A 44,433-nucleotide genomic window follows, 5' to 3' on the forward strand; every position below is an offset into this window, starting at 1 on the left:
GTTTGCGTCATCTAGCGAACTAGAATCTGCTGTTAGAACTCAATCTGTACGAGTGCCCACACAGATGATTGCTTCATATTTTTAAAGAACGTTGCGACTTGTTGTCGCTGCGGCTTTCACCGCTTCAGGGCTGCGCATTCTACGCTTTCCTAATTTGTTGTCAACACTTAGTTTTGAGAAAATTTTAATTTTTTCAAAACTGAGTTTTACTCGACTCAACCTTCACTTCGTATCGCTTGTTTGTAAGCTGTCCGCCGTGTCGGTGGATGCGCATTATAGGGAGATCGAAATTCAGATCAACACTTTTTTTTAAAGATCCTTTCCGTTCGCTCAAAATATCAACAGAGCACCTTTTTTTGCTACTTAAATAACCAAATATTGGCCCGTTTTAGGGAATATAAATGAAGATCCTCCCTTTAAATGTTGCTATGTGAACTAATCTGGTTAAGATAAGGCTTTTCGTTTTGTTAAATTAATGTTTATTCCATGTATATTGGTAGATCACAATGACATCAGCTAATCTAAAAACAATTATAATCACCGTTTGTAGCGCGGTTTTAGGCTACATTCTTCTCGCTTTCGTTTTATCTACATCCTCTTTATCTGCACCATTGGCATTTGCATTGGGTGCAGCGATCACAGGGATCTTGTTGCTAGTACTTAATGGCAAAGGCGGCGTTGCAACGACAGAAGATGCCGCAGCAGACACGAAAACACTTTATGTAGGTAACCTTCCCTACCGTGCCAACGAACATATGGTTAAAGAACTATTCGAACAACACGGTATGGTGTTTAGCGTGCGCCTATTAAAAGATAAGCACACGGGTAAACGCCGTGGCTTTGGTTTTGTCGAGGTCGCGCTAAAAGATGCCGATACCATGATCAACCAGCTTAATGATAATGAATATCAGGAAAGAACGCTGAAGGTCAGAGAAGCAAAACAAAAACAAGATAACGACGAATAAAAAAAGAGGGCTAAGCCCTCTTTTTTTATTGTGTACTGAATTAAGTTCGGTTAAATCCCATCACCATCTATATGCAGACCACACTCTCGGCTTAAACCGAAGAAACGTGTTTCTTCCTCGGTCATCCCCGGCTCAAGTTTACGCGTGGTGTGTACATCACCCATAGACACGTAACCTTGCTCCCACAAAGGGTGGTAAGGCAAGTCATACTTACTTAGGTACTGATAGACGTCACGGTTACTCCACTCAATAATGGGATACACCTTAACGGTTCCTCGACTGATTTCGACAATGTTCTTGTCCTGTCGCGTGCTTGATTGCTGACGTCGCAAGCCACTGAACCAGGTTCCCGCCTCAAGCTCCTGCAAAGCCTGGGTCATGGGTTCTACTTTATTAAGCTGATTATAGAGTTTAATGCCGCCTTCACCCTGCTCCCATAACTTACCGTATTTTGCCTCTTGCCAGGCCGGACTCAACTGCGACTGATACACCTTTAAGTTAAGCTGCAAACGTTCGGTAAGCTGGTCGATAAATTGGTAGGTTTCTGGAAACAGATAACCGGTGTCGGTCAGGACCACAGGAATGTCCTTCTTAACACTGGTTACCAGGTGCAGCATTACCGCGGCCTGGATCCCAAAGCTGGAGGACAAAATATGCGTACCCGGCAAATTTTCCATCGCCCACAGCACCCTTTGCTCAGGTGTTTTCTCGGCTAAGATGGTATTGATATCCACCAACAGACTCTGCTGCTCGGCTTTATCAAGAGTTAATATCTGGCTAAATGCGCTCACTATCTTGTCCTCGCAGTGCGATTAAGCGTGAAAGTCTGTTTTTGATACCTTGACCTCGGCGACGATCCCTTGGCGGATCACAAAATCACCGAAGCCTTCCGCATCATTGCGCTCACTGGCCCAACGGCCAATTAGTTCATCAAGGGCATTGAGGTATGTCTCTTCACCCACGTTCTCCAAGTAAAGCTTGGGTATACGTGTTCCTTCGCGGTTACCGCCTAAATACAGGTTGTATTTACCCGGGCCTTTACCAACCAAGCCGGCCTCGGCCAACATAGCGCGACCACAGCCATTCGGGCAGCCGACCACACGCAAAATAATGTGATCCTCAGCAACACCATGCTTAGCCAATAAGGCTTCTGTCTTTTCAATTAGCTCAGGTAAATAACGCTCCGCTTCCGCCATAGCCAACGGGCAGGTCGGCAAGGCCACACACGCCATTGACGCCTTACGCTGCTCGGTATGTGAATCGTCGATAAGACCATGGTCACGCGCAAGGTGTTCAATCACGTCCTTTTGATCCGCAGGCACACCGGCAATGATCAGGTTCTGATTAGCCGTCATACGGAAATCCCCTTGGTGGATCTCGGCGATTTTACGGCAGCCTGTTTTCAGCGCTTTATCTGGGAAATCGAGAATACGACCATTTTGAATAAACACGGTGAGGTGGTGTTTACCATCGATACCTTCAACCCAGCCGAAACGATCGCCACGGTGAGTGAATTCATAAGGGCGACTTTGTTCAAACTTCACGCCGGCACGTTTTTCAACTTCCGCCTTAAAGGCATCGCTGCCAAAGGTATCCAGGGTATATTTGGTTTTCGCATTCTTACGGTTAACTCGGTTACCCCAGTCACGCTGTACCGACACCACGTGCTCGGCAATCGCCAAGGTGTGCTCAAGCGGCACATAGCCAAAGTCATCCGCCTTACGCGGATAGGTATTTACATCACCATGGGTCATGGCCAGGCCACCGCCAACCAAGACGTTAAAACCAACCAGCTTGCCGTTTTCAGCAATGGCCACAAAGTTTAGGTCGTTGGCATGCACATCCACTTCGTTATTCGGTGGAATGGTCACTGTGGTTTTAAATTTACGAGGCAAATAAGTCGAACCTAAGATCGGCTCTTCTGTGCTCTCGGACTTTTCACCATTTAACCAGATTTCGGCATACGCGCGGGTTTTTGGCAGCAGGTGCTCGGAGATCTTCGCCGCCCACTCGTAAGCTTCCTGGTGTAGTTCAGACTCCACCGGGTTGGTGGTGCACAGCACGTTACGGTTTACATCACCGGCGGTAGCGATTGAGTCGATGCCGACGCTATTGAGCATCTGGTGCATGTCTTTAATATTCGGCTTTAAAACACCGTGAAACTGGAATGTTTGACGGGTTGTTAGTCGAATCGAACCGTACATGGTCTTTTCTTCGGCAAACTTGTCGATGGCTAACCATTGCTCCGGCTTGATAATGCCGCCGGGCATACGGGCACGCAGCATCACGTTGTGCAAAGGTTCCAACTTTTGCTTAGCACGCTCAGGACGAATATCGCGGTCGTCTTGCTGATACATACCGTGGAAACGGATCAGCTGGAAGTTGTCGGCAGTAAAGCCACCGGTGATCTGATCCTTGAGATCCGCTTCTATGGTGCCGCGTAAAAAATTACTTTCGGTTTTTAAACGCTCATTGTCAGCAAACTTCGCCTGGGGATCGTGCTTGCTATTTGGCTTGTAATCGCTCATATCAATTCCTACATTCGGGGCGCTGACGGGCGCTTAATAAACATCTTTTTGGTAACGGTTAGCGCTGCGTAGCTCTTTCAGATACTGCTCGGCGCTGTCATCATCTTTGCCACCGTGGGCCTTGATCACATCAACTAAGGCCTGGTGCACATCTTTGGCCATGCGCGTGGCGTCACCACAGATATACACATGAGCACCCTGCTCTAACCAGGCAAAAACCTGCTCGCCCTGCTCACGGATACGGTCTTGTACATAAACCTTTTGCGCCTGGTCGCGGCTCCAGGCCACATCAACCTGAGTCAACAAACCTGACTTCAAATAGCCTTGAATTTCGGTTTGGTAGAGGAAATCCTGGGTAAAGTGTGGGTTGCCGAAAAACAGCCAGTTATTACCTTCTGCATCACGGGCTTCACGCTCTTGTAAGAAGGCGCGGAAAGGCGCAATACCTGTACCCGGACCTATCATGATCACCGGCGTATTATCGTCAGCAGGCAAACGGAAATTATCATTGTGCTCGGTAAACACCTTAATAGTCGCGCCTTCTTCGGCAAATCGACCCAGATAACCCGAACAACCACCCAGGTGCTGCTCGCCAAAACCGTCGAACTCAACCACTGCAAGCGTCAGGTGCACTTCGTCTTCCACCTCGGCCTGACTTGAGGCAATAGAGTAAAGACGCGGCTGCACTTTGCGCAGGCTATCGACTAGCTCTTGGGCACTGACCTTGGCCGGGTTTTGGAAAATAACATCATAGGTTTGACGCGCTTCTATGTACTCGCGCATCGCCGCCTTATCTTCAACCAGAGCCAGTAACTCGGCGTTTTCAGTCAGGGCCGCGAACTTTTCTACAAAACCGGGATAAGACTGCGTGAGCTCCAGACGCTCGATTAACGCATCACGTACACTTAAGGTGTCATCGCCCAAGGCTACTTGGGTGTCGCCATCAAGTTCCAGCGTAGCCAAGACCTTATCAACCTTGGTTTCATCGTTAAGGAAATACACACCCAAGGAATCGCCCGGTTGATACTGGATATCAGACCCTTCCAAAGAGATCTCAATATGACGCACGTCTTTCGTTGAGTCGCGACCGGTGATCTTCTGCACCGTCACTAACTCGGCAGCAAAAGGATTCTGCTTACTGTACTGACTCGCCGCACCGGCGGTCATCGGCATGCTCACCACATTGGCATTGGTTTGCTGGGCTTTAAGATCGGGTTCGAAGGCATCCAGGGCACCATTGATCCAAACCTCACTGTGGTCTTCATAATCCACATCCAGGTCGGCACGTTGATGGATCACCTCGGCACCCAGCTTAACTAAACGCTCTTCAAAATCTTTTGCGGTTTGGCAGAAAAACTCATAGCTGGAGTCACCTAAACCCAACACGGCAATTTTTACACCCGCTAATTTCGGTGCCTTTTTCGTGCTTAGGAATTCATACAGGGCTTCTGCATCTTCGGGCGGCTCACCCTCACCGTAGGTGGATACCACTATGCTAATAAACTGTTCTTTTTTCAGCGCCGTCGGCTTGTAATCGGCCATACTCACAAGGTTTACCGCCATACCGCGTGCTTGTGCCTGCGCTTGCAATTGTGTAGCCACGCCCTTGGCATTACCTGTTTGTGAGCCATATAAAATGGTCAGAGTTGCTGCTTCTGCGACATTGCTCGCCGTGGTAGCCATACCACCGGCTAGGGCGGCACTATTAGCACTGGCGGCAAGATAACCACTGACCCAGGCTTGCTGAATTGGATTTAACTCGGCCACCAAACCTTGGAGCTTTTTCACCTGCTCCGGTGTAAGCGGGCTGGCCGCCGCGTTCAGCTGGTTTAACAACATCTTTTTTCCTCTAACCCAAAGCTGCATTGCCCTTGCGCCATGCAGTGTAAAATGTGTGTTTGCCCGGCAACAAAAAAGGTCAATACCAGGCTATGGTGAGCATGAAGCATACCTAGGAGCGCTGGCAGGAAAAAAGAATAGAATCTGCTTTGTTATTCCAATTGGTTATTAATTTCGTTTTTTTCCAACAAAAACAGTTTAAAAGAGATTGCTCGATGGGTCGTAGGCCGATAAAAGCCTGAGGGTGACGGATGATTACCGACAAAGGAGTAGTAAAACAAAAAAGGCGCCACCAGGCGCCCTTCTAGATCTGTAGACCTTTACTGTTGCTCTGCGGCATAGATGGTCACTTCGATGCCGGCGCCAATAGCGGAAATACGCAATAAGGTATCGGCGCTGATCGCCTCGTTAAAACATTTAGGTGAATGCCCCGAGCTAAAACCTAAATCAAAGGTACGGCGTGAACAGCCTAACCACTGCTTAAGGGCAGCCTTAGAGCAAGACTCGATCAACTCACACAATTCATTAATGGCTTTATCCGGGCTGACTGCATCGCTATTGGCCTCAAAGCGCGCTAACTGACGGGTGTCGTCCTTGTCGTAGTGGAGCACCACGGCGCGCTTATCCAGGTCCGCAACCAGGGCACTGATATCCTGCTGCGATTCCAGCTCTAAATCAACGTTAAGAAATTGAATGTCTGCCATCTAGTGTTTTGCTCCCGTTCACGCCACAAGCCGGTTAGTTTAAATCTGCGCCATTGTGTCATATTGACCATTAATAACAAGAGCGTACACCAGGTTATCATTCCCTGGCCAAAAACATGATGAATAAACGCCTGTTTAAACATAGTTGAACAATTGATAAATAGGCGCCCATTTATGCCGGCTCTGCCCCGACATTAAGAGCGGAAGTGCTGTTTTAACAGTTGCGCAAAGGCTTGAACCTTGGCACTGCGATGCATTTGGTGATGGGTCACCAACCAGATATCGTGCTGCCAGTTCAACTCCTTGGGCAACACCGGACGCAACTGCGGATACAACCGGGCCACCTCTTTTTGCATACCGCCAATCCCCAAACCGTTGACCACGGCGCGGTTAGCATCGGAAGTCTCTGATACCCGCAGGGTAATTTGCGGCGCCGCAATATGCTCATCGACCCAGGCAAAATAGGGAACACGACTATTAAAACCGGCCACCCCGGAAATAAAATGATGTTGCTGCAATTGGCTTAGCGACTGGGGCTCTCCCATGCGTGCCAGGTAACGTTCATGGGCAAAGAGCCCTGAATCTCTGGAGCACAGGTGCTGGGCAATATAGTCTCCCTCATCCGGGCGCGGACCGGCACGCACGGCGATGTGGGCCTGACCATGATCCAGGCGCAAGCGCTTTTGATCTAAGAGTATCTCTAACTGCACCTGAGGATGGCGCTGCTGAAAAACCTCACATACGGGGGCCAGCATATCGATAAAACCACTGACCGTGGTCAAGAGTAAGGAGCCACTCAAGGTGGTATCCGCCGCCATAATGCTGCTGTGCAAAGATTCGAGTTGCTCGTTGATCTGCTCGGCACTGGCAAACAGCTTAGCGCCGGTTTCGGTGACCGTGTAGCCGCGGGCATGACGATGGAATAAACGGGTATTCAGGCTTTGTTCGAGGTGGTTAATACGCCGTAACACTGTGCTGTGATGCACCCCCAAGGCTTGCGCCGCCGAGGTTAAGGTGCCGCGGCGGGCAACCTCAAAGGCCACTTTAATATCCTGCCAATCGCTAAATTCGCTCGCCATGGGCTTTTCCTAATGTGTATATATGCACATAAGCTTTGCGTTTTTTATGCTTTTTTGCAAGTCGATTTTCTTTTAAAGTGACCACCAAGCATACAGCACACCTTGCCAAGCATAAGGATCACCACCATGTCTAACGCAAAAATTATCGCCCTAGCAGGCAGCCTACGTAACAACAGCTTTAACCACGCCGTTATCGCCCATGCCGCCGAGCTGGCAAAGCAACAAGGCGCCGAGGTAGAGGTGCTCTCTTTGGCCGAGCTCGACCTGCCTATGTTTAACGAAGACATTGAAGCTCAGGGCACGCCCGCAAACGTTAATCTTCTTAAAGACAAGTTACGTTCCGCGGATGCCATTTTGTTGGCCAATCCAGAGTATAACGGCTCGATCACCGCGGTATTAAAAAATGCCATCGACTGGGCCTCACGCACAGAGCCGGGTGCTGCACCGGCATTTCGCAATAAGGTCGTGGCCTTATTTGCCGCTTCACCCGGCGGTCTAGGTGGTCTGCGTGGCCTTAACCATGTTCGCGATATTCTTAGCGGTATCGGCGCCCTGGTACTAGGCGATCAGCTTGCCATTGGCGGTATCCACACACTGGTTGACGAGCAAGGCCGCATCAGCGACGCCGCCACCAGCGAGAAAATCAATGCGCTAACGGCACAATTGGTCTATGTCACCGAGAAACTAAACGGTTAAGCTGGAACGAAACCGATACAAGCCGATAAGATTGCTGGTTAAGAACAAGGCCTCCATCACCATGGCGACCGGCGAGCCGGCAATCACCGCAAAGGCCAACCAAAAGCAGGTGCCGAACAACATGCTGACACGCATACGCACCTGCTGCCCCTGAAAAGCCGCATAGGTTTGCAAACAACTGCCGGCCACCGCCAATAAGGACCACCAGGAATCCATTACCAAGACGCCAAGCACTAAGGCACAAAGGATAAAAAAGCGCATCAATTGCCGACGCTGATAGCGCATGCTGATGGCATACCGTACCGAGGCCAGCGCCATCAAGGCCGCCCCTGCCGGCTGTTGCAACAACACATAATGAATGGACGTCAATGCCGTCGAGGCGACCAAACAGGCCAACACATAGTGACGGCGGTAGAATTGAAACGACATTAAATCGAGCGCCACGGCAATGGCCGCGAGCACTTGGGAAATAAGATAATAGGTCATGCTTCCTCCGGGCACCGATAATGACCGGACGATGGCAAAAACGCCTTAACCTTTGTTAATTGATCCCTAATCGAGCCCGAATACGTGACAGGCTAACCGCACTGATCCCCAGGTACTTGGCCACCTGCTGCAGGCTCAGCTGTGTCAGCCAGTGGCGGCGATGTTGATAGAGGTATTGGTAGCGCTGCTGCGGTGTTTGCAATAGCAAAAAGGCCTCTTTCGCTTCTTTGTACAACACCTGCTGTTTTAACAAGGCCAGTACCAGGGCTTGCCAGTTTGGTTGAGATAAGACTTGGATAGGCACGCGCAACAATTGGCTCGGTTTGAGCACTTCAATATTATATTGGGCGGCACCTTGATTAATCCAGGCGCTGTAGAGAAACACCAACTCCCCGGCAAAATAGAACTCTTTATAATGTTCAGTGCCCGCTTCATCCAGATGAGTCGCCACCAGCACGCCGGACACAATAAAGTAGGCGTATTCCTGCATCTGCCCTTGGCTCAGCAAACGTTGTCCCGGCACCATGTCTAGGGAGGACTTATCTTGTGTCGATTCTATCTGCGCTTGCAGCTGCCGGTTGAGCTCCAGGTTGACCTCGCCCAGTCCCTCATAGGCCATGTCGGTTCCTTTAACTTGCCGACTGGCTGGCCGACTGAGCCGCCAACTTGGCTTTAATAAAGTCGTTGTGGGTGACATAGAGCAAGTCGGCCACACGACGCACCACATGCTCCTCATGTTTATCCAGCTCACCGTCCGCATAAGCCAGCTGCCACAATAGTTGCACTATTTCCACCCTTTGCTCGGCACTGGTGTGGTCATTGATCTGCTTGGAAAAGCGAAAATAGTCAATGGCCTCGTCCAAGTCTAGGGTGGCGGCTTGGATCAGGGTGCTGACTTGCGCTTGGTCCAGGGCAAAGTACTTTTGCAGTAAGGCCTGTAACACCTCTTGCTCTTGCGCCTGTAGCTCGCTGTCGGCGCGCATCACCTCGATTAACAAGGCGGCTACGGAGATATTAAAATCCGGTAACTGCGGCTGCTCAGAGATTGCCGCTAGGGAGGTAAAGAACTGCTTAATATGCTCTAACATGGCAGGGCCCTCGGTAAGTGTTACACTCACTGTAAAGGATACATGGCGTACAGACAACAGGGGCCGTTAATGACATTGAATACACGCCTGCTGGCAAGCTTGTCGATCTTGCTGGCAGCCAGTAGCTACGCGCAAGCACCTGAGGGCAAGCGCGAGAAGCTTTATGACTTCGACGAAAAGGTCCATTACTACCAAACCAAGCTGGCAGATAAACGTTATCGTCTGGAAGTGGTTGCCGATGACTACCAACACTTTCAACGCCAAAGCGTGTTTTTGCTGCGTCACGCCCGCAAACTCTGTCGCACAGGCTCCTTTAAGATCCTGGTGTTTGAAGGCGTGCAGGAATACGACCGCTTCCCTACAAATCCCCGCGCCTATGAGCCCAACCTACTGACAGAAATACAGTGCGACTAGAAACTAGTCGCTATACCCCCACGGCGCGGCTGGCGCCGCAATGGGCTTGGTCAGGTCAAAGTCGACACGAAACTCACGCCCCTCGCGCACTAAGCGGTAAGTGAACTTTTCAGGGTAAATATACATTTGCCAGGTGTTGCCGATGGACTGGGGAATGCCCTGGGCCACAAACAGTTCTTTGGAATATTGATCCGCCGGGAAAGTCTGCACATTGGCATAGCCGGCATCCAAAGTATGACCACCATACATGGTTGACGCGTCATTCGTGCCATCTTCATGGCGGTGATCATGCTTCAAGCTCAAACCGCTGCCTGTTTTAGTGATAATCCAGGTACGTGAAGCATCCTCACCCACGTGAAAGGGAACTTGTAATTCGCGCTCTGTGCATCGACGAACATGCATGACCAATTTCGCCTCGCTAAAACTGCTTGGACCGGCGTTATCAACGCTCACCTTCCCTTCATAGGCTTTGCCACAATGCGCCTTAATCTTGTCAAAAAACGCATCCTGAGTAGGGATAGACACTAAAGGGGCCGGGCGTGCAGCGGCCGTGGTACTCAAAGTTATTACGGCCGCACTAATGGCAAGGGCTAATTTCATGCTGTTCATCCATTACAAAAATAAAGCGCCATAGTAGCGCTTTAATTATGTGTATTGCGAGTTTTTGAGATTATTGCCAAGGACGCTCGGCCTGTAACTGCTGCTCAAAAGCTTCAATTTGCGGATTAAATTGCTCGGTGACGCCGATAAAGTCCAGGCCGCTAAGCAAACGCTCCTTAATATCGCCGCGTACCTCAAAGGCAATGGGCGCAAAGGCCGGGCTCAGCAATTGCTGGTTTTGCAGATCAACCTCGATATGCAAGGGCGTGTCGCCCTGCGCCAGGGCAAATAAGGCGTCGAGTTGCTCGCCGGGCAAGGTAATGGCCAGCATCTGGTTATTGGCACAGTTATTAAAGAAGATGTCGGCAAAGCTTTCGGCAATGATCACGCTGAAACCGTATTGCTTTAACGCCCAGGGCGCGTGCTCACGGGATGAACCACAACCAAAGTTATCGCGACTCAGCAGCACGCTGGCGCCCTGGTATTGTGGATAGTTAAGCACAAAGCTCGGATCCGGGTCACCGCTTTCCAGGTAACGCCAATCGTAAAACAAGGCCTTATCAAAACCATCACGACTGGTGGAGGTCAAAAACTGTTTTGGAATTATCTGATCCGTATCGACATTATTTTTATCCAAAGGGGCGACTAACCCAGTGTGAAAATAGCTCATGAGTTGGCTCCTTGAATATCGACGAAGTGACCGGCAATGGCGGCCGCGGCGGCCATGGCTGGGCTGACCAAATGGGTGCGACCACCGCGTCCCTGACGGCCTTCAAAATTACGGTTTGAGGTTGAGGCACAGCGCTTACCCGGCGCTAAGCGATCATCATTCATCGCCAGGCACATGGAGCAACCGGGCTCGCGCCATTCAAAACCAGCGGCCTTAAAGATTTCCGCCAGGCCTTCTTCTTCCGCTTGTTTTTTCACTAGTCCTGAGCCGGGCACAATCAAGGCTTCAATGCCAGAGGCTACCTGCTTACCGGCAACAATCTCGGCGGCAGCGCGTAAGTCCTCGATACGGCTATTGGTACAGGAGCCGATAAACACGGTATCGACTCGGACCTCACTCAACTTTTGCCCCGGCTTAAGATCCATGTATTTCAAAGCGCTGCGAATGGCATCGGCCTTGATTAAATCTGCCTCTTGCTGCGGATCGGGAATAGGCTCATTCACGCCTATGACCTGCTCCGGACTGGTACCCCAGGTGATTTGCGGCTGGACTGAGGCGGCGTCTATTTCGATGACCTTATCAAACACCGCATCGGCGTCACTGCGCAAGGTCTGCCAGTAAGCCACGGCGGCGGCAAAGTCTTCTCCACGCGGCGCAAACGGACGGCCCTCGAGGTAAGCATAAGTTTTTTCATCCGGGGCGATTAAGCCAGCCTTGGCTCCCATTTCTATGCTCATATTGCACAGCGTCATGCGCGCTTCCATAGACAAGGCTTCAATGCCGGTGCCGCAGAACTCGGCCACATAACCGGTGCCACCGGCAGTGCCCAATTGACCTATCACCGCCAAGATTAAATCTTTTGCCGTCACAGTAGGGCGTAGAACGCCATTGACTTGAATTTTTAACGACTTGGCTTTTTTCTGCTGCAAGGTCTGGGTAGCCAGCACGTGTTCAACCTCGGAAGTACCAATGCCGTGCGCCAGGGCACCAAAGGCACCATGGGTGGAGGTATGGCTATCACCACAGACTATGGTAGTGCCGGGCAAGGTGATACCCTGCTCGGGCCCCATAACATGGACGATACCCTGGTTAATGGAATCAAGATCGTACAAGACGATGCCGAATTCTTTGCAGTTTTGCGCCAAGGCCTGCAACTGGTTACGCGACACCTCGCTGGCGGCCTCCAGTGAGCGGCTCTTGGTGGAAACGTTATGATCCATGGTGGCAAAGGTTTTTTGCGGGCAACGCACCGGGCGGTTTTTCTCGCGCAGACCGGCAAAGGCCTGAGGCGAGGTCACCTCATGCACCAGGTGACGGTCGATATAAAGCAAATCGGTTTGTTCGTTTAAGTGGGCAACACAATGCGCCTGCCAAATTTTGTCGTATAGGGTCTGGGCCACTTGCTGGTTCCTCATTCTCGGTTAAATACGCTCAACAATGGCCTTGGCCACATCTTTGGTGCTATAGCCCGCGTGCGGGAAAATATCCGGGGTGCCGACACCGGCGGCCACCGCTTCGGCCACCGCTTTTTCAATGCGCCGCGCCGCCTCGTCCTGGCCCAGGGAATAACGCAACATCAAAGCTGCACTCAAAATCTGCGCTATGGGGTTAGCAATGCCCTGACCGGCAATGTCCGGGGCCGAACCACCAGCCGGTTCATACAGGCCAAAACCGGATTGATTCAGGCTCGCCGACGGCAGCAAGCCCATGGAGCCGGTGATCATCGCACACTCGTCGGAAAGGATATCGCCGAACAGGTTATCGCAGAGCAGCACATCAAACTGGCTGGGTTGTTTAACCAACTGCATGGCGGCGTTATCGATATAAATATGATCCAGAGTGACATCCGGGTAGTCACGACTCACCTCATTAACCACCTCACGCCATAGCACGCTGGTTGCCAACACATTGGCCTTATCCACCGAAGTCACATGATTTCGACGCAGGCGCGCGGCATCAAAGGCAAAACGGGCGATGCGCTCAATTTCTTCACGAGAATAAGTCTGGGTGTCAAACGCTGCTTCCTTCACACCCGTGCCACTACGACCCTTTTCACCAAAATAAATGCCGCCTGTTAGCTCACGCACACACAAAATATCGAAACCGTTGGCGCTGATGTCCTGCCGTAGCGGCGACGAGTGACTTAACGCCGGTAATAGTTGTGCCGGACGCAGGTTACAAAACAAGCCAAAGTGTTTGCGTAGCGGCAACAAGGAAGCCCGCTCCGGCTGTTTTTCCGGTGGCAAGCCCTCCCATTTGGGACCACCGACGGCACCAAACAAAATAGCGTCGGCACGTTCGCAGGCTGTTAGCGTGTGCGCCGGCAAGGCTTCACCAAATTGATCGATGGCGCAACCGCCTACTGCATGGTGATCCAGGGTTAAGGCAAAGCCAAACACCTCACTGGTTGCCGCTAAAACCTGCTCGGCCGCCGCCATTACTTCAGGGCCAATGCCGTCGCCCGCTAACACGGCGATCCTATAACTTTGTTGACTCATCCTGCTTTCCTTTGTAGCTTTAAGTTCGAAACCTGCTGGGCTCGATGAATAATGTTGTACACACGCACCATGGCATGCACCGAGGCTTCGACTATGTCTGCCGCCAGGCCCGCGCCGTGATAGGTACGCCCTTGATATTTAGCAATAATATCCACTTGTCCTAAAGAGCTGGCGCCCTGCCCGGTGGCATCCAGGTTGTACTCGATCACGTCCACATCCATGCCGGTTAAACGGGCCAAGGCGGCAAACGAGGCTTCGACCGGACCATTGCCCGTGGCTGCTTCTTGTTTCTGCTCGCCGGCCACACTAAGGCCGATAGTCGCAGTGGCTACGGATTGGGAGTTTGAAGTGGCATTGACATACTGCAATTGGTAATGCTGGTCCTTATCGCGAATTTGATTAAAGTAGATCATCGCTTCCAGGTCGTAGTCATATACCGTGCCCTTTTGGTCGGCCAGCTCCAAGAAGCTGGTATACAAGCTGTCCATATCATAGTCATCGCTATGATAGCCAAGCTCACTTAGGCGGTGCTCTATCACATGACGACCGGAGCGCGAGGTCATATTTAACTGGTTGCTGGGCACACCGACGCTTTCCGGCGACATGATTTCATAGGTGTTTTGCGCCTTTAGCACCCCGTCCTGGTGGATACCCGAGCTATGGGCAAAGGCGTTTTCACCGACAATGGCCTTGTTTGGCTGCACCGGCATATTGCAGATTTTCGCCACCTGACGTGAAGCCCGATAAATCTCCTCGCTGCGAATATCCGTGCTCACCTTAAGGTGGTCTTGGCGCATCTTCATGATCATCGCCACCTCTTCTAATGAGCAGTTACCGGCGCGCTCACCTATGCCATTGACCGTGCATTCGATTTGTCGCGCCCCCGCTTGCACGGCGGCAATGGAATTAGCCACCGCCAAGCCCAAGTCGTTGTGGCAATGTACGCTAAGGCGCGCTTTATCTATGTTTGGCACGTTATTCATTAAATGATGGATCATCGCCGCATACTCATCCGGAGTGACGTAACCCACGGTATCCGGCAGGTTGATGGTACTGGCACCGGCGGCAATGGCCTGCTCGACGATACGGCAAAGATGATCATGGGGCGTGCGCCCGGCATCTTCGCAGGAAAACTCCACATCGTCGGTGAAGTTACGGGCCTGCTTAATGGCCTTCACCGCCATGGCGGTGGCATCGTCTAACGACATTCGTAACTTGTGTTCTAAATGCAATGGGCTAGTGGCGATAAAGGTATGAATTCGCCCCTGCTGCGCCGGTTTTAAGGCCTCGCCGCAGGCTTCGATATCTTTGGCCACCGCTCGCGCCAAGCAGCAGATCACCGGCCCTTTTACTTCGCTGGCAATACGCTGCACGGCACGAAAGTCCGCGGGACTGGAAACCGGAAAGCCCACCTCCATCACATCAACATTAAGGCGACTGATGGCATGAGCGAGCTGCAGCTTGTCGTCTTCGGTCAAACTTGCCTTTAGTGCCTGCTCACCATCGCGTAAGGTGGTGTCAAAGATCCAAACCTTGTCTTGCATTTTCTGTCCTCATCCTCAGTGCCCAATGCCAAAAATATCAATGCTAGAAATAAAAAACCCCGCATGTTGCGGGGTCTTATTGAGTTTCTGTGTCACACACAGCCAACGCGCTACGCCCCGCAGTCTTGCTCTAGGAGCAGCAGAGTGAGTAGACGAGTAATTGACTGATTAATGTGCATCATGGGTATTCGTTCGTTAGTAAGTTGGCTAATTTTTAACACTAACCCAGGGGTCCAGGCAAGCATAAAAAATCCAATAAAAACGAATAAAAGCCCCTCGTAAAGGAAAATAATTCCAGTAATCCAATTAAATTGGGATATAAAAACCAAGGTGGGAATAGATAGCACAGAGACTAGCTCCGTGCTGCGGGATCCCTGCGTATATTATTTTATTTTAATGGCAGGGCTTATTTGCTGTTTTTTTGCGCGTAATGATAACCACCAAAGGAAATATATCTGAGTTGCCACTGCAAGCGCTCCACCAACTCCTCGCGGGCCTGGCCTTCTAAGTCCAGCGCTTCGGCACCCGAGGTAAAGACGATGGTGACCATGGCTTCGGCCTGCATATAGGCATGATGGCTATCGCACTGGGTTTCCCCTTCGAGGTAATGCGCCAGCTCCAGGATAAAGTGCTTAATCTCGCGGGCAACGGCGGAACGAAATGCCTTTGAGGTACCCGAGCGCTCCCGCAGCAGCAGTCGAAACTGGTTGGGCTGGTTATCGATAAACTCCATAAAGGTGAGCACCGAGGTGGAGATCACGCTGCCGCCAATAGCAATACGACGACGAGCCTGGCGCATCAGCTGACGCAGGGTCAAACCGGCCTCATCAACCATGGTCAAACCCAGCTCATTCATGTCTTTAAAATGGCGATAGAAAGAAGTTGGGGCAATGCCGGCTTCCCGGGCTACCTCACGCAAACTGAGATTTGAAAAACTATGCTCAGCGCTCAATTGGTTAAAAGCCGCCGCAATCAATGCTTGACGGGTTTTCATTTTTTGCTGGGCACGAACTCCGGCCATGGTTGCCACCTAAGCTGATAAAAACTCAAGTCTAATACTTGACGCTAAGAGATTGAACCTCTATTTTAGCGTACACTTGTACGCTGAGATTTTTTATTAATGAAAAAACCACCTCTTTTATGGCTTAATGTGCTGTTTTTCAGCCTATCCTTTTTGGCCGCGATTACCCTGGTTCCCTGGTACGGTATAACCCATGGCTACAGTGCTACCCACTGGTGGGCCTTTGTCGCCTGTATGTTTTTCGCCGGTCTTTCAATCACCGCCGGATATCACCGTTTGTGGGCCCATAAAGCCTATGAGGTGCACCCAGTTATTGAAGTTATCTTTGCACTCGGCGGCGCCTTTGCCCTGCAAAACAGCGCCCTGCATTGGAGCAGCGATCACAGGGTACACCATGGTCAGGTGGACGATCCGGTCAAGGATCCCTATGCCGCTACCCGAGGTTTCTGGTATAGCCATATCGGCTGGATGCTGCGCGATTATCAGGGCGAAGCCTACGGCAATTACAGCAATGCCCGCGACCTGCAACGCAACAAGGTAGTGATGTGGCAACACAGACATTATATGAAGTTGGTGGTCTTGATGAATTTAGGCCTGCCCTTGCTCCTGGGGGTTATTTTTGGCGACATCATCGGCATGTTGTTACTGGCGGGCTTACTGCGCCTGGTGTTATCGCAGCACTTTACCTTCTTTATTAACTCCCTGGCGCATATTTGGGGCTCGCGTCCGTACACACAAAAAAATACCGCCCGTGATAATGGCGTGCTGGCACTGCTTACCTATGGCGAGGGTTACCATAACTTCCATCATATTTTTGCCAGCGATTACCGAAATGGCATCCATTGGTGGCACTACGACCCGACCAAGTGGATGATCCGCACCTTTGCCTTCCTCGGGTTAGCGAAGAAACTAAAACGCACACCCATAGAGCGCATCGAACAGGCCAAGGCGCAAACCCTGCTGACTAAAACCAAGGTCGAACTTGCCGCCAAGGAAGTCGCTCATGATAAACTAGCGCTACTGCAAAACGAGTATGAGATCTTGCTGAAAAAACTGCAGCATTTTTGCCAGGTAAAGAAGCAGGTACTTGAAGCGAAAAAGAATTCGATGCTGCAACAATGCGAAAAATCCGCTTTAATGAAGCAATATCATGAATTAGAAGATGCGTGGCAAACGCAAAAGCAGGCCTGGTTAGCGTTAAATACACGCTTGCTGAAGGCCCATAGCTAAATTTGCCAGGTATCAAAGGGTAAAGGAGTGAGCGTGGCTAAACAAACCACAAGTAAGAAGAAACCCGAGGCGTCATATCAGTATGACGCCATTATTATTGGCACCGGACCGGGGGGCGAAGGCACCGCCATGAACCTGGCCAAGAGCAATAAAAAGGTGGCAGTGATCGAACGCCAGCGTGCCGTCGGCGGTGGTTGTGTGCACTGGGGAACCATTCCTTCAAAAGCCCTGCGTCACTCGGTCAGCCGTTATATCGAATACAAGGCCAACCCCTTATTCAATATCTCCGAGCGCCCTAGTCGCCTGACCTTTGGCGATATCTTGAGTCATACCAGTGCGGTGATATCCAAGCAGTCGAACTTGCGTAGCAGCTTTTATGAACGCAACCGCATCGATCTCTATCAGGGTGATGCCAGCTTTATCGATAAGCACACGGTGCAGGTACAACACCTGGACGGAACAATCGAGCAGTTGAGTGCGCCGACCATAGTGATCGCCACCGGCTCGCGTCCATATCGCCCGACGGAAATCGACTTCAATCATCCGCGCGTCTATGACAGCGACACCATATTAAACCTGAAACACGACCCACAGCGCATTCTAATCTATGGTGCCGGTGTGATTGGTTGTGAGTACGCTTCTATTTTCAAAGGCTTAGGCACCAAGGTCGACCTGGTTAACACCCGAGATCGGCTGTTGGCCTTTATGGATGACGAGATCTCCGATGCTCTGAGCTATCACTTTTGGAACAGTGGCATCTTTATTCGCCATAACGAAGAGTTCGAGCGCGTCGAAGCGCGCGATGACGGCATCATTATGCATATGAAGTCGGGTAAGCGTGTTAAGGCCGATTGTCTGCTCTTTGCCAATGGCCGCACCGGTAACACCGACACCTTGAATCTAGGTGCAGTCGGCTTAAAAGCCGACAGCCGCGGCCAGCTAAAGGTCAATGAAAGCTACCAGACCGATGTCGATAATATCTATGCGGTCGGTGATGTGATTGGCTACCCCAGCCTGGCCAGCGCCGCCTTTGACCAAGGCCGTATCTGTGCCGATGCCATCGTTAAAGGGGAATGTAACGAAAAGCTGATCATCGATATCCCTGCGGGTATCTACACCATTCCGGAAATGAGCTCGGTGGGTAAAACCGAACAGCAGCTTACCGCGGCGAAAATTCCTTACGAGGTGGGTCGCGCCCAATTTAAACATTTGGCGCGGGCGCAAATTGCCGGCACCGATGTGGGCAGCTTGAAAATTTTATTCCACAGCGAAACCAAAGAAGTACTGGGTGTGCACTGCTTTGGCGAGCGTGCCTCAGAGATCGTGCATATCGGTCAGGCTATTATGGAACAGAAAAATGGCGGTAATAATGTCGAGTACTTCGTCAACACCACCTTTAACTACCCGACCATGGCCGAAGCCTACCGTGTGGCTGCACTGAACGGTCTTAATCGCTTAGTTTGATATAGATTAAGAAAATACTCTCTATAAACATCAAAATGGGCCTTGTGCCCATTTTTTATCATTCAGCCCTTGTTCAACTGTAAAATTCTTGTAAACTCGATGATATAAGAAGAAAAAGTTAGGAAAAGGGAATGAAAATACGTGCATTTGGTCTGTGTGCTGCATTAAGTTTGGCAAGTTTCGCCACATTCGCCGATTATTCCAGCGCTCAGAAAGATCTCCAAAATGAAGATTATACTGCAGCCTTCTCTGAATTTAAGAAGCTCGCCGAGCAAGGTCACCCGCAGGCCATGTTCGAGTTGGCCAAGCTGTATGAACAGGGAAAGGGAACCGACGCCGACATTTACAGCGCTTTTTCTTGGTATATGCTCGCCCTGGATTACGGTAACGAAGATGCCAAAGATCGCTATCGTGATATCCGCCGTGAAGTGCCTTCTCGTAAAGACGGTAAAGATCACTACAAGGCTCTGTCTTATAAATTCGGCTATGACAAACACCAGAGCACCATGGCACCGATTGAAGATAAATCCGGTCACGATGCTCGTTATATCACGGTTAAGCAAAGAGTTAACCCGACCTATAACGATGATGCCGGCATTCAAAGTGCGTGGGCCACGGTCAGTTTTGACGTTAATCAGCAGGGTAAAGTCATTAACGAGCGGGTGATCGCCTCCTTCCCGAAAGGGGTTATCGATGACGCCGCCTTAGAAGCCATCGCCCAGTGGCAATACAATGTACCGAATGACTACAGCGGTGAACCGCAAGCGGTGTTCGACCTCACCCACACCTTCGAGCTACAAAGCAATAAGAGCAATTATCGCCGCGAATATAAGTCGCAATTGGCGGAGTACTCACAAAAGCTTAAGGCACTTGCCGACAAGGGCAATAACTACGCCCAGGCTCGTTATGCCATGATGCTGGAAGCCGACTTGGTCGAGAACAGCAAAGACCATTATCTGGATTGGTACTATCGCGCCGCCATTAACGGCAACTATGATGCGCAACTATGGCTGGTTCGCTGCTTCGAATATGGCACCGCCTGTAAAGCCGATAAGAAAAAAGCCTATAACTGGTTAGAAGTAGCCAGCCAAAGTGGTAACGAGCGCGCCCAATATCAATTGGCCAACAAGCTGCTCGACTACGAAACGGTTCATTATGACCTGGATAAAGCGGCTAAAATTCTTAAAAAAGCGACACACCAGCAATACCTGCCGGCCATGATCGCCTACGCTAAACTGCTGGCATTTGCCGAAAAAGAATCGATCCGTGACTATGAAGAAGCGGTTAAATACGCCGAGCTTGCCCGCGCCGAAGCACCGGATAACCCGGTCCTGCTTTCCGTGTTAGGCGTTGCTTACAGCGAATTGGGACGCATGCAGCAAGGTGAAAAATACCTGCGCCAGGCCTATGACGAAGCCAAACGCCGCAACTGGCCGACGCAAAATTACCTGGAACTGATGGAAGGCCGCGCCTCCATGATGGCCAACGGCACCAGCCTGATTTACTAAAGGCTCGCTAACAGATACAAAAAAGCCCGCAGCTGCGGGCTTTTTCTTTTTTATCTTTAAATGCTTACTTATGGTATTGCGCACTCAGCTCATGCACGGCATTGATAAAGGCGCCGGCGTGCTCAGGATCAACATCCGGAGTAATACCGTGACCCAGGTTGAAGACATGGCCACTGCCATGACCAAAACCGGCCAGAATCGACGCTACTTCTTCACGAATGCGCTCAGGCGAAGCATGCAGCATAGATGGGTCCATGTTGCCCTGCAGTGCCACCTTGTCTCCTACACGGCGCTTGGCATCGGCAATATCTATGGTCCAGTCCAAACCAATGGCATCACAGCCGGTCGCGGCAATCTTCTCGATCCACTGGCCACCGCTCTTAGTGAACAGGGTAACCGGTACCTTACGACCGTCGTTTTCACGGATTAAGCCATCAACAATCTTGTGCATGTAGCGCAATGAAAACTCTTCGTAATCGCGTGGACTTAATACCCCGCCCCAAGAGTCGAAGATCATCAATGATTGTGCACCGGCTTTTACCTGAGCATTCAAGTAGCTGGTAACCGAGTCAGCTAGCTTGTCCAGCAACAGGTGCAGAGTTTTAGGCTCGGCAAACGCCATTTTCTTAATTTTACCAAAGGTTTTGCTCGAGCCGCCCTCAACCATGTAGGTCGCCAGGGTCCAAGGTGAGCCAGAGAAGCCGATTAAGGGTACTTCACCCTTGAGTTCGCGACGAATGGTGCGTACCGCGTTCATCACGTAGCCCAGCTCGTCTTCCGGATCGGGAATGGCGATCTTGGCCACGTCGGCATAACTTGTTACTGGGCGTTCGAATTTAGGACCTTCACCGGTTTCAAAGTACAAGCCCAAGCCCATGGCATCGGGAATGGTGAGAATATCGCTGAATAGAATCGCGGCATCCAAAGGATAACGACGTAATGGCTGTAAAGTTACCTCACAAGCGAGCTCGGCATTTTTACATAAGCTCATAAAGTCCCCGGCCTGAGAGCGGGTAGCGCGATACTCTGGCAAATAGCGACCGGCTTGACGCATCATCCATACCGGCGTTTTATCAACGGGCTGTTTAGCTAAGGCACGTAAATAACGATCATTTTTCAATTCGCTCATGGCATAACTCTTTCGGTTCAAATTTTAATTGGGCGGGATTCTACCATAACCTAGATTCACTATGATGAAATAGATCATGGAAATGCACATTTGTGCGTCAGCAAATGTGAAGCTTGATAAAAAAATGTAAATTTTTTTGTTAAAAGAACTTGCAACGCTTATACGACCTTGGTATAACTAATGCCGTTCTAGAGAATAATAATAAAAAGTTAGAACAAACATAATAAAAAGAAGCTCGTACAACGAGACTGCTAAAGAAATTCGGCCACCCTTGCGGTGGCTTTTTCTTTTCTAGCGCCCTAATTATCTAAGCTGCCGATTGCAATCATCCGACCTCCGCCCTGTAATAATCTGAAATAATAATTCTGAAAAATAGGTTGACCTTTGCCTCAGATTTCCTTTTTATAGGAGGTAACGCCAGAGAGGTTAGGAGAGCAGTGATGTTATCGCAATTGGAAAAAGCACAAGAAAAATGGGGCGGTAGCCATAGCGTCATCGATAAGTGGTTAACAGACCGCCAGGAGCTATTGGTTCAGTACTGTGGCTTAGCGGGCCCGGCACACCACGGTAAGCATGATCAGGCATTACCGGAGCAGGCCAATATCCAGAGTTTTTGCCAATTATTGATGGACTATCTCTCAGCCGGCCACTTTGAAATCTACGACGACATTGTTAAGCAATGCGAAAGCCGCGGCGAAGACAGCCTGAAGCTGGCGCGCTCCTTGTATCCGCAAATTTCCGCAACCACAGATATCGCCCTCGACTTTAACGATAACTACGCGGAAACCAAAAGCGACGATTTACTGGAGAACTTCGATAAAGACCTGTCGCAGCTAGGCGAAGCACTGAGCATTCGCTTTGAACTGGAAGATGAGTTGATCCATAACCTCTACACCAATCACACTTAATTCAATACACAAAAAAGCCCCGCTCATTGAGCGGGGCTTTTTTTTGCGTTTACGCTTGTGCGCGGCGGTGCTGGCCAGCGCACAAAAACTAACCCTGATTACTCAGCGTCAGTTTTTTCCGCTTTAACGATCTCAAGCAGCTCAACTTCGAATACCAGCGTTGAGTTAGCAGGGATCTTACCTAGGTCACGTTCGCCGTAAGCAAGCTCTGAAGGGATAGTGAACTTGTACTTAGAACCAACAGGCATAAGTTGAAGACCTTCGGTCCAGCCTGGGATTACGCGGTTAAGCGGGAAGCTGGTAGGTTCATTGCGTGAGTATGAGCTGTCGAACTCGGTACCGTCGATCAAGGTGCCCTTGTAGTGCACTTTAACCGTGTCTGTTTCAGCTGGCTTGTCGCCTTCGGCAGCGGTGATCACTTCGTACTGTAGACCAGACTCAGTTACCGTCACGCCTTCTTTCTTAGCGTTATCGGCTAGGTATTTCTCACCTTCTTCTTTGCTCTTAGCTGCAGCCGCTTTCGCTTGCTCTTGCTGCTTAGTACGTACCGACTCATCAAGAGTAGTTAGCACTTCACGAATTTTCTCTTCGTCTAGCTTGGCTTCACCGGCTAGTGCATCTTTAAAACCACGTAGCATTAGCTCTTGGTCAAGAACGATACCCAGCTCTTTTTTGTCGGCTAGGTCTTTGTTTAGGAAAGTACCAACAGAGGCACCAATACCATAAGCTTGTTGCTGAGCTTCAGTTTCTAGTTTTACTTCTTTTACTTCTTGCTTAGCTGCTTCTTGGTTACACGCTGTAAGGGCTAGTACTGACGCCGCTACAAGCGATAGTTTAATTGTTTTTTTCATATCTATCTCCAGCAACATAAGGTTGCCATTTTAAGGTTACAAAACTAAATTTTGATTAGGCGTAACGCCTATTTTTCCAACTCCAGCATGAGGCTGTTTTTCTAATTACTTTAATGAAATAATTAGAAAAACAACCTTGAGTCGCGACCCTAGTCTAACTGCTTGAGGCAACAGAGTTAAGGGACACTTGCAAATTTATGATAATAATTCGCACACTGCTCGTTACGGTCTTGTTAAGCCTGATTGTCGGCTGTCAGCCGCAACAATCCGATACCGTTAAACAGCACCCCCATGCCGCTACCGGCGCCTATGATGCCGCTATTTCAGAGGACGGTCGCTATAGCCTGGTGTCTACAGTAGAACATGGTGTCGCCGCCTGGGACAATCAAGTCAATGCACTGAAATTCCAATGGTACTTGAGCGAAGATGAACAGAATCTGGTTATCGCTCTGGATATCGCCGCCGATAACAGCACGGCGGTCACTGCCACCAAGGAGCAGTTTGCGCTGTGGGATATGAACAGTGGCGAGAACCTGGGTTACTATCAAATAGACCAATCCCATATTCGTGATATCGCCCTAAGCAAGGGGGGGCGCTATGTGTTGTATGGCCGTGCCGATGGCGTTGCCGTACATATCGATTTACAAACCGGGCGCCGGCTGGAGTTTCTTGGTCATCAGGAAAAGATCAATGCGGTGGCGCTGTCCCCCAATGGTCGTTACGCCCTGACCGGCGGAAATGACTACAGCGCCTACCTTTGGGATACCCGCAGCGGTCAGGTAGTGTATCGCTTTAATCATGCCAGTCGCGTCACTCAGGTCGCCTTAGACCCCCAAGGGCGTTTTGCTTTTAGCGCCGGCAGCAAGCGCCAGGCCACGATTTGGGATCTGACAACAGGTGCACAGCACAGTAATTTGCAGTATATTGCCCGCCAGAAAATTTTCAGCGCGGTACGTTTTTCCGCCGATGGCCAGTGGCTCGCTACCGGCTCACCGAGCCGTGAAGTGGCGCTGTGGAATATCAGCAGCGGCAAGCGCGTGTTGGATTATCAGGTTGCGGCCAGAGCCAATAGCCAGCCAAAATCGGCGGTGGTCTTTGCCGTTGCCTTTAACAAACAAAATCAACTGATCACCGAAAGTTCCAGTGGTCTGTCTGAATATTTTGAGATTAAGAGAGCCCCATGAACCACTTAGAAGCACGTATTGAAAGTCTCGAGGCCAAGGTGGCGTTTCAAGACGAGACCATAGATATACTCAATGATGAGCTTAAGGCACACCAGCAGCAGATGGCAAAAATGCGCCGTCAAATGGAGCTATTGGGCGAGAAGTTCCGTGAAGTGCAAAGCAGTTCGACAATGATGCCGCAGGAGCAAGAGCCGCCCCCGCCGCACTACTAGGCAACCCTAAGCTTATTCCGGTTTAAAGACGCCGATCACCTGCTCAAACTGACGCGTTGAAGCTTGTACGGCGTTTTCCGGCTGGGTCATGATATGACCGCACTCAACACACTGCACTTTTTCCACATCGTGTTCTTTATACAGCATCATGGTATCCATTTGCTGACACTCGGGACAACTGGCCCCGGCAATAAAACGCTTTTTCTGTTTCATACTCTCAACCCCTTGGCCGAAATCACCCGGCTTTAAAGCGCCAGTTTATCATAAAAACTTTCCCGCTTGGGCAAGGACTCCATGATATGATATCGGCCATTATTCACACCATGCAGTAACTATGATTCAAATCAGCGACATCGAGCTTTTACGCGGCCCAAAATGCCTGTTAAAAAATGCCAGTGCAACCCTCTTCCCACAACATAAAGTGGGCTTAGTGGGCAGTAATGGCTGTGGTAAATCGAGCCTGTTTGCCCTGCTTAAAGGCGAACTGCAACTCGATGCCGGTGAAGCCAAAATTCCCAAGGAATGGTCCATAGCCTCGGTTAAGCAGGAAACTCCGGCGCTGGATATCAGCGCCCTAGAGTATGTGTTGCAGGGTCACCCCCAGTATTATGCGCTGCGCACCGAGCTGAAAGCGGCGGAGCAAAGCGGCGATGGCGACACTCAGGCTAGGGTGCACCAGCAGCTGGAATTGATGAAGGGTTACAGCATTGAGGCCAAGGCGGGAGAGCTGCTGCATGGTTTAGGCTTTGCCAATAGCCAGATAGATTATCCGGTCAGTGACTTTTCCGGGGGCTGGCGTATGCGTCTTAACCTGGCGCAGGCGCTGATCCGCGATGCCGATCTGCTGTTGCTCGATGAACCGACCAACCACCTGGATCTCGATGCCGTGTACTGGCTCGAGCGCTTCTTACGTGCCTACAGCGGCACCCTGGTACTTATCTCGCACGACCGTGAATTTCTCGATGCCGTGGTCGGTGAAATCTGGCACATAGATCAGCAGTTGATCAATGTGTACAAGGGCAATTACTCCCAGTTTGAACGCCAAAAGGCCGAGCGTTTGGCCCAGCATCAGGCGCAATTTGTAAAACAACAAGAACAAATTGCCCATTTAGAAAAGTTTATCGCCCGCTTTAAGGCCAAGGCCAGTAAGGCCAAACAGGCACAAAGCCGGGTTAAGGCCTTAGAGCGCATGGAAAAGCTGGCCCCAGCCCATGTCGACTCACCGTTCGACTTTAGCTTTGCCGAGCCCGATGCCCTGCCCAATCCGCTGATCGCCCTTGATGGCGCCCAGGCCGGCTATGGCGACACCACCATTTTGCACAGCATTAAGCTCAATTTGGTACCGGGCAGTCGCATTGCCTTACTAGGTCGCAACGGTGCGGGTAAATCCACACTGATCAAATTACTGGCTCAGGAGATCAAACCGCAGGCCGGTGAGGTGTTTTATCACCAAGGTCTCAAGGTGGGTTACTTTGCTCAGCATCAGTTGGAAGCCCTGGATTTAGAGGCTAGCCCGGTGACCCACCTGCAACGCCTGGACCCTCAGGCCAGCGAGCAGTCGCTGCGCGACTTCCTTGGCGGCTTTGCCTTTATCGGCGATAAGGCGCTGGAGGCGGTGGCGCCTTTCTCCGGCGGCGAGAAAGCCCGCCTGGTGTTGGCCATGCTGGTCTATCAAAAACCGAACCTGCTGTTACTGGATGAGCCTACCAACCACCTGGACTTGGAAATGCGTCATGCCCTGGTAATGGCATTGCAAGGTTTTGAAGGCGCCATGGTGACGGTATCGCACGACCGCCACCTGTTAAAGAACACCGCCGATGAGTTCTATCTGGTCGACAGCGGCGAAGTGAGCCAGTTTGGTTATGATCTCGATGCCTATTACCAATGGCTGCTTAAGGCCAATCAGGCGGAAAAGCCCGCACAGAGCACTGAAGATAAGGCCCATTCCAGCGCCAATCGCAAGGAGCAAAAGCGTAAGGAAGCCGAGTTTCGCAAGCAGGTGCAACCGCTGAAAAAAGCCATCGAGAAGCTGGAGAAGCAGCTCGACAAGCTCAGCCCACAGCTAAGCGAGATTGAGCAGCAGCTCAGCGATAACAGCCTGTATGAAGAGCAGCACAAGGAAAAGCTCAAACAATTGCTGGCACAGCAAACCGAGGCGGCAAAACAGCAGGAGCAGGTGGAAGAAGAATTGCTGGAGCTAATGAGCGAGCTCGAAGAACAAGAGCAGGCCTTTTATGAGCAAGATTAGCGCCGCAGAGTTTTGGCGCTTTAGCCTGACTGTGTACGCCAACCCCCAGGTGCAAAAAGCCCTGTTGCAGTGGCAGGACGAGTACGACCTGAACGTCAATCTCTGCCTGCTGCTGGCCTATTTAGACTGCCACCAGCAAGCCCTGGACTCTTCCCAGTTGCAAGCGCTGCAAACGGCCATAGCGCCCTTTAACCAGCTTGCCCTTAAACCCCTGCGCCAGGTGCGCGCCGAGGTCAAGGCGCAGCAGGGGTCACTGCTCGACTACCCGGCACTGCGCCAGCAGTTACTCGACCTCGAACTGCAATTTGAACGCCAGCAGCAAATGCAGTTGGTACAGGCCTGTCACACCCTGAAGCTACGCTCTGAGAGTAAGGCCAACAACCTGGCTTTGTATCTACCCAGCTCCCTACTGCCGCTAAATGCTGATCTGGATCAAGCTCTGCACGCAATCACAGACTAACCCTAAAATAACCTTGATCTAGGTCATATTGCCACCGGCTCGGCTCTCCTACACTAGCCATATCAAAGGAACAGGAGACGCCATCATGCAAGTATTCTTTCGCGACTTTTTCTCAGACCCGGTGCTGTTTATGTCTTTCGGCATACTGACTGTAGTGATTTTACTTTGCTTGTTCTATGTGGGCTATTTCGTGAAGAAAGTCATGGACGCCGAGGTTCCTGAAGGAAACTAATTACCCCGCCACGGGCCAAGCTTATACGCCCTTGGCTACCAACCAAATTAAGCACGACGCACAAAGCCTCCTCTAATCTTGCATTAGCGGAGGCTTTATTTTTATGCGATAAAAATGAGCATGTCGCCAAACTTTGTTACTATAGTGCGCGATGTATTCTGATTTTGTTGGTAAATATTCAGTGAGTAACCACTTTACCCCTGCCTGGTGGATGCCCGGCCGCCACCTGCAAACCATTTTACCGCGCTTTTTTCGCCCCGGTTTTAAGGTGAATGTCAGCCGCGAAATCATCACCACAGAAGATGACGACTTTCTCGATCTTGCCTGGGCACAACCGGCCCAGCCGGATAAGCCACTGGTGATCATCCTCCATGGTCTGGAGGGTAATATCGACAGCTTTTATGCCAAGGGCATGATGCTGGCGTTGCAAGCGGCAGGGCTGGATGCGGTGCTGATGCATTTTCGCAACTGCTCCGGCGAACCAAACCGACAAACCCGCGCCTATCACAGCGGCGAAACTCAGGATTTAGGCTTTTTTATCCGCACCCTGCAGCAACGTTTTCCCGGACGTGCCTTAGCGGCGGTCGGCTTTTCACTCGGCGGCAACGTGCTGGCCAAATACCTGGGTGAGCAGCGCGAGCACAGTGGCCTTAAGGCCGCAGCGGTGATCAGCGCCCCTCATGATTTATCCAGCTCCTGTCAGGTGATCCGCAAAAGCCTGGGCAAAATTTATCAGCACTACCTGCTTGGCCGCATGAAAAAGTCCATGACCCGCAAGCTGCCGCACCTCAAAGGTGCGCTTGATATGAGTGCCGAGCAGCTCAACAGCATCAATGACCTGTGGCAGTTTGACGATATGATCACCGCGCCCCTGCATGGTTTTAACGGCGCCGAGGATTACTACCAAAAAAGCAGTGCCAAGCCCTATTTGAAACATATTGCCACCCCGACCCTGATAATTCATGCCGAAGACGACCCCATGCTGGCAACCCCGGCGGTACCCCGCCCAGAAGATGTCTCCGCCGCCGTTGATTTACGCGTATCGGCCAAGGGCGGGCATGTGGGCTTTATCAGTTGCAGCGGCTGGTTTAAACCGGAATTTTGGTTAGAGCAAACCGTCCCCCAATATTTCTTAGAGCAATTAGAAAACGCATGATCATTCCCTACCAAGAATTAAGTAAAGAAGCACTTACCAACCTCATAGAGCAGTTTATTCTTCGCGAAGGCACCGACTATGGTGAAACCGAGGTGGACAAGGCTACGAAAATCGAACAGGTGCTTGGCCTGATAAAAAGCGGCGAGGCGCTGATCGTTTACTCGGAACTCCATGAAGAAGTAAACATTATGAGCGCCCAGCAGTTTAAGCAAATGCAGACCGAGGAAGGCGACTATCACATTGATAGGGATGAGTTTTAATCGGGGCTGGCAAATACCAGCCCGTACCACTACCAGCATTTTTCGCTAACCAAACTCACCCGCGGCTGTTATGCTGATCACCCAAAGCAGCAGCCCACTCAGCCAACAAGGAATGTGTATGCCGTTAATCGCTCAAACCCCAGAACCGCCCTACTACACGGTTATTTTTACCTCGGTGCGCACCGAGATAGATGAAGGCTATGGCGACACCGCCACCCGCATGGTGGAGCTGGCCGAGCAACAGCCCGGCTTTTTAGGCGTCGAATCTGCTCGCGAGGAAGTGGGCATCACCGTCTCCTACTGGGCCGATCTGGAATCGATAAAAAACTGGAAGCACAATATGGAGCATCTTGCAGCGCAAAAACTAGGACGCAAGAAGTGGTATGCCTCGTTTAAATTACGGATCGCTAAAGTCGAACGGGATTATGGCATGTGAGTGCATTAGGCTTTAAGACACCAAAACTCATATTGCTACCCGGTCTTGATGGAACTGGGAAGTTGTTTGAACCACTAGTTCAACATTTACCAGCACACATTGATTACGAAATATATCCTTTAAATCAATTTTCAGATGCCAAACAAGTGGATGTCGCGAATGAAATAGCAGAACGACTAGGTAACCAAGAAGTGATACTGTTCGCTGAATCCTACTCAGGGCGCATTGCCTATGCTCTAGCTCAGAATTCAAATTTAAAAATTAAACACATTATTTTTGCTGCCAGTTTTCTTCAGCGCCCATCTCCCCTAAGCAGATATGCTTACCTGACCCCGCTGACATTGATAAAGAAAAACATCATTCCTGTTAAGCTATTAAATTGGGCTCTGTTCGGTAACCAAGATCATGACAGCATCCTGACAACTTTATTTATGAGTACTCTGAAAGGAGTGAGCAACACGACACTTCGTCAAAGACTCAAGAATATCGCCCAGCTAAATGGGCCTAAACAAGTAATTTCTGTCCCTTGCACTTACATCCAAGCAACTAACGACAAACTAGTTCCTCAGCACGCTATTTACCTATTTCAGAGCCTATGCAAACAGCTGAATATTGAAAAAATTGAAGGGGGACACTTCATCGCTCAAAGTAGCCCAAGGAAAGTCGCTGAAATCATCAATAAGCAAATAGCATGAGTCGCAATTTTACGTGAAAATACTTGTGGACTTTGCAATCTTCTCCCCAAGCGATAGAATCACGCCGTGTCGATAATGGCACGTTTCTTCAGGGCGGGGTGGAATTCCCCACCGGCGGTAATTAACTTTCTCGTATTCAGATTTACGAAGGCGACGACGGTTATCAGCCCGCGAGCGCTTTACCAAGAGTAACCTTGGCGTGGTAAAGGTCTAGCAGATTCGGTGTAAATCCGAAGCCGACGGTTCAGGGTTCGTGTACTCAGCGAGCGTCCCTTAAAGTCCGGATGGGAGAAGAATACTTGGTACAAAAAACACACTGTTTAGCTTGGCTAGGCGGTGCTTTTTTGCTGTGCCAGTCACTTTCCTAATTCCCCTGAGTTTTGACTTTCAAAATCAGGAGATTCTTATGAATATCAATTTAACACCTTTTGGTGCAACCGCACTTGAACGCGTTCAGCGCGCCTGTGCAGATCTCGCGTTAGGCAAACCCGTGCTCTTAATGGACGACCCGGACAGAGAAAACGAAGGCGACCTAATCGTGGCCGCCGAGCTGATCAGTACACCAACCATGGCCCAGCTTATCAACGACTGCTCTGGCATTGTCTGCCTGGCACTAACCGGTGAAGCGGCCGATAACCTTGCGCTTCCCCCCATGGTGACAGACAACAGCAGTAAAAATAAAACCGCGTTTACCGTCTCCATTGAAGCCAAGGAGGGGGTTACCACGGGCGTCTCCGCTGCCGATAGGGTGCAAACAATACGCACCGCCATCGCCAGCGAGGCAAAAGCGGATGATCTTGCAAGGCCGGGGCATGTGTTTCCTTTGCGCAGCGCCCCCGGCGGCGTACTGACTCGTCGCGGACACACAGAGGGTGGCGTGGATCTATGTCGACTCGCCAAGCTTTCGCCAGCAGCAGTACTGTGTGAGCTAATGCACAAAGACGGCAGCATGATGAAAGGTCAGGCACTGGTCGACTATGCTCACGCCCACCAGCTTGTGTTGTTAACGATTGAAGACCTGGTACAGGTATTAAAATCGGATACCGAGCAAGCAGCCTAATTAGGTTGTGTCGGGTCAATGACCCGACTCAGAGGAAATGCTCACCCATTTCCTCTGAAAATTACCAGAACACCCTGCCCTTATTTACCTAGTCTGATAACGCCTGAATTCAATATGTTATCAACATAAAAAACGCCATCCTTAAACCCCCGATTTATCAGCCTCCCCCCTTACATTGCATCCGAAACGAGATACGAGGAGGGGGAATTGAAGGCGACAGCGTGTCCAGGGCATGGCTGAAAGCGGAAGCTAGGGAGTGAACAATTTCACTCCCGCCGCTTGAAGGCGACGAGTTCTACGAGGAGGGGGACGCCCTGTGCGCGCTGGTTACCTTAAGTTCTCGTAGCGCGATGAGGAAATAATGCAATATGGGGGTGCCCTAGGAGTTCAAGAGGGCGACGAGTGACCGAAGCACTGCTTCGCAGCGCTCGGAGGTGGAGGCATGGATGCCGACAGGGCCTGAGCTTCATGGACGAATTACTTGCACACAAGTGATGCATTTCCTCTAAGCCGGCGTCGGCGGCCCGACAAGATCTAACAAAATCCATTAGGTCGTCAGACTGAAGTCTGACCTACAAGTACCAAAGCCTCGCCTACTGCCACCAATTAAGAACACCAAGGTATCAGACTCAAGAAAGAGAGGCAGGAAGGCCGACCTAAAAAAGCACCCAAGTGCATGCCTGCACTCATTGGTCTTATTTCCTTGTTTTAACCCCAAAACCTCGCCACAATGGGCACCAAATTCAATAATAACAATGAGCGGCTATTATGAAATTCACCACCCTCAGCGCGGCCCTAGCGCTGGCTCTTGGCAGCCTTAGCGTTGCCGCACAGGAAGTGCATCAGGCTTCTGAAAAAGCCATTAAACTGGCGCAAGAAAACATCCTTATCGATACCCATATCGATGTCCCTTATCGCATTCATAACAAATGGGATGACGTCAGCAAGGCCACCGAGCGCGGTGATTTCGATTACCCTCGCGCCATTGAAGGTGGTTTAAACGCCCCCTTCATGTCTATCTATATTCCAGCCAACTTGGAATTCGAAGGCAAAGGTAAAAGCTATGAACTGGCCAATCAGCTGATCGATATGATGGAAGCGCTGGCCTATCGCGCCCCCGATAAGTTCGCCATTGCCGACTCGGTTGCGGATGTGGAAAAGCAATTTAAAGACGGCGTGATGTCGCTAGCCATGGGTATGGAAAATGGCTCCCCCATCGAAGGCGAGATCAAGAACCTGCACCACTTCTATGAGCGTGGCGTGCGTTATATCACCTTGGCGCATTCGCAAAGCAACCATATTTCCGACTCCAGCTATGATATTCGCCGTAAATGGAAGGGCCTAAGCCCATTCGGTAAAGAGCTGGTCTCCGAGATGAATAATATCGGCATGCTGATCGATGTCTCGCATATCTCGGATGCGGCCTTCTATCAGGTGATGGAGCTGTCTAAGGTGCCCGTGATTGCCTCACACTCCTCGCTACGTAAATACACGCCGGGTTTTGAGCGCAATATGGATGACGACATGCTGTTGGCGCTGAAAAAGAACGGCGGTGTGATCCAAATTAACTTCGGTTCCAGCTTTGTGACCAGCAGGCTAATAGCTGGTACGACCGTCGTGATGAGGCCCAGGATAAGGCCAAAGAAGCGGGCAAAGACACCACCGACTTTAAGGCGGCCTACCTGAAGAAGAACCCCTTCCCATTCGCCAGCCTGGAGCAGGTGTTAGATCATATCGACCACGTGGTGAAACTGATCGGCATCGAGCATGTGGGCATTGGCTCTGACTACGATGGTGTGGGTGACTCACTACCCGTGGGCCTTAAAGACGTATCCAGCTACCCTAACCTGGTACAAGGTTTATTGGACCGTGGCTATAGCGATGCGGATATCAAAAAGATCCTCGGCGAGAATATGCTGCGCGTATGGCGTCAAGCAGAGGCGTTTGCCCAGGCTAACTAAGCCTTCTCATTTTACTAAAAAAGCCCGGGCAATTGCCCGGGCTTTTTCATTGGTCACGCCAAAGGACGATGGCCACTAGGTACCACAGAAGGTTTGATAACTATCGTCTTCGCCCTGCTCTGGCGGCTGCTGTAAATACACATGCTCAGGGTCAAGGCAATAAGGGTTACGAATGGCCGCCAGCAGCGGCGCCAGCTTGTCGCTGTGACCCTGACGCTCAAAGTCGGCGATCACCTCTTCCACCCTGTGATTGCGGGGGATCACCTGCGGATTTGCCGCACTCATCAACGCCGCGCTTTGCTCCTTGTGCCCGGCTATCCGCGCCTGCCAGCGCGCCAGCCAATCTCCCAAGGATGAGGCCAGGGGCTCGGGCACCTCGGTGCCCTGATGGCAATAGGCGGTGAGCGCCGCAAAGGTATTGGTGTAATCCAACTGCTGTTGTTGCATCAGCCCCAGTAGCTCATCCACCAGCGCCTCAGCCTCGTTATCTTCGGCCAGGAGCCCGAGTTTTTGTAGCCACATGGCTTTAAGGGCGGCATTAAACTTGTCGCCGAAGGTGTTAAGCACCTGGGTTAACTCGGCCACCGCCTGGTCGCGCTCTACGCTAAACAGGTCAATCAGGGTTTCCGCGAAACGGGCCAGGTTCCAACTGGCGATCTGCGGTTGATTGCCAAAGGCATAACGACCGGTGCGGTCGATGGAGCTAAACACCCGGCCAAAGTCAAAGCCGTTCAACATGGCGCAGGGGCCATAGTCTATGGTTTCGCCGCTCACCAGGGTATTGTCGGTATTCATCACCCCATGAATAAAGCCGATGCGCAGCCAGTGCACAATCAGTTCGATTTGCTTATCCATTACCGCACTAAAGAGTGCCAACAAGCGCTCATCCCCGTTCAGCGCGGCCAGCTCGGGGTAATGACGCTTGATGGTTAACTCCACCAACTGGGCCAAGCCTTGCTCATCCTGCTGCGCGGCTAAAAACTGAAAGCTGCCAACGCGAATATGGCTGCTGGCCACCCTCGTCACTATGGCGCCGGCGCTGGGCTGTTGTCGCATCACCGTCTCGCCGCTCAGCGCTACACTTAAACAGCGCGTGGTAGGCACCTTTAATGCCGCCAATGCTTCGCTCATAATAAATTCGCGCACCGCTGGGCCAATACCACAGAGGCCATCGCCACCGCGGGAAAATTGGGTTGCTCCTGAGCCCTTTAATTGCACATCCCAGCTCAGCCCCTGAGGATCGGTGACGGCACCAAGCAAATGAGCCCGACCGTCGCCAAGCAAGGGCACGTAATTGCCAAACTGGTGGCCGGCATAAGCCAAGGCATTAGCATCCGGATAAGACTGACCACTGGCAAGCTGGGCTTTAGTGGTGTCGTCCTCGCTCAGCCCCAACGTTTTCGCCAACGCACTATTCCACAGCAACAACTGCGGCTGACTAAACTGACGCACCTGGGCGCTGTGACTCAGGGCACCAATATGGGCATAGGGGTTATCTAGCTTCATAGCTATCCTTAGTTGGTTTGCATACCAACATAATTGTCGCCAATGCTAAAGGCGATAAGCTGGCTTAGCTCCGTTAAGGAGCGGCCACTTTGCTGCTGCAGCTCATTAAACATGCCTTGTATGGCCTGCAGGGAGCGCTTTGAGTGCAGACCGCCGTCGATCACCTCATTAGCACGGCAATAGGCTTCCACATCGCGCGACAACATAAAGGTGTCTTTACCTAAAGCTCGCAGGGCAAAAGCACCGGTATTGCCACCTAAGCGGGCTCCGTGCTTTTTCAAATACAGCCAGAGGCCGATAATGTCCTCGCTCGGCCACTGGGCAACAAAGTCTCTAAAGCTGCCATGCTCTTGTGCTACTTCATGGATCATTAGACAATTAATAGGCAAGGTTTGCACTTTTTTAAAGTTGCGCACGATACGTTCATCGCTGGCCTTCTGCTCCAGCATTTCCGGCGCCATCATCAGTAGTTTCTCAACGCTAAAATCCCAGAACACCTCGCGAAAGCCCGGCCATTTGGCATTGATCACCGCCCAATAAAAGCCACTTTGAAAGATTTTTCGGGTGAACTCTTCTAACCAGATATCGTCGGTTAGTTGCTTTAATTGCTCGGTGGTTTTTGGCTTACTGAGTAAGGCTTCCAGTTGCGCCTGTGAGCCCTTGCGCTCAAGCGCACGCTGATAAATAGATTGATATTTTTCCATCTGCTGCTGGGTCTTTTTAGTGTGAGGGAGACATTAAAACATGCTTTGTGCAATGACAAAAAGGGTTATACCCAATGCGCCCACCTGAAGATCAAACTACAGCCCCATAAAAGTGCCGTTATTTTGCCGTGCCACCTCACGCATCAGGGTGGAAAACTTCACCATATCTGGTGACGCGCCCATATTGCGCTTAAAAGCGATGCCATGAATACGGGCGATGGGCGTACCGCCGGTACTGCGATTAAGCCGGTTAATTTGCGCTAGGGCATCGTCGTAACTGGTGCCGGTAAAGTCATCACCAAAGACATAAAGCGCGAGGTCCCCCTGGTAGCGGGCATAGGCCTTGAGGCTGGCGGCTATCCCCTCCACCGGCGAGCTGTTCGAGCTGCCATGCCATTGTTGTAAGCCACGTAGCACCCCGGCGCGCTGCGCTCGGCTATCGCTGCGCCAGGTACCCAGGGAGCGCCCACCCAGCACCTCTCCATTGTCGGACAGCACCTGAAACCCCTGTACCTTGGGATGATTATTTAGCACCTCGTCCATGGTTCTCAGCACCCGTGGCCACATGGTTTTCATTGACCCCGAGGTATCGATAATAAAAACCACATAATTGCTGTCGACGGGAATACCGCCCACCTCGTCATCGCGCACCGTGGCACGCGGAGCATTGATGGCGGCACGCTGGCGCTCCACCAGGGTTTGCTCCAAACCGGATGCCGCATCGGTCAGCTGCTGCACCTTATCCTTGGCTCGTGCCAGTTGCGCCTGCAAGGCCATCTGCTGCTCGGCATTACTGGCCCCCTGCGCCTCGGCGGCCGCCAAATGCTCCGCACCCTCGCTCAAGGCCTGCTGTAATTGCTGGACGCTGCGCTCGGCCCCGTCCAAGGCTCGAACCAGGGTGGCAATTTGACTGGCGTCATTAAACTCACCCTGATCGCCATTTTTAGCCAGCAGGATCAGCATCACCACGGCGCCAAACGCACAGGAAATAATGTCTAAAAACGACAGGCTAAAGATTTCTACCGGTTCACGCCGCTTCATGGCCAGCTCCGCGCCGGGGCGATCATCAAACCGCCGGTGTTATTGGCCCAGTTCCAGTAAAGCGCCGGCGCCAGCGGGTCTCCTTCCAAGGGCAGCAAGACAATGTGGGTCGGTACCTTGGGGGCGGCTTGGGCGATGCTGAACTGATGGATTCGGGCACGACAATCGCCATCTATGGTTTTCATATTACCGCTTATTGGCTGACAGTGTTTTGTTTCGCGAAACCCATGAGCGCCCGACATCATGGTCGGCAAACCATCGGTGATAATGTAAAGCGCATCCATATCCGCAAAGGTGCTGTTGATGGTGCTCAGGGCGGTATATAGGTCGGTGCCATTTTCCGGCACCAGAGCGTCAATATCCTTAACCAAGGCCTGCATGCTGGCCTCCACCTTGGCCGAGTTGATGGCTCTGCTACCCAGCACCTGGGCGCTAGAATTAAAAGCGACCACGCTTACCTGCGACTGCTTTGGTACCCGTGCCAGCAACCATTTCGCTACCCGCTTGGTACGCTGCCATTTTGGCCCCTGTTGCTTTTGCTGTGCAGGGCCGAGCTTACGGCGTATCACCTTAATAAGCTGCTCGTCCGTCATTGAGGCACTGTGATCGATCAAAATACCTATGCGCTGGCCTTCAACCTTGAGACCCAATAAGTAGTTCTCCTCGCCACCACCCTTTAGCTCAATGGGGTCATCCGCCTGTTTCGGCGCCGCAGCTGCTACCGACTGCTGTAACTGCGCCACCACCGCTTGTTGGTCTTGCAATGCCTGCCTGGCCGCTTGCTGCATAAGTTTTAACGCGGCCACGCGCTCGTCGTTGTCACTGTTTTGCGCCTGCGCCGCGGCCAGCGCTTGCGCTACCTCCTCCAGCTCCTGCTGCAAGGCACTGGCCTGCTCCTCGGTGGCGGCGAGCTTTTGCTGCAGTCGCTCTATTTCGTTACTGGGCACCGAGGTTGAGGCCTGAAACTTGATGACGATCAGGATCATCAACACCGCCCCTAAACCACAGGCCATGACATCGAGAAAGGACAGGTTTAACCCTTGTTCGCCGCGCCGCTTCAACATCTTGGCTACTTATGCAAATGGGTTAACAAATGGGTTTCACAGTTGTTCTTGGTTTTCAGCACCATTTCATCCTGGCGGTTATTAAGGTGAAAAAGCACATACATCAAAAGGATAGAAAGCAACAGCGAAACCAGGGTCGAGTTAAAGGCGACCCCAAGCTTATCCACCATACCGGCGATATCACCGGCCACCGCCTCCTCGGCCTTGGCCAGGGCCGAACCGATACCGCGCACGGTGCCAACAAAGCCAATGCTGGGAATGGCCCAGATAAAATAACGAATGGTGGCGTTACCCGCCTCCAGCTGCGCCGCCAGAGATTCGACGCTATCGCGAATGGCATCGGCGGCATGCTGCACATTTTGGGTATTTTTATAGCGGCGTAAGCAATTAATCCAGGTGGCCACCGAGCTGTTCTTAGCGCTCTCCCCCTCCTCTAAAAATGCCAGGGCGTCATCCACATTCAGCGCTTCCTCCTTGGGAAAAGTGCGCAGGTAGTCATAGGTGAACACCGGCTCTTCCTTGGTAACAATGCGATAATACTTGTAGCCCATCAGGATCAGACAGAACAACCCCAAGGTCATACAAGCCTGCTGCTCGGCGTCTTTTAAGATCACCCAGATATTAGTCGTCGCGCCACTGCCATGGGCGGCAATCGCGGCCTCCGCCGCGGGGCGGATCATGCCTTGATACAACAAGTGCACTACAACGACGGTGGCGATAAAGACGCCGATAGACACCAGCGGCGGCAAATTCATGCGAGTATTGTCGGTTGGCATAACGCGCTCCTTAAATATCCACCGGGAAGGTAGCCGGCGAGTCCAAACTGATTTTCGCCGCCATCGCGACCGAAGTTAATGCGCCGACCAGGAGCAACGCCACTATCAAAAACATGCCTTTACGTTTCATAACTTACCTCTCATAGCGGGCGATGCGAAAACCTATGGTTTCACTGGGGCCGTCGGCAACGATTTTTAGCGCCGCCCGTAAATCCTGCAGTCGCCCTGACTGATAGTTGCCGCCCTTGGCAATATGGTTACCTCCACCCGAGGGACCCAGGTAATCGCTGTGCACCCGGGACAAGTCCGGGGTGACATAGGAGCTGACATCGAATACCCATTCACTGACGTTACCTGCCAAGTCATAAAGACCGGCCTTGTCGGCTCGGTAACTGCCTACCGGCGCCTTGCCTGTATGACTGTCCTGATAGTCGCTCAAGTAAAATGCCTGCTTGCCCTTGAGACCGACATCAGCGAAGTTACCGGCGTCACGGGGCACTCGCTCGCTGTCGCCCCACACATACTTGGTGGCGCGGGCGCGCTTGGCTTTTTTCGCCAACCATTCCCACTCCGCCTCACTCAGCAAACGATAGCCCCGTGCCTTTTTATTGATACCCGCAAACTGGTTATTAACGATACGGTAATAGGGTTCAAGGGCTTCTTGTTCACTGAGCCAGTTGCAGTATTGTGCGGCAGTCAGCCAACTGATGTTGGTTACCGGTAGTTGGGATTTCGGCACCCGCTTATCGAAGGCGTGAAACTGCGCCTCCGTAACTTCGTGCTTAGCCACCCATATCGGCCGGCTAAAATCGACCCGCACTTGGAACTCGTTGCGCTGACGGCCAACTTCATTGGCCGGTGAGCCCATAGAAAATGGCTTCATATTAAATAGTTGTAATTCCATGCCCAGGGTGGAGACAAATAGGGGCTGGCCTTCTTGACGACGGGCTTCAAACTCCGGCAGTAAAGTAACATTCACGGTGGAGTCGTGTTTGGCACTCGGAGTAATAGTTTTAACAACGCTCCGATACCCGGGTTTCGTCACCTTTATTTCATGGGCGATGGCCGGCAGGGTTTTATTTAACGGTGTATTACCGCGCGAGCGGCCATTAATATACACCTCGGCCTCTACATTGCTGCGCACACTAACCTGGCCTTGCTCCGGCTTTAAGGTAATGGCATAGAACTTCTGTTCCTTGGGCGGCAAGATCACCTTGCTGTCGAAACTGTAAAACCCAGGTTTGTCGTAACGCACCCTGTGCATGGTATTGGCATCCACCGCTACATGCCCCGGTGCCACCTTTTGCCCGTCAATAAACAGGCTGCCACCCTCGGGCGTCAGGGTGATCTCTAAATAGGCTTGCTCGGGTTTGAGCTGGTATTGACGTGTGACACTCGGATACTGCTCGGTGATCTCGACATTCTCAACACTCGCCTGATAGCCCGGCTTATGCAGCTCCAGCGCATAACTACCTCCCGTCAAGGCTTGTCTTAGTGGCGTTTTACCCATACTTTTTCCATCGACATACACCTCGGCGCCGCTGGGAATAGACGCCAGTTCTAAGACTCCGTCGACCGGGGTTAACTCGGCGACCACCTCGGTCGTTTGCGTACGCGCCACTATCAATGTCTGTTGCTGGTTTTGATAATAGGGGTTTTCGATGGCGAGCCGGTACTCGCCTTCGGCCAGTGGCTCGCTAATATTGGCTCCCTTGGCCAGTAAGCGGCCGTCAACAATCCAAAGGGTTTGCTCGCCGTAGGGCTGAGTAAACTTGCCAACCAGAGTACCGGGACGGGGTTTGAGCTCCAGGGTAACGGCTGCTGGGCTTGAGTCGGTGAGCATTTGCTCCTGGGCAAAGAAGGTTGGCGACGACACCTTAATTTTTACATCGCTGGCAAAGCGATACACCAACTCGTCGGTGACAAAGCCGAAGCCGGAGACAATCTCGACCTGGGCGTGCTCTTGAGCCTCGGCTGGCAATACCTTAATGGCATGGCCCTTGGCGATAAACAGATAGATCACTATGGCCGCCACACTGAGCAGCGCCAAGCAGGTGGCTATCAACAAGGGCAGCAGACTGCTTTTTTGTCGTTGTTTTAATTGCGCATCTAGCTCTGACATAAACACTAAATCCTTTGTGTGCACGCTATGGTAAGGGTAATAGGTGTCCCCGTTGCGCTTACCTCAAGCTCATATTTCACACTGACATAACCCGATCTGCGCCCTTCCAGAATATAACTGCCGGGTAAGAGCATCACTTGCTTTTGGGCAAACTCACCAAGCTGGTCACCGCCATAAATGCGTACCTGGGTTTGCTCATCGGAGAGCAAGGTCACGGCGATAGGGGTGCTAAAGTGACTCAGGTGTTGGTTCAACTCTTCAATACTGTTTGCCAATTGCCGCGAGTAAGAGCCATAGGGCTGGGCCTTAGTCAGCGCCGCCTCGGCCTGAGCGCGAATATTACTGTCGCTTAAGCGCTCGGGCCGCGCTGTGTAGATACTTAAAACGCGCTGCGCCGCCAATACCTGTTTGGCACGGGTCAACAAGTGGGTAATGGTGCTATCGCCGGGCGCACGCGCCAGGTATTGCTGCGCCAAGCTCTCTACCTGCTGCCACTCTTGCTGCTCACTCGCGCTCAATGCCAGGGCTCGGGTGCGCTCGGTGCTAAGCTGGCGCTGCTGCTTACTCAGCTGCGCACGGAGTAAACCCAGGGTATCGCCATCGGCGTTTAAGCGCTGTAATTGCGTTATGGCTTGTTCGGCTGCGATAAAGTTCTGCTGCGCCAAAGCATGCTGCGCCTCTTTGACCGCCTGGGCAACTTGCCGTTTACGTATGGTTTCCTGGGCAACATTAAGCTTGTCCTGCCATTGCTGGCGCTCGGGCTGGAGCGCCACAAGTTGCTCCAACAGGGCCGCTTGTTTGACGATATCGCGCTCAGCCACGGCCCCCTGATAATCACGCCATAGGCTTTGCTGCTGTGCAAACGTTTGGATCCGTTGCTGCAATTCGTCAATGCGCTCATCCGCCTGATTGAGCGCGCGCATCTTATCCACATAAAGCCGCGCTTCTTGCGGGCGCTGGTCGTTGAGCGCCAGCAGTGCCTGTTGATACCAGCTATCTATTGCTTGTTGCCACTGCCGGGCTAGTCGTGTTGCCAGCCCATCACTCTGCTGTAAACGCTCCTGAGCCTGGCGAAACTGACCCTGCGCAAAGGCCTGCAAGGCTGCGTCAAAGGCGCTGCTCGTCTGCTGCTGTAACTCGGGGGCAAAGGCAATAACCTGTTCATTAGTGAGCAGCGCCTGATGCTGCTGCTCAAAGGTTAAAATGGCCTGTTGAACCTGCTCACGCAACGCCTCGTTCAAGGCGCCCCTAGCGGCTATAGCCATTTCGCTGTCTGCTTGCGGCTCGGCCTTCGACGTGGACTCGGTCGCCGGAGCACTACTCACGGCATGCCAAACAATGGCCAACAGTACCAAGGCCAGGGTTATTGCCGCAACCAGAACATAATTTCTGATCTGCGAGCCCCGCACCAGGGTTTGTTGCTGCAACTGCTGATCTAAGCTCACCTTCTTATTATCATCACCCACAATTAATACCTTGTACTTGCTATCCAGGTGAATGGCACCCGCTTAATTGGCACTGGTTTCAAGATGGTACATCTTCCTTAAATGGGCTTTCCATTGTTGGTACTGCTCTGCGGCGGTACCGCTTAATTCAACTTGCTGCTCGTTAAATTCCATCACCTGCGGGCTTAGTGTTAAATCCAGACCTTGACCCATTTCATCAATCACCGCCGATGCGACCCTAAGATTTTGATTGGCTTGATAGGCATCCTTTAACAACCAAACGCTACCCAGGGCGCCTGCGGTTTTTGCTACCGAGGTGGAGGTTGAATTACTGTTATTACCCAACGCCAAGGCAGCAATAAAGCCCAAGGCACCGACCACGGCCTTAGTATTACGCTCGGCTCGAGCCTCTCTCGCTCTTACCGCCTCGGGCAAGGTTTCACGCTGCCATTCATGATACGGGTCATCGGTACTTTGTTGGAAAGCATCGAACTGATCCTGCAGGCGATCGACAAACAGCATTTCCTGATTACGTAATACCTGGATGCGTTGCAGCATGGCATCGTCTGTAGCCGGCATACCCTTAAGCTCATACTTGTAATAACGGGTGCCGTTTTTACGGTCGATAGATACCTCGAGGTAATCGTTAAAGGCCTCGGGAGAGTAATAATGGGCATAACGTACCAGGCTGGTGTTTTTCAGCCTTTGCTTTTCTTGCTCGGACAGAGCCATCAACAGCCCATAAACATAGTCGGCCACCTGATCGAACACCGGCTGGTACGGGTCTTTACCTTTATTTAAGGCATCGCGGAAATAGCTTTTCGACACCTGATGTTCAAACTCCTCGCTATCTATGGGCTCGCCGCTGCTATCGACCACGGTGACCTCAAGACGAACAAACTCGGAGTCGGAGTGCAATACCGTACCAAGCACGTATAAATCGGCACTGGTATTGGCATCGGGTACCACCGACACCGAGCCAAAAGCCTTGGTCGCGGCAATAGCGCGTTTGGTCTGTACCGCAAAGCGCTTAGCCTCGGCGCGACGCAGTTGTGGCCAAATATCCATTTCGTCCAGCTCGTCGTAATCAACCTTGTTGCCGTCCATGGGCAGGCCGGGGTCAAATACAGGCACAGCCACATCCAGAAAAATATCGCTCTGGGGAATGGCCTTAGTCGCGCCATAGGTGTCTTGCCCGATAGCGTTTGGGCCGACCGCAAGTGGCGCATTACGTGTAGACGTAGATTGGCAGGCACTGAGGGTGAAAATCATGAATAACAGTGTCACCAGTCGATAAGCGTTCTTTAATATCATGGGCCGATACCTCTATTACTTAGTGCAATTGTAGTCTTCATATTGCTTAATTAACGCCTGCTTAGTCGCTTCGTTCGTTTCCTTGGTGATCTCTTCGTACAGCATAGTGCAAATAATCGAATCATTATCCTTGGGCTTAACCACCTGCTGCGCCCGGCCGCCGCCGGATTTCATTTTTTCTTGCTCCTTGGTAGCGGCCGGATCTTGAGTTGATAAGGGTAAGTCCTGAGTTATTTGTTTAGTACTAGTTCCTTGCGATTGAGCCTGAGCCTGCATGTCTTGCTGTTCCTGCCCCTGAGCCGATGCGCTGGCTTGGCCCTGCTCACTAGCCATTTGTTGCTGTACCTTATCCAAACAGGTGCTGTATTTATTCACAGAGTCCAGCAAGGCATTTTCCATCAGTTTAATACGCTCCTGCTTGGTTAAGGTGGCCGGATCGATTTCATCTATTTCCACGGCACTACAGTCATAAGCCGTCTGTGTTGGTGCTTGCGAGGCTGCAACAGGTAAACACACAAGTAAGAAGAATAAAAACACAACAGGCATAGGTGCTCCCTTTAAGCCAAATGGCGAAGAATTACCCTAATTATTACCTATATGTACCGGTTTTTCTGTTATTAAGGCAAACAATTCATTGTAAGGTTTTGTTAGGCGAAGAAGACCGAAGCACTGCTTCGCAGCTTCTGAGGTAAGGTCATGGATGATCGATGTAACCAAGCTACAGGGAGGTATTGTTAAAACAGCCCTGTTTAAGAGCCTTCTATGGTCAACATCCAAGCGGGTTTAATATTCCGCTTCTGCAAGGCTAAAGCCTCGCCTACAGATAGCTGTGGGAATGTTCTTGAGGGTCCGTGTGTTCTGGCACCAACGGTGCAATCATTTGTAGGTCAGACTTCAGTCTGACAAAAGAGCAATGCAGGGGCATATTGACGATAAGGCCGACCTACAAACACAGAAAAGCCGCTGCATTGTGGCGACCAATTCTATTAGAATAAAAAACGTAAAACGCCAGAAAGCAAAAAACCCGTCGCATTGCTGCAACGGGTTTCTTTAATTAGGAGCCTGGTGATGACCTACTTTCACATGGCAAATGCCACACTATCATCGGCGCTGTTCCGTTTCACTACTGAGTTCGGCATGGGGTCAGGTGGGTCCAGAACGCTATTGTCACCAAGCAAAGTTGGTTACTAATCGCTGTCGCAATCAGTATTAATTCGGAAAGCTTTATAAGTAAATGTCTACTTCAGTCTTTAATTTCTAACTTCTAACTTAACAGTCTCACACCATTTTGGCGTTGTATGGTTAAGCCTCACGGGTAATTAGTACAGGTTAGCT

At 51.4% G+C, this 44,433-nt stretch carries 43 protein-coding genes, 1 rRNA gene, 1 pseudogene and 1 riboswitch; of the genes and pseudogenes, 18 read left to right on the forward strand and 27 right to left on the reverse strand.

What is annotated here, in order from left to right:
- Positions 1 to 506 precede the first annotated feature (506 nt).
- On the forward strand, positions 507 to 965 hold the full coding sequence (locus tag C2M36_RS05170; RefSeq protein ID WP_105254013.1) for an RNA recognition motif domain-containing protein: 459 nt from the start codon (positions 507 to 509) through the stop codon (positions 963 to 965).
- 50 nt (positions 966 to 1,015) lie between these two features.
- Here C2M36_RS05170 and C2M36_RS05175 read toward each other — a convergent pair whose 3' ends face one another.
- The 5 genes from C2M36_RS05175 to C2M36_RS05195 form a co-directional block, all read right to left on the reverse strand.
- Positions 1,016 to 1,756 carry a phosphoadenylyl-sulfate reductase gene (locus C2M36_RS05175; RefSeq protein ID WP_105254014.1) on the reverse strand — a complete coding sequence of 247 codons (741 nt, stop codon included), beginning with the start codon at positions 1,754 to 1,756 and terminating at the stop codon, positions 1,016 to 1,018.
- Between the two features lie 21 nt (positions 1,757 to 1,777).
- On the reverse strand, positions 1,778 to 3,493 hold the full coding sequence (gene cysI / locus C2M36_RS05180) for an assimilatory sulfite reductase (NADPH) hemoprotein subunit (RefSeq protein ID WP_105254015.1): 1,716 nt from the start codon (positions 3,491 to 3,493) through the stop codon (positions 1,778 to 1,780).
- 33 nt (positions 3,494 to 3,526) lie between these two features.
- Positions 3,527 to 5,332 (reverse strand): assimilatory sulfite reductase (NADPH) flavoprotein subunit, encoded by a 1,806-nt coding sequence (locus tag C2M36_RS05185; RefSeq protein WP_105254016.1) that lies wholly within the window; start codon positions 5,330 to 5,332, stop codon positions 3,527 to 3,529.
- A 320-nt stretch (positions 5,333 to 5,652) separates the two neighbouring features.
- Entirely contained in the window at positions 5,653 to 6,036 is a 384-nt protein-coding gene (locus C2M36_RS05190; RefSeq protein ID WP_105254017.1) for a hypothetical protein, read from the reverse strand.
- A 194-nt stretch (positions 6,037 to 6,230) separates the two neighbouring features.
- Positions 6,231 to 7,115, reverse strand: coding sequence for a LysR family transcriptional regulator (locus C2M36_RS05195; RefSeq protein WP_105254018.1), 885 nt, complete (start codon positions 7,113 to 7,115; stop codon positions 6,231 to 6,233).
- Positions 7,116 to 7,241: 126 nt separating this feature from the next.
- Between C2M36_RS05195 and C2M36_RS05200 the strand changes: the two genes are divergently transcribed.
- Complete coding sequence (locus C2M36_RS05200; protein ID WP_105254019.1) at positions 7,242 to 7,811, forward strand: NADPH-dependent FMN reductase; 570 nt, start codon at positions 7,242 to 7,244, stop codon at positions 7,809 to 7,811.
- Here the strand turns inward: C2M36_RS05200 and C2M36_RS05205 are convergent.
- From C2M36_RS05205 to C2M36_RS05215, 3 genes are read right to left on the reverse strand one after another with little or no spacing between them, the layout of a single operon-like run.
- On the reverse strand, positions 7,800 to 8,297 hold the full coding sequence (locus C2M36_RS05205; protein ID WP_105254020.1) for a YgjV family protein: 498 nt from the start codon (positions 8,295 to 8,297) through the stop codon (positions 7,800 to 7,802). The two genes, C2M36_RS05200 and C2M36_RS05205, sit on opposite strands and share 12 nt — an antisense overlap.
- A gap of 55 nt (positions 8,298 to 8,352) precedes the next feature.
- Positions 8,353 to 8,916 (reverse strand): Crp/Fnr family transcriptional regulator, encoded by a 564-nt coding sequence (locus C2M36_RS05210; protein WP_105254021.1) that lies wholly within the window; start codon positions 8,914 to 8,916, stop codon positions 8,353 to 8,355.
- A 10-nt stretch (positions 8,917 to 8,926) separates the two neighbouring features.
- Positions 8,927 to 9,385 carry a tellurite resistance TerB family protein gene (locus tag C2M36_RS05215; protein WP_105254022.1) on the reverse strand — a complete coding sequence of 153 codons (459 nt, stop codon included), beginning with the start codon at positions 9,383 to 9,385 and terminating at the stop codon, positions 8,927 to 8,929.
- Between the two features lie 69 nt (positions 9,386 to 9,454).
- Here C2M36_RS05215 and C2M36_RS05220 point away from each other — a divergent pair, with 69 nt between their 5' ends.
- Positions 9,455 to 9,799, forward strand: coding sequence for a hypothetical protein (locus C2M36_RS05220; RefSeq protein ID WP_105254023.1), 345 nt, complete (start codon positions 9,455 to 9,457; stop codon positions 9,797 to 9,799).
- Positions 9,800 to 9,802: 3 nt separating this feature from the next.
- Here C2M36_RS05220 and C2M36_RS05225 read toward each other — a convergent pair whose 3' ends face one another.
- From C2M36_RS05225 to fabR, 6 genes are all read right to left on the reverse strand, one after another.
- Complete coding sequence (locus tag C2M36_RS05225) at positions 9,803 to 10,399, reverse strand: hypothetical protein (RefSeq protein ID WP_105254024.1); 597 nt, start codon at positions 10,397 to 10,399, stop codon at positions 9,803 to 9,805.
- Positions 10,400 to 10,469: 70 nt separating this feature from the next.
- Positions 10,470 to 11,069, reverse strand: coding sequence for a 3-isopropylmalate dehydratase small subunit (gene leuD / locus C2M36_RS05230; RefSeq protein ID WP_105254025.1), 600 nt, complete (start codon positions 11,067 to 11,069; stop codon positions 10,470 to 10,472).
- Positions 11,066 to 12,469: a 3-isopropylmalate dehydratase large subunit gene (gene leuC, locus C2M36_RS05235; RefSeq protein WP_105254026.1), complete on the reverse strand. Its 1,404-nt coding sequence runs from the start codon at positions 12,467 to 12,469 to the stop codon at positions 11,066 to 11,068. Before leuC ends, leuD begins: the two co-directional genes overlap by 4 nt.
- A 21-nt stretch (positions 12,470 to 12,490) precedes the next feature.
- A complete protein-coding gene (leuB, locus tag C2M36_RS05240) occupies positions 12,491 to 13,567 on the reverse strand; it encodes a 3-isopropylmalate dehydrogenase (RefSeq protein WP_105254027.1) in 1,077 nt (358 codons plus the stop codon).
- Positions 13,564 to 15,111, reverse strand: a complete 1,548-nt coding sequence (gene leuA, locus C2M36_RS05245) for a 2-isopropylmalate synthase (RefSeq protein ID WP_105254028.1) — start codon at positions 15,109 to 15,111, stop codon at positions 13,564 to 13,566. The genes leuB and leuA overlap by 4 nt, the downstream gene beginning before the upstream one ends.
- 406 nt (positions 15,112 to 15,517) lie before the next feature.
- Positions 15,518 to 16,132, reverse strand: a complete 615-nt coding sequence (fabR, locus tag C2M36_RS05255; RefSeq protein WP_105254030.1) for an HTH-type transcriptional repressor FabR — start codon at positions 16,130 to 16,132, stop codon at positions 15,518 to 15,520.
- Positions 16,133 to 16,231: 99 nt separating this feature from the next.
- Between fabR and C2M36_RS05260 the strand changes: the two genes are divergently transcribed.
- From C2M36_RS05260 to C2M36_RS05270, 3 genes are all read left to right on the forward strand, one after another.
- The gene (locus C2M36_RS05260) at positions 16,232 to 17,362 is read left to right on the forward strand and encodes an acyl-CoA desaturase (protein WP_105254031.1); all 1,131 of its coding nucleotides are present in this window, start codon (positions 16,232 to 16,234) and stop codon (positions 17,360 to 17,362) included.
- A gap of 33 nt (positions 17,363 to 17,395) precedes the next feature.
- Positions 17,396 to 18,826: a Si-specific NAD(P)(+) transhydrogenase gene (gene sthA / locus C2M36_RS05265; RefSeq protein WP_105254032.1), complete on the forward strand. Its 1,431-nt coding sequence runs from the start codon at positions 17,396 to 17,398 to the stop codon at positions 18,824 to 18,826.
- Positions 18,827 to 18,957: 131 nt separating this feature from the next.
- Entirely contained in the window at positions 18,958 to 20,334 is a 1,377-nt protein-coding gene (locus tag C2M36_RS05270) for a TonB family protein (RefSeq protein WP_105254033.1), read from the forward strand.
- Between the two features lie 64 nt (positions 20,335 to 20,398).
- Here the strand turns inward: C2M36_RS05270 and hemE are convergent, their stop codons facing one another.
- The gene (hemE, locus tag C2M36_RS05275; RefSeq protein WP_105200411.1) at positions 20,399 to 21,463 is read right to left on the reverse strand and encodes a uroporphyrinogen decarboxylase; all 1,065 of its coding nucleotides are present in this window, start codon (positions 21,461 to 21,463) and stop codon (positions 20,399 to 20,401) included.
- Between the two features lie 440 nt (positions 21,464 to 21,903).
- On the opposite strand from hemE, the gene rsd reads away from it, so the two are divergent.
- Positions 21,904 to 22,371: a sigma D regulator gene (rsd, locus tag C2M36_RS05280; protein ID WP_105254034.1), complete on the forward strand. Its 468-nt coding sequence runs from the start codon at positions 21,904 to 21,906 to the stop codon at positions 22,369 to 22,371.
- 98 nt (positions 22,372 to 22,469) lie between these two features.
- Here rsd and fkpA read toward each other — a convergent pair whose 3' ends face one another.
- Complete coding sequence (gene fkpA / locus C2M36_RS05285) at positions 22,470 to 23,222, reverse strand: FKBP-type peptidyl-prolyl cis-trans isomerase (protein WP_105254048.1); 753 nt, start codon at positions 23,220 to 23,222, stop codon at positions 22,470 to 22,472.
- Positions 23,223 to 23,419: 197 nt separating this feature from the next.
- Between fkpA and C2M36_RS05290 the strand changes: the two genes are divergently transcribed.
- Both C2M36_RS05290 and C2M36_RS05295 read left to right on the forward strand, forming a co-directional pair.
- On the forward strand, positions 23,420 to 24,406 hold the full coding sequence (locus tag C2M36_RS05290; RefSeq protein WP_105254035.1) for a WD40 repeat domain-containing protein: 987 nt from the start codon (positions 23,420 to 23,422) through the stop codon (positions 24,404 to 24,406).
- On the forward strand, positions 24,403 to 24,618 hold the full coding sequence (locus C2M36_RS05295) for a SlyX family protein (protein WP_105200413.1): 216 nt from the start codon (positions 24,403 to 24,405) through the stop codon (positions 24,616 to 24,618). The genes C2M36_RS05290 and C2M36_RS05295 overlap by 4 nt, the downstream gene beginning before the upstream one ends.
- Positions 24,619 to 24,630: 12 nt before the next feature.
- On the opposite strand, the gene C2M36_RS05300 is transcribed toward C2M36_RS05295, so the two are convergent.
- Positions 24,631 to 24,831, reverse strand: a complete 201-nt coding sequence (locus tag C2M36_RS05300) for a YheV family putative zinc ribbon protein (RefSeq protein WP_105190300.1) — start codon at positions 24,829 to 24,831, stop codon at positions 24,631 to 24,633.
- A gap of 121 nt (positions 24,832 to 24,952) precedes the next feature.
- Between C2M36_RS05300 and C2M36_RS05305 the strand changes: the two genes are divergently transcribed.
- The 9 genes and pseudogenes from C2M36_RS05305 (at position 24,953) to C2M36_RS05340 (ending at position 33,126) form a co-directional block, all read left to right on the forward strand.
- Entirely contained in the window at positions 24,953 to 26,866 is a 1,914-nt protein-coding gene (locus C2M36_RS05305; RefSeq protein WP_105254036.1) for an ATP-binding cassette domain-containing protein, read from the forward strand.
- Positions 26,853 to 27,326 (forward strand): TIGR02444 family protein, encoded by a 474-nt coding sequence (locus C2M36_RS05310; RefSeq protein WP_105254037.1) that lies wholly within the window; start codon positions 26,853 to 26,855, stop codon positions 27,324 to 27,326. Before C2M36_RS05305 ends, C2M36_RS05310 begins: the two co-directional genes overlap by 14 nt.
- An 85-nt stretch (positions 27,327 to 27,411) precedes the next feature.
- Positions 27,412 to 27,558 (forward strand): DUF3149 domain-containing protein, encoded by a 147-nt coding sequence (locus C2M36_RS16780; protein ID WP_158677986.1) that lies wholly within the window; start codon positions 27,412 to 27,414, stop codon positions 27,556 to 27,558.
- Between the two features lie 181 nt (positions 27,559 to 27,739).
- Positions 27,740 to 28,714 (forward strand): hydrolase, encoded by a 975-nt coding sequence (locus C2M36_RS05315; protein WP_199775682.1) that lies wholly within the window; start codon positions 27,740 to 27,742, stop codon positions 28,712 to 28,714.
- Positions 28,711 to 28,974 (forward strand): YheU family protein, encoded by a 264-nt coding sequence (locus C2M36_RS05320; protein ID WP_105213167.1) that lies wholly within the window; start codon positions 28,711 to 28,713, stop codon positions 28,972 to 28,974. Before C2M36_RS05315 ends, C2M36_RS05320 begins: the two co-directional genes overlap by 4 nt.
- 118 nt (positions 28,975 to 29,092) lie before the next feature.
- Positions 29,093 to 29,410, forward strand: coding sequence for an antibiotic biosynthesis monooxygenase family protein (locus tag C2M36_RS05325; protein ID WP_105254038.1), 318 nt, complete (start codon positions 29,093 to 29,095; stop codon positions 29,408 to 29,410).
- A complete protein-coding gene (locus C2M36_RS05330; RefSeq protein WP_105254039.1) occupies positions 29,407 to 30,105 on the forward strand; it encodes an alpha/beta fold hydrolase in 699 nt (232 codons plus the stop codon). Before C2M36_RS05325 ends, C2M36_RS05330 begins: the two co-directional genes overlap by 4 nt.
- Before the next feature lie 80 nt (positions 30,106 to 30,185).
- Positions 30,186 to 30,405, forward strand: a riboswitch (FMN riboswitch).
- A gap of 106 nt (positions 30,406 to 30,511) precedes the next feature.
- Positions 30,512 to 31,165 carry a 3,4-dihydroxy-2-butanone-4-phosphate synthase gene (gene ribB / locus C2M36_RS05335; protein ID WP_105254040.1) on the forward strand — a complete coding sequence of 218 codons (654 nt, stop codon included), beginning with the start codon at positions 30,512 to 30,514 and terminating at the stop codon, positions 31,163 to 31,165.
- A 765-nt stretch (positions 31,166 to 31,930) separates the two neighbouring features.
- Positions 31,931 to 33,126 (forward strand): annotated as a pseudogene (locus C2M36_RS05340) (dipeptidase).
- Between the two features lie 75 nt (positions 33,127 to 33,201).
- Here C2M36_RS05340 and C2M36_RS05345 read toward each other — a convergent pair.
- From C2M36_RS05345 to rrf, 10 genes are all read right to left on the reverse strand, one after another.
- The gene (locus C2M36_RS05345) at positions 33,202 to 34,632 is read right to left on the reverse strand and encodes a protein adenylyltransferase SelO (protein ID WP_105254041.1); all 1,431 of its coding nucleotides are present in this window, start codon (positions 34,630 to 34,632) and stop codon (positions 33,202 to 33,204) included.
- A gap of 8 nt (positions 34,633 to 34,640) precedes the next feature.
- Positions 34,641 to 35,336: a DNA-3-methyladenine glycosylase I gene (locus C2M36_RS05350; protein ID WP_105254042.1), complete on the reverse strand. Its 696-nt coding sequence runs from the start codon at positions 35,334 to 35,336 to the stop codon at positions 34,641 to 34,643.
- A 96-nt stretch (positions 35,337 to 35,432) separates the two neighbouring features.
- Positions 35,433 to 36,377: a hypothetical protein gene (locus C2M36_RS05355; RefSeq protein WP_105254043.1), complete on the reverse strand. Its 945-nt coding sequence runs from the start codon at positions 36,375 to 36,377 to the stop codon at positions 35,433 to 35,435.
- Positions 36,374 to 37,441, reverse strand: coding sequence for a vWA domain-containing protein (locus C2M36_RS05360; protein ID WP_105190311.1), 1,068 nt, complete (start codon positions 37,439 to 37,441; stop codon positions 36,374 to 36,376). Before C2M36_RS05360 ends, C2M36_RS05355 begins: the two co-directional genes overlap by 4 nt.
- 5 nt (positions 37,442 to 37,446) lie before the next feature.
- Positions 37,447 to 38,217 carry a MotA/TolQ/ExbB proton channel family protein gene (locus tag C2M36_RS05365; protein WP_105190312.1) on the reverse strand — a complete coding sequence of 257 codons (771 nt, stop codon included), beginning with the start codon at positions 38,215 to 38,217 and terminating at the stop codon, positions 37,447 to 37,449.
- A 133-nt stretch (positions 38,218 to 38,350) separates the two neighbouring features.
- Positions 38,351 to 40,339, reverse strand: a complete 1,989-nt coding sequence (locus tag C2M36_RS05370) for a PEGA domain-containing protein (RefSeq protein ID WP_105254044.1) — start codon at positions 40,337 to 40,339, stop codon at positions 38,351 to 38,353.
- Positions 40,340 to 40,344: 5 nt separating this feature from the next.
- A complete protein-coding gene (locus tag C2M36_RS05375) occupies positions 40,345 to 41,805 on the reverse strand; it encodes a hypothetical protein (protein ID WP_105254045.1) in 1,461 nt (486 codons plus the stop codon).
- 42 nt (positions 41,806 to 41,847) lie between these two features.
- On the reverse strand, positions 41,848 to 43,098 hold the full coding sequence (locus tag C2M36_RS05380) for a hypothetical protein (protein ID WP_105254046.1): 1,251 nt from the start codon (positions 43,096 to 43,098) through the stop codon (positions 41,848 to 41,850).
- A gap of 15 nt (positions 43,099 to 43,113) precedes the next feature.
- Entirely contained in the window at positions 43,114 to 43,644 is a 531-nt protein-coding gene (locus C2M36_RS05385) for a hypothetical protein (RefSeq protein ID WP_105254047.1), read from the reverse strand.
- A gap of 514 nt (positions 43,645 to 44,158) precedes the next feature.
- Positions 44,159 to 44,273, reverse strand: a 5S ribosomal RNA gene (gene rrf / locus C2M36_RS05390).
- Positions 44,274 to 44,433: the final 160 nt, after the last annotated feature.

The sequence above is a fragment of the Pseudoalteromonas sp. T1lg75 genome (assembly GCF_002964705.1).
GTDB lineage: Bacteria > Pseudomonadota > Gammaproteobacteria > Enterobacterales > Alteromonadaceae > Pseudoalteromonas.

Bases quoted from the DNA above. Each gene is read 5' to 3' on its own strand.
- C2M36_RS05170 (WP_105254013.1), top strand. From the start codon at position 507: ATGACATCAGCTAATCTAAAAACAATTATAATCACCGTTTGTAGCGCG.
- cysI (WP_105254015.1), bottom strand. From the start codon at position 3,493: ATGAGCGATTACAAGCCAAATAGCAAGCACGATCCCCAGGCGAAGTTT.
- C2M36_RS05185 (WP_105254016.1), bottom strand. From the start codon at position 5,332: ATGTTGTTAAACCAGCTGAACGCGGCGGCCAGCCCGCTTACACCGGAG.
- C2M36_RS05190 (WP_105254017.1), bottom strand. From the start codon at position 6,036: ATGGCAGACATTCAATTTCTTAACGTTGATTTAGAGCTGGAATCGCAG.
- C2M36_RS05195 (WP_105254018.1), bottom strand. From the start codon at position 7,115: ATGGCGAGCGAATTTAGCGATTGGCAGGATATTAAAGTGGCCTTTGAG.
- C2M36_RS05200 (WP_105254019.1), top strand. From the start codon at position 7,242: ATGTCTAACGCAAAAATTATCGCCCTAGCAGGCAGCCTACGTAACAAC.
- C2M36_RS05205 (WP_105254020.1), bottom strand. From the start codon at position 8,297: ATGACCTATTATCTTATTTCCCAAGTGCTCGCGGCCATTGCCGTGGCG.
- C2M36_RS05210 (WP_105254021.1), bottom strand. From the start codon at position 8,916: ATGGCCTATGAGGGACTGGGCGAGGTCAACCTGGAGCTCAACCGGCAG.
- C2M36_RS05215 (WP_105254022.1), bottom strand. From the start codon at position 9,385: ATGTTAGAGCATATTAAGCAGTTCTTTACCTCCCTAGCGGCAATCTCT.
- C2M36_RS05220 (WP_105254023.1), top strand. From the start codon at position 9,455: ATGACATTGAATACACGCCTGCTGGCAAGCTTGTCGATCTTGCTGGCA.
- C2M36_RS05225 (WP_105254024.1), bottom strand. From the start codon at position 10,399: ATGAAATTAGCCCTTGCCATTAGTGCGGCCGTAATAACTTTGAGTACC.
- leuD (WP_105254025.1), bottom strand. From the start codon at position 11,069: ATGAGCTATTTTCACACTGGGTTAGTCGCCCCTTTGGATAAAAATAAT.
- leuB (WP_105254027.1), bottom strand. From the start codon at position 13,567: ATGAGTCAACAAAGTTATAGGATCGCCGTGTTAGCGGGCGACGGCATT.
- leuA (WP_105254028.1), bottom strand. From the start codon at position 15,111: ATGCAAGACAAGGTTTGGATCTTTGACACCACCTTACGCGATGGTGAG.
- fabR (WP_105254030.1), bottom strand. From the start codon at position 16,132: ATGGCCGGAGTTCGTGCCCAGCAAAAAATGAAAACCCGTCAAGCATTG.
- C2M36_RS05260 (WP_105254031.1), top strand. From the start codon at position 16,232: ATGAAAAAACCACCTCTTTTATGGCTTAATGTGCTGTTTTTCAGCCTA.
- C2M36_RS05270 (WP_105254033.1), top strand. From the start codon at position 18,958: ATGAAAATACGTGCATTTGGTCTGTGTGCTGCATTAAGTTTGGCAAGT.
- hemE (WP_105200411.1), bottom strand. From the start codon at position 21,463: ATGAGCGAATTGAAAAATGATCGTTATTTACGTGCCTTAGCTAAACAG.
- rsd (WP_105254034.1), top strand. From the start codon at position 21,904: ATGTTATCGCAATTGGAAAAAGCACAAGAAAAATGGGGCGGTAGCCAT.
- fkpA (WP_105254048.1), bottom strand. From the start codon at position 23,222: ATGAAAAAAACAATTAAACTATCGCTTGTAGCGGCGTCAGTACTAGCC.
- C2M36_RS05290 (WP_105254035.1), top strand. From the start codon at position 23,420: ATGATAATAATTCGCACACTGCTCGTTACGGTCTTGTTAAGCCTGATT.
- C2M36_RS05295 (WP_105200413.1), top strand. From the start codon at position 24,403: ATGAACCACTTAGAAGCACGTATTGAAAGTCTCGAGGCCAAGGTGGCG.
- C2M36_RS05300 (WP_105190300.1), bottom strand. From the start codon at position 24,831: ATGAAACAGAAAAAGCGTTTTATTGCCGGGGCCAGTTGTCCCGAGTGT.
- C2M36_RS05305 (WP_105254036.1), top strand. From the start codon at position 24,953: ATGATTCAAATCAGCGACATCGAGCTTTTACGCGGCCCAAAATGCCTG.
- C2M36_RS05310 (WP_105254037.1), top strand. From the start codon at position 26,853: ATGAGCAAGATTAGCGCCGCAGAGTTTTGGCGCTTTAGCCTGACTGTG.
- C2M36_RS16780 (WP_158677986.1), top strand. From the start codon at position 27,412: ATGCAAGTATTCTTTCGCGACTTTTTCTCAGACCCGGTGCTGTTTATG.
- C2M36_RS05320 (WP_105213167.1), top strand. From the start codon at position 28,711: ATGATCATTCCCTACCAAGAATTAAGTAAAGAAGCACTTACCAACCTC.
- C2M36_RS05325 (WP_105254038.1), top strand. From the start codon at position 29,093: ATGCCGTTAATCGCTCAAACCCCAGAACCGCCCTACTACACGGTTATT.
- ribB (WP_105254040.1), top strand. From the start codon at position 30,512: ATGAATATCAATTTAACACCTTTTGGTGCAACCGCACTTGAACGCGTT.
- C2M36_RS05345 (WP_105254041.1), bottom strand. From the start codon at position 34,632: ATGAAGCTAGATAACCCCTATGCCCATATTGGTGCCCTGAGTCACAGC.
- C2M36_RS05350 (WP_105254042.1), bottom strand. From the start codon at position 35,336: ATGGAAAAATATCAATCTATTTATCAGCGTGCGCTTGAGCGCAAGGGC.
- C2M36_RS05355 (WP_105254043.1), bottom strand. From the start codon at position 36,377: ATGAAGCGGCGTGAACCGGTAGAAATCTTTAGCCTGTCGTTTTTAGAC.
- C2M36_RS05360 (WP_105190311.1), bottom strand. From the start codon at position 37,441: ATGTTGAAGCGGCGCGGCGAACAAGGGTTAAACCTGTCCTTTCTCGAT.
- C2M36_RS05365 (WP_105190312.1), bottom strand. From the start codon at position 38,217: ATGCCAACCGACAATACTCGCATGAATTTGCCGCCGCTGGTGTCTATC.
- C2M36_RS05370 (WP_105254044.1), bottom strand. From the start codon at position 40,339: ATGTCAGAGCTAGATGCGCAATTAAAACAACGACAAAAAAGCAGTCTG.
- C2M36_RS05380 (WP_105254046.1), bottom strand. From the start codon at position 43,098: ATGATATTAAAGAACGCTTATCGACTGGTGACACTGTTATTCATGATT.
- C2M36_RS05385 (WP_105254047.1), bottom strand. From the start codon at position 43,644: ATGCCTGTTGTGTTTTTATTCTTCTTACTTGTGTGTTTACCTGTTGCA.